Origin of the sequence: Azospirillum sp. CT11-132, from assembly GCF_047302835.1 — a bacterium.
Classification (GTDB): domain Bacteria; phylum Pseudomonadota; class Alphaproteobacteria; order Azospirillales; family Azospirillaceae; genus Azospirillum.
The window spans coordinates 57,672-115,342 of the sequence record NZ_JBGLZA010000005.1 but is presented as its reverse complement, the minus strand read 5'-3'; the positions used below and the strand labels follow the sequence as shown (position 1 = coordinate 115,342).

The 57,671-nt window shown below is 66.6% G+C and carries 39 protein-coding genes; 22 read left to right on the top strand and 17 right to left on the bottom strand.

Features of this window, described 5'->3' with window-relative positions; genetic code table 11:
* Positions 1-219 precede the first annotated feature (219 nt).
* A complete protein-coding gene (locus ACCD06_RS20310) occupies positions 220-681 on the bottom strand; it encodes a MarR family winged helix-turn-helix transcriptional regulator (RefSeq protein WP_109157736.1) in 462 nt (153 codons plus the stop codon).
* Positions 682-944: 263 nt separating this feature from the next.
* Between ACCD06_RS20310 and ACCD06_RS20305 the strand changes: the two genes are divergently transcribed.
* Together ACCD06_RS20305 and ACCD06_RS20300 are read left to right on the top strand one after the other, a co-directional pair.
* Positions 945-2,606, top strand: a complete 1,662-nt coding sequence (locus ACCD06_RS20305) for a chloride channel protein (protein ID WP_413343031.1) — start codon at positions 945-947, stop codon at positions 2,604-2,606.
* 58 nt (positions 2,607-2,664) lie between these two features.
* Positions 2,665-3,120, top strand: coding sequence for a PAS domain-containing protein (locus tag ACCD06_RS20300; RefSeq protein WP_413343029.1), 456 nt, complete (start codon positions 2,665-2,667; stop codon positions 3,118-3,120).
* 272 nt (positions 3,121-3,392) lie between these two features.
* Here the strand turns inward: ACCD06_RS20300 and soxR are convergent, their stop codons facing one another.
* The 5 genes from soxR to ACCD06_RS20275 all read right to left on the bottom strand — a co-directional run bounded on the left by soxR (position 3,393) and on the right by ACCD06_RS20275 (position 18,532).
* Positions 3,393-3,848 carry a redox-sensitive transcriptional activator SoxR gene (gene soxR / locus ACCD06_RS20295; RefSeq protein WP_109154711.1) on the bottom strand — a complete coding sequence of 152 codons (456 nt, stop codon included), beginning with the start codon at positions 3,846-3,848 and terminating at the stop codon, positions 3,393-3,395.
* A 106-nt stretch (positions 3,849-3,954) separates the two neighbouring features.
* On the bottom strand, positions 3,955-6,111 hold the full coding sequence (locus ACCD06_RS20290) for an acetate--CoA ligase family protein (protein WP_413343027.1): 2,157 nt from the start codon (positions 6,109-6,111) through the stop codon (positions 3,955-3,957).
* A gap of 132 nt (positions 6,112-6,243) precedes the next feature.
* Positions 6,244-7,521 (bottom strand): formyl-CoA transferase, encoded by a 1,278-nt coding sequence (frc, locus tag ACCD06_RS20285; RefSeq protein ID WP_413343025.1) that lies wholly within the window; start codon positions 7,519-7,521, stop codon positions 6,244-6,246.
* A gap of 839 nt (positions 7,522-8,360) precedes the next feature.
* Complete coding sequence (locus ACCD06_RS20280; RefSeq protein WP_413343024.1) at positions 8,361-17,384, bottom strand: beta strand repeat-containing protein; 9,024 nt, start codon at positions 17,382-17,384, stop codon at positions 8,361-8,363.
* A 68-nt stretch (positions 17,385-17,452) separates the two neighbouring features.
* Complete coding sequence (locus ACCD06_RS20275; protein WP_413343022.1) at positions 17,453-18,532, bottom strand: TIGR03032 family protein; 1,080 nt, start codon at positions 18,530-18,532, stop codon at positions 17,453-17,455.
* A gap of 292 nt (positions 18,533-18,824) precedes the next feature.
* On the opposite strand from ACCD06_RS20275, the gene ACCD06_RS20270 reads away from it, so the two are divergent.
* Positions 18,825-20,615, top strand: a complete 1,791-nt coding sequence (locus tag ACCD06_RS20270) for a hypothetical protein (RefSeq protein ID WP_413343020.1) — start codon at positions 18,825-18,827, stop codon at positions 20,613-20,615.
* Between the two features lie 79 nt (positions 20,616-20,694).
* Here the strand turns inward: ACCD06_RS20270 and ACCD06_RS20265 are convergent, their stop codons facing one another.
* Positions 20,695-21,591 (bottom strand): LysR substrate-binding domain-containing protein, encoded by an 897-nt coding sequence (locus ACCD06_RS20265; protein WP_413343018.1) that lies wholly within the window; start codon positions 21,589-21,591, stop codon positions 20,695-20,697.
* Between the two features lie 123 nt (positions 21,592-21,714).
* Here ACCD06_RS20265 and katG point away from each other — a divergent pair, with 123 nt between their 5' ends.
* Positions 21,715-23,913 carry a catalase/peroxidase HPI gene (katG, locus tag ACCD06_RS20260; protein WP_413343016.1) on the top strand — a complete coding sequence of 733 codons (2,199 nt, stop codon included), beginning with the start codon at positions 21,715-21,717 and terminating at the stop codon, positions 23,911-23,913.
* A 122-nt stretch (positions 23,914-24,035) separates the two neighbouring features.
* Complete coding sequence (locus tag ACCD06_RS20255) at positions 24,036-24,242, top strand: hypothetical protein (RefSeq protein WP_413343014.1); 207 nt, start codon at positions 24,036-24,038, stop codon at positions 24,240-24,242.
* 33 nt (positions 24,243-24,275) lie between these two features.
* Here the strand turns inward: ACCD06_RS20255 and ACCD06_RS20250 are convergent, their stop codons facing one another.
* Complete coding sequence (locus tag ACCD06_RS20250) at positions 24,276-24,968, bottom strand: GntR family transcriptional regulator (protein ID WP_413343012.1); 693 nt, start codon at positions 24,966-24,968, stop codon at positions 24,276-24,278.
* Positions 24,965-27,916, bottom strand: a complete 2,952-nt coding sequence (locus ACCD06_RS20245; RefSeq protein WP_413343010.1) for an FAD-binding and (Fe-S)-binding domain-containing protein — start codon at positions 27,914-27,916, stop codon at positions 24,965-24,967. The genes ACCD06_RS20250 and ACCD06_RS20245 overlap by 4 nt, the downstream gene beginning before the upstream one ends.
* Before the next feature lie 444 nt (positions 27,917-28,360).
* Here ACCD06_RS20245 and ACCD06_RS20240 point away from each other — a divergent pair, with 444 nt between their 5' ends.
* The 6 genes from ACCD06_RS20240 to ACCD06_RS20215 all read left to right on the top strand — a co-directional run bounded on the left by ACCD06_RS20240 (position 28,361) and on the right by ACCD06_RS20215 (position 34,622).
* The gene (locus ACCD06_RS20240) at positions 28,361-29,566 is read left to right on the top strand and encodes a pyridoxal-phosphate-dependent aminotransferase family protein (protein WP_413343008.1); all 1,206 of its coding nucleotides are present in this window, start codon (positions 28,361-28,363) and stop codon (positions 29,564-29,566) included.
* Between the two features lie 39 nt (positions 29,567-29,605).
* Entirely contained in the window at positions 29,606-30,595 is a 990-nt protein-coding gene (locus ACCD06_RS20235) for a TRAP transporter substrate-binding protein (RefSeq protein WP_413343006.1), read from the top strand.
* Between the two features lie 100 nt (positions 30,596-30,695).
* A complete protein-coding gene (locus tag ACCD06_RS20230) occupies positions 30,696-31,301 on the top strand; it encodes a TRAP transporter small permease (protein ID WP_109157411.1) in 606 nt (201 codons plus the stop codon).
* Positions 31,298-32,578, top strand: a complete 1,281-nt coding sequence (locus tag ACCD06_RS20225; RefSeq protein ID WP_199231050.1) for a TRAP transporter large permease — start codon at positions 31,298-31,300, stop codon at positions 32,576-32,578. The genes ACCD06_RS20230 and ACCD06_RS20225 overlap by 4 nt, the downstream gene beginning before the upstream one ends.
* Positions 32,579-32,607: 29 nt before the next feature.
* Positions 32,608-33,825, top strand: coding sequence for a CaiB/BaiF CoA transferase family protein (locus ACCD06_RS20220; RefSeq protein ID WP_109157412.1), 1,218 nt, complete (start codon positions 32,608-32,610; stop codon positions 33,823-33,825).
* The gene (locus tag ACCD06_RS20215; RefSeq protein WP_109157413.1) at positions 33,822-34,622 is read left to right on the top strand and encodes an enoyl-CoA hydratase/isomerase family protein; all 801 of its coding nucleotides are present in this window, start codon (positions 33,822-33,824) and stop codon (positions 34,620-34,622) included. The genes ACCD06_RS20220 and ACCD06_RS20215 overlap by 4 nt, the downstream gene beginning before the upstream one ends.
* 45 nt (positions 34,623-34,667) lie before the next feature.
* Here the strand turns inward: ACCD06_RS20215 and ACCD06_RS20210 are convergent, their stop codons facing one another.
* Positions 34,668-35,624 carry a LysR family transcriptional regulator gene (locus ACCD06_RS20210; protein ID WP_413343003.1) on the bottom strand — a complete coding sequence of 319 codons (957 nt, stop codon included), beginning with the start codon at positions 35,622-35,624 and terminating at the stop codon, positions 34,668-34,670.
* 174 nt (positions 35,625-35,798) lie between these two features.
* Between ACCD06_RS20210 and ACCD06_RS20205 the strand changes: the two genes are divergently transcribed.
* The 10 genes from ACCD06_RS20205 (at position 35,799) to argE (ending at position 47,177) form a co-directional block, all read left to right on the top strand.
* Positions 35,799-36,983 carry an MmgE/PrpD family protein gene (locus ACCD06_RS20205; RefSeq protein ID WP_413343001.1) on the top strand — a complete coding sequence of 395 codons (1,185 nt, stop codon included), beginning with the start codon at positions 35,799-35,801 and terminating at the stop codon, positions 36,981-36,983.
* On the top strand, positions 36,980-37,213 hold the full coding sequence (locus ACCD06_RS20200; protein ID WP_413342999.1) for a hypothetical protein: 234 nt from the start codon (positions 36,980-36,982) through the stop codon (positions 37,211-37,213). The genes ACCD06_RS20205 and ACCD06_RS20200 overlap by 4 nt, the downstream gene beginning before the upstream one ends.
* Before the next feature lie 290 nt (positions 37,214-37,503).
* On the top strand, positions 37,504-39,006 hold the full coding sequence (locus tag ACCD06_RS20195; protein ID WP_247871645.1) for an ABC transporter substrate-binding protein: 1,503 nt from the start codon (positions 37,504-37,506) through the stop codon (positions 39,004-39,006).
* A 66-nt stretch (positions 39,007-39,072) separates the two neighbouring features.
* Positions 39,073-40,029 (top strand): ABC transporter permease, encoded by a 957-nt coding sequence (locus tag ACCD06_RS20190; protein WP_413342997.1) that lies wholly within the window; start codon positions 39,073-39,075, stop codon positions 40,027-40,029.
* Position 40,030: 1 nt separating this feature from the next.
* A complete protein-coding gene (locus ACCD06_RS20185; RefSeq protein WP_109157417.1) occupies positions 40,031-40,891 on the top strand; it encodes an ABC transporter permease in 861 nt (286 codons plus the stop codon).
* A gap of 1 nt (position 40,892) precedes the next feature.
* A complete protein-coding gene (locus tag ACCD06_RS20180) occupies positions 40,893-43,025 on the top strand; it encodes an ABC transporter ATP-binding protein (protein ID WP_136702484.1) in 2,133 nt (710 codons plus the stop codon).
* 105 nt (positions 43,026-43,130) lie between these two features.
* The gene (locus ACCD06_RS20175) at positions 43,131-43,550 is read left to right on the top strand and encodes a RidA family protein (protein ID WP_109157419.1); all 420 of its coding nucleotides are present in this window, start codon (positions 43,131-43,133) and stop codon (positions 43,548-43,550) included.
* 53 nt (positions 43,551-43,603) lie between these two features.
* Complete coding sequence (locus ACCD06_RS20170; protein WP_109157420.1) at positions 43,604-44,563, top strand: agmatinase; 960 nt, start codon at positions 43,604-43,606, stop codon at positions 44,561-44,563.
* A gap of 36 nt (positions 44,564-44,599) precedes the next feature.
* Positions 44,600-45,997: a formimidoylglutamate deiminase gene (locus ACCD06_RS20165; RefSeq protein WP_413342993.1), complete on the top strand. Its 1,398-nt coding sequence runs from the start codon at positions 44,600-44,602 to the stop codon at positions 45,995-45,997.
* A 31-nt stretch (positions 45,998-46,028) separates the two neighbouring features.
* Positions 46,029-47,177, top strand: a complete 1,149-nt coding sequence (argE, locus tag ACCD06_RS20160) for an acetylornithine deacetylase (RefSeq protein ID WP_136702486.1) — start codon at positions 46,029-46,031, stop codon at positions 47,175-47,177.
* A gap of 22 nt (positions 47,178-47,199) precedes the next feature.
* Here argE and ACCD06_RS20155 read toward each other — a convergent pair whose 3' ends face one another.
* From ACCD06_RS20155 to ACCD06_RS20125, 7 genes are all read right to left on the bottom strand, one after another.
* A complete protein-coding gene (locus tag ACCD06_RS20155; protein ID WP_413342991.1) occupies positions 47,200-48,648 on the bottom strand; it encodes an NAD-dependent succinate-semialdehyde dehydrogenase in 1,449 nt (482 codons plus the stop codon).
* 27 nt (positions 48,649-48,675) lie between these two features.
* Entirely contained in the window at positions 48,676-50,760 is a 2,085-nt protein-coding gene (locus tag ACCD06_RS20150) for a 3-hydroxyacyl-CoA dehydrogenase NAD-binding domain-containing protein (protein WP_413342990.1), read from the bottom strand.
* Entirely contained in the window at positions 50,757-51,998 is a 1,242-nt protein-coding gene (locus tag ACCD06_RS20145; protein WP_109157425.1) for an ABC transporter substrate-binding protein, read from the bottom strand. Before ACCD06_RS20145 ends, ACCD06_RS20150 begins: the two co-directional genes overlap by 4 nt.
* Positions 51,999-52,103: 105 nt before the next feature.
* Positions 52,104-52,952, bottom strand: coding sequence for an alpha/beta fold hydrolase (locus ACCD06_RS20140; protein WP_413342987.1), 849 nt, complete (start codon positions 52,950-52,952; stop codon positions 52,104-52,106).
* The gene (locus ACCD06_RS20135) at positions 52,952-53,296 is read right to left on the bottom strand and encodes a hypothetical protein (RefSeq protein ID WP_413342985.1); all 345 of its coding nucleotides are present in this window, start codon (positions 53,294-53,296) and stop codon (positions 52,952-52,954) included. Before ACCD06_RS20135 ends, ACCD06_RS20140 begins: the two co-directional genes overlap by 1 nt.
* A 35-nt stretch (positions 53,297-53,331) precedes the next feature.
* Positions 53,332-55,494: an acetate--CoA ligase family protein gene (locus tag ACCD06_RS20130; protein ID WP_413342983.1), complete on the bottom strand. Its 2,163-nt coding sequence runs from the start codon at positions 55,492-55,494 to the stop codon at positions 53,332-53,334.
* Positions 55,491-56,654 carry an acyl-CoA dehydrogenase family protein gene (locus ACCD06_RS20125; protein ID WP_109154830.1) on the bottom strand — a complete coding sequence of 388 codons (1,164 nt, stop codon included), beginning with the start codon at positions 56,652-56,654 and terminating at the stop codon, positions 55,491-55,493. The genes ACCD06_RS20130 and ACCD06_RS20125 overlap by 4 nt, the downstream gene beginning before the upstream one ends.
* Positions 56,655-56,765: 111 nt before the next feature.
* On the opposite strand from ACCD06_RS20125, the gene gcvA reads away from it, so the two are divergent.
* Complete coding sequence (gcvA, locus tag ACCD06_RS20120; protein ID WP_158282046.1) at positions 56,766-57,653, top strand: transcriptional regulator GcvA; 888 nt, start codon at positions 56,766-56,768, stop codon at positions 57,651-57,653.
* Positions 57,654-57,671: the final 18 nt, after the last annotated feature.

Genomic DNA, 57,671 nt, shown 5'->3' with positions numbered 1-57,671 from the left:
CGCCGAAAGCTGAACCACCGGTGCCTTCCGCATCTGCCGAGATCGTTGCACGGCGATCTCTGACCCCGTGCTCGGCAGCTCGTGACAGATCGCATGAAGCCTAGGGTGCACTCGCAAAGAGCAACAGCGAATTTCCCCGATGGTTTGCATCTAAAATTTCCATAGCCGCTGCTGAGGCCGGTGACCCGATCACATCAGCCTCGCCATTTTCTTGTCTACTCAGGGCAAGGCGTTAAGCAACGCCAGCAGCAAGGGCTTTGTTTTCCTCAGCTCATCCAGGTGGACTGCCGACAGGTCTTCCAGGACGGCTTCCGCCTGTGGCGTCAGGACAAGGACCACGCGACGTCGGTCGTCGGCACTTTCCAGGCGGACGACCAAATCCGCCTTCACCAGCCGGTCTACCAACTCGCCGGCACTGTGATGGCGAACCAGAAGCTTGTCGGCCAAGTCCCCGATGCTCATTCCACCATCGCCATGCCCTTTGATCGCCAGGATTGCCTGATGCTGCTGCGGAGTAAGGCCGCTGGTCCGGGCCGCGGCTTCACTGAACGCCAGAAAGCGGCGGAGTGTGTGGCGAAATTCGGCCAAGGCTTGATAATCGCTCGACCTGATCGGGCCGTTGACCCGATCCATCCTGCTTCCGGCCGCCAATTTTGCGGCTGTCCTCTCATCGTCGCTCATATCAACCCGACCGTTGTTCCGGCTTGAAATATATCGGATCACGATATAAACGCAAGGAACGGCGTGGGCGGCCAGTACCGCCGCTCACCCCGGATCGCCCGCATTTCCCCAACTCATTGGCTTTCTGCATGCTCCCGTCCTCAAGGGTTCAAGACCGTACGGCGCCGTCCAAGATGCTTGCCGACTTCACCACCGATCGCCGCGTCCTGATGCTGATCGCCATGGCCCTGTTCGTCGGCAGCGGAGGGACGGTGGCGGCCTGGGTGCTGATCAAGCTGATCGCCCTGGTCACCAACATGGTCTGGTTCGGCCGCCTCAGCACCGCAGACGTGTCGCTGGGCGTGTTGGAGCCATCGCTGTGGGTGGTGGCTGCTCCCGCCCTTGGCGGGCTGGCAATCGGACTGATGGCCCGCTTCGGCAGCGACAAAATCCGTGGCCACGGCATTCCGGAAGCGATCGAAGCGATCCTGATCGGCGGAAGCCGGCTGCAGCCGAAGGTGGCTGTCCTGAAACCGCTGTCGTCGGCGATCTCGATCGGAACCGGTGGTCCTTTCGGAGCCGAGGGCCCGATCATCATGACGGGCGGCGCGATCGGCTCGCTCTTCGCCCAATGCTTCCATCTGAGCGCCGCCGAGCGCAAGACACTGCTGGTCGCCGGCGCCGCGGCCGGCATGACCGCGATCTTCGGCACACCCGTTGCCGCTCTGCTGCTCGCGGTCGAACTCCTTCTGTTCGAATGGAAGCCGCGCAGTTTCCTTCCGGTGGTTGCCGGCTGCCTGATTTCGGCGGCCTGGCGCCCCCTGCTGTTCGGCACCGGCCCCCTGTTTCCTTTCACGGGACCGGTCGCTCTCCCCTGGTGGGGGCTGATTGCGTGCATCGGCCTTGGCATCGTCGCCGGTCTGCAATCCGGGCTGATGACAATCATGCTCTACAAGGTGGAGGACCTGTTCGATCGGTTGCCCATCCATTGGATGTGGTGCCCGGCGATCGGCGGGATCGTTGTCGGCTTGGGCGGCCTGATCGAACCGAGGGCAATGGGCGTCGGCTATGACGTGATCCGCGACCTGCTGTCACCTGGAACCGGAGTGCGCGAGGTCTTGGGTGTTCTGGTCGTCAAGCTGATCATCTGGGTCGTGGCGCTGGGCTCCGGTACGTCCGGCGGCGTGCTGGCGCCGCTGCTGATCCTGGGCGGAGCCTCCGGATGGCTGGTTGGACTGGCGCTGCCTGGCGACCCGTCATTGTGGGCATTGCTCGGGATGGCGGCGATGATGGGTGGAACGATGCGCTCGCCGCTCACCGGGATCGTCTTCGCCGTTGAACTCACCGGCAACCTCGACACCCTGTTGCCGCTGCTGGCGGCGACCGCCGCGTCCTACGCGGTGACCGTGCTGCTGCTGAAGCGTTCGATCCTGACCGAGAAGATCGCACGCCGTGGCCATCACCTCACACGCGAATACAGCACCGACCCGTTCGAGCTTCTGCGAACCTCGGACGTGATGGTGACTGCGGTCGACACCTTGCCAGGGACGATGACGGTGGACGAGGCCGTCGCCTTTTTCACGACCGCCGAACACCGCCATAAATCCTATCCGCTGGTCGACCGCGAAGGTCGCGTGATCGGCATGGTGGGGCGCACCGATGTCCTGCGCTGGACCGGTTCGGACCAGGATGGTGGAGCGACTCTCGACGATGCCCTATCCGACCGGTCGATGGTCGTGGCGCATCCCGACACGGTGCTGGGCCGCTTGGTTGACCTGATGATCAAGCATGATGTCAGCCGGGTGCCGATCATCGATCCGGCCAGCCGCCATCTGTTGGGCCTCGTCTCCCGCAAGGACCTGTTCAAGTTCAGGAGCAACACGACCGAACTGGAAAATAAGCGCGCCGCATATTTCGGCCGTTCCCGGCGGCGGACCAGCGCTTAGCCGGCGGCTTTTGCCCTCGACCTAAAAACAAGCAAACAGGAAGTGAGAAGACTGCGCCATGGAGACCTCACGCTTTTCCGACCACTCGCTCTCCATCCAGGAGCAGCACCGCCTCGGTCACGCTCTGCTCCATGCCGCCGCGGATGCGATTGTCTATTCCGACCGCAATGGCGTGATCCGCTTCTGGAATGCGGGAGCGGAGCGCATCTTCGGGTTCAGTGCGGCCGAGGCGCTGGGGCAGAGCCTGGACATCATCATTCCCGAACGTCAACGCGACCGGCACTGGGAGGGCTATGACCGGGTCATAGCGAGCGGGCAGACCCACTACGGAAAGGGTGATCTGCTGTCGGTTCCCGCCTTGCATAAGGACGGTCACCGCATCTCGACGGAGTTCACGATCATTCCGGTCTACAACGACCAGGGCATCATGGTGGGCATGGCATCGGTGATGCGTGACGTAACGGCCCGCTTCGAGGAGATGAAGGCGTTGCGGAGGCAACTGGTCGGCCGCTAGTTTGCGGCAACGTCGTCGGCCAGCTCCGCATCGACTATGACGGCGCCATCCGCCGGACGGTTGATCTGGTCGCCGGCGCCGACGTCCCCGCCTCCAGCGGCATCAGGGCCTGGATACGGAAACTGGGTTATTCGCTCTCCTAACGGCAATCCACCGCCGCAAACCAAAAGCCCGACTGCCACCAGAAGTCTGTCACCCCCAGTTCCGGATGGGCTGCCGCCGCAGGTGGAACTGGGGATGACAGGACTCAAGACACCGCTGTTCACCGAGGGTCAAAGCGGGTCGAGCAGTCGCGGGCCCGGACCGGACGCGGAGAGCACGTCCCAGGGATTCCGCAAGGGACAGTCACTGATCGACAGACAGCCACACCCAATACAATGGTCAAGTTCATCACGAAGCCGTGCGAGCTTGGTGATACGGTCGTCCAGCTCATCGCGCCACGCACTTGACATCCTCCTCCAGTCCTCGGCGGTCGGCGAACGGTCCTTGGGCAATACGTCAAGCGCCGCCGCAATCGACCCCAGGGAGAGGCCGAGCCGTTGCGCGACCTTTATGACTGCAACCCGGCGAAGGACATCCCGGGTATAGCGACGCTGATTGCCATCACTGCGCCAGCTTTTTATCAGGCCTCTGTGCTCATAGAAGTGGAGTGTCGAAACCGCGACTCCTGAGCGTTTTGCCACATCGCCTACGCTGAGATCCCGATCGTAGGTCACTGGATCGAGCATGGCCGGTCTCATCCCTTGTTGATCTGATGTCAGCTTGATCTGATGTCAGCCGGAAGCGGCTGACGGAACCTCCGCTGCGCCGACGGCGTCGGCTCGATGGCCATGGTCAGAGGAGGCCGGCTGCGCGGGCCCACTTGTATTTGGCGCCCAGCACGGCAACCGGGGTTTCGGTGGTATAGGGATAAGCGACGATGCCGTGTTCATAGAGGAAGGCGGCGGCCTCCTCCACCTGTACGTCGCCGGCCAGCGAGGCGACGATCGGCTTCTCGATTCCCTTCGCCTTCATCTCATCCTTAACGTCGACGACGAGCTGGGCGAACACCATCGGCGGGGTGATGATCGTATGCCAATAGCCCAGGATCAGGGAATGGATGCGGTCATCCTCCAGACCGAGGCGGATGGTGTTCTTGTAGGTGGTCGGCGGCTCGCCCCCGGTGATGTCCACCGGATTGCCGGCGGCCCCGAAGGGCGGGATGAACTTGCGGAACGCCGTGTCGAGATCGGGAGGCATCGTCATCAATGACAGGCCGTTGTCCACGCAAGCGTCCGACAGCAGCACGCCGGATCCGCCGGCCCCGGTGATGATGACGACATTCTCGCCCTTCGGTGTCGGAAGCACCGGAATGCCGCGGGCAAACTGGAGCAGATCCTGAAGGCTGCGGGCGCGAACGACGCCGCTCTGAGCCAGGACATCCTCATAGATCTTGTCGTTGCCGGCGAGCGCACCGGTGTGGGAACTGGCCGCCCGCGCACCCATCGAGGTGCGGCCGGCTTTCAGGACGACCACCGGCTTCTTCTTGGACACCCGCTTGGCGGCATCCGCAAAGGCCCGGCCGTCCTTCAGATCCTCGCAATGCATGGCGACGACCTGGGTGTTGTCATCCTGCTCGAAGAAATAAAGCAGGTCGTCCTCGTCGATGTCCGACTTGTTGCCGAGGCCGACGATGGCCGACACGCCCATCTTGGCCGAGCGGCTGAAGCCGATGATCGCCATGCCGATGCCGCCGGATTGCGAGGACAGGGCGGCCGTGCCCCGCACGTCATAGGGCGTGCAGAAGGTGGCGCAGAGATTCTTGGGCGTATAATAGAAGCCGTAGATGTTCGGCCCCATCAGGCGCACGTCGTATTTACGGGCGATCTCGACGATGGCGTCCTGCCCCTCGACATTGCCCGTTTCAGCGAAGCCCGAGGGGATCAGCACGGCGCCGGGGATCCGCTTTTCACCGACCTCAGTCAGGGCTTGCGCGACGAATTTGGCCGGGATGGCGAAGACCGCCACGTCGATGTCACCAGGCACATCCTTGACGCTTCGGTAGGCCTTGTAGCCCAGGATGTCGTCGGCCTTGGGGTGGATCGGGTAGATTTTCCCCTTGTAGCCCCCGTTGATGAGGTTCTTCATCACCGAGTTGCCGATCTTCCCGTCTTCCGACGAGGCACCGATCACCGCCACCGCGTCGGGCTTCATGATGCGGTTCATCTGCCGCACGATCTGGTCCGGCGTCGGGCGGTAGCGCGGCGTCTTCGCCTCGAAGTCCAGGACCACGCGCACGTCGGCGGCGATGGCGCCGTCCTCGCGGGCGAAGACCGGGTTCAGGTCGAGTTCCACGATCTCCGGCACATCGTCGACAAGGCGGGAGACGTTGACGATCAGGTCGGCGAGAGCGGCGCGATCGACCGGCTTGCCGCCGCGCACCCCTTTCAGCATGTCCGCGGCCTGGATGCCGTCGAGCATCGCCTCGGCATCCTCCCGTGTCACCGGGGCCAAGCGGAAGGTGACGTCCTTCAGCACCTCGACCAGCACGCCGCCGAGACCGAAGGCGACCAGCTTGCCGAAGCTCTGATCGGTGATCGAGCCGACGATGACCTCGGTTCCGCCCGTCACCATCTGTTGGACCTGAACGCCGATCAACTCGGCTTTCGGATCGTAGGCGCGTGCACGATCCATGATGGTCTTGTACCCATCGCGCACCGTATTGGCGTCGGGAACGCCGACCAGCACGCCGCCGGCTTCCGTCTTGTGCAGGATTTGCGGCGACACGATTTTCATCACCACCGGGAACCCCATGCCTTCGGCGAGCCGGACGGCGTCATCGGCGCTGCGGGCCAGTCCTTCGCGCGGCACCGGAATGCCGTACAGATCGCAAAGTTCCTTGGCTTCCGGTGCGGTCAAGGAGGTACGGCCTTCGACCTTCGCGGCATCGAGAAGGCGGCGCACCACCTCGGTCGGGCGTCCGACGCGGGCCGGATCGATTACAGCAGTCATAATGGTCCCTCTCCTGTCTGTCAGTCTGAAATCCCGCAGGGCGGGCAGAGGCGAACGGTCGTTGGAAGGGGCGGAGTCTCGGTGCATGCTTTTTTGTGTTGCCGGTGCTGGTTGCCCGGTCGTGACCCGGTCCTAATCGGCGGCGATGCGTGTCTGGGCCGGCCCCAGTGCGCCGCTTTCATGCGCCTGGGTGATGCTCTGTTCGTCAAATCCCAGCACGTCGCGCAGGATTTCGTCGGTGTGCTCGCCCAGCAGCGGCGAGCGGGTGACCTCCGTCGGGCTGTCGGACAGCTTGATCGGGTTGCCGACCGTCAGGTAGCTGCCGCGGGTCGGATGCTCCACCTCGACCAGCGTGCCGGTCTCGTAGAGCGACTTGTCCTCGGCGATCTCCTTCATCGACAGGATCGGGCCGCAGGGGATGTCGTACTTGTTGAGGATGTCCATGACCTCGAACTTGCTCAGGGTCTTGGTCCACTCCTCGACGGTGCCGAAGATCTGCATCAGGCGCGGCAGGCGGGCCACCGGGGTGGCGTAGTCGGGATCGGTGATCCACTCCTCCTTGCCGATGACCTTGCAGATCGACTTCCAAACCGGGGCCTGGGCGATGAAGTAGATGTAGGCGTTGGGATCCGTCTCCCAGCCCTTGCACTTCAGGATCCAGCCCGGCTGACCGCCACCCGAGGCGTTGCCGGCGCGCGGCACGGTGTCGCCGAACTCGCCGTTCGGGTATTGCGGGTATTCCTTCAGCGGCCCATGGGCCAGGCGCTGCTGGTCGCGCAGCTTGACACGGCACAGGTTCAGCACGGCGTCCTGCATGGCGGCCAGCACCTTCTGGCCCCGGCCGGTTTCCTTGCGCTGGTAGAGCGCGGTGACGATGCCCAGCGCCAGATGCAGCCCGGTGCCGCTGTCACCGATCTGGGCGCCGGTGACCATCGGCGGGCCGTCGTCGAAGCCGGTGGTCGAGGCGGCGCCGCCCGCACATTGAGCGACGTTCTCGTACACCTTGCAGTTCTCGAACGGCCCGGGGCCGAAGCCCTTGACCGACGCGACGATCATCGCGGGGTTCAGTTCCTGGATGCGTTCCCAGGTGAAGCCCATGCGATCGAGCACGCCGGGGGCGAAGTTTTCGACCATTACGTCGCAGGTCTTGATCAGCGCCTCCAGCACCTCCTTGCCCTTGGGCGTCTTGGTGTCGAGGGTGATGGACCGCTTGTTGTGGTTCAGCATGGTGAAATACAGGCTGTCGGCGTCCGGCAGGTCGCGCAGCTGGCCGCGGGTGATGTCACCCTCGCCCGGCCGTTCGACCTTGATGACGTCGGCGCCGAACCAGGCGAGCAACTGGGTGCAGGTCGGCCCCGACTGCACATGCGTGAAGTCGAGAATCCGCACGCCCTGAAGTGCTTTGCCCATGCATGCCCTCCCTATTACCCCAGGAGCACGCGGGCACTCCGGAGTTCTCGTTCAGCAGATTTTTTTGGAGAATCGCCCAGCGTATAGAATGTGAACAGCTGGTGATTGGAGATGGCTGAATTGGTCCTATCGGAGCCAATCCCTTATCATTTGGATTTTCTGGTCGCCTTCATTCGTTCTGGCATATTGCAGACCGCAATGCGTCGTGTATTCCCGAGCAAGACCTTCCCTCACCAGATCAGTCAACATGGGCCTGACCACAACCGGCTTCAGGCGTACCGCCTGAGTTATTTCCATCAATGATGCTGTCGGTCTCAGGGCCTCAGGACCTGGCAGAGCACGCAGGGTGTTGAGCATCGTCCAATTGATAGACAACGGAGAGATCACGGAGTCCTCCTTTCGTACGGCAAAGCCGAGGCCGCCAATGGGCAAGCCAGTAAAATCGGATGGCGATCATGATCGATGGTTTTGAGCCTAGGACCTCAAGCTACCTTGAGGTCAAGGGGAGATTTCACGCACACCAGCAGGATTTTTCCGAACCATGACCTCGGTGAGAGCGTGAGGGGCTGATGCTCTGACGCAAAGAAAGAAGGTCCGGTCCTGTTGATTGGCTCGCATGCCGGGCACCATGGGTACATTCGGCGCAAGCCGTTCCGCGAGATCGCGGGCATTCGGGATCTTGTGGTGGCGGGGCACGTTGGCCTTGTACGACATCGGGTTCTCGGCGTCAGCGGGCCGCCTCTACACCCGCTCGCCCTCCCGACCGCCACCAGCCGGGCATTTTTGCACCAACACCGTGCGGGCGCCCTTCCTTTTTACCACGATGCTTAGCCGCCGGATCAACCGAGGTTGATGTCGGAGAGCGAGAGCACCTGGCTGTTGTACACGCCGAGCAGGCGAACCTCGGACGAAGCCACCTGGCCGTCGCCGTTGGTGTCGACCACTTGGTACAGAGCGGAGTTGGTGCCATTGTTGGCCAGAACCAGCGTGCTTGCACCAGCCGACGAGTTCGTCAGTGCACCCAGAGCCGTGCGGAAGTTCGCCAGCGAGGCATCCGTCAGGCTGCCGCTGACCGCCGAGGTCAGGTTCACCAATTCGCTCGAGCCGATGTTCACGCCGTTGGTCGCAGCAGACGCCGTCGCCAGCGAGGCATCGCCGTTCTTGTCCGCCTCGGTCCGGGCCCTACCGGTCAGTTCCACCTTGTCGGTGCTCGACTGGAAGTTCGAGACCGAGACGAAGCCGGTGTTCGCACCCAGCGACGCGATGTCGCTGAAGGACGAGTACACGACCGTATCCGTGCCGCTGCCGGACAGAGTCAGGCTGTCGCCCGTACCACCCAGGAAGCGGATCGACCCGCTGGTCACCGTGATCGCATCGGTGCCCGAACCGCCGATCAGCGTCTCGACGCCCGAGACCGACATGGTCACGCCGGTGTTGCCGGCGGTGATCACGTCGTTGCCGGTGCCGCCGACCAGGGTCTCGATGCCACGCAGCAGGACGGTGTTGCCGTTGTCGCCGAGGGTGACGCTATCAGTGCCGGCGCCGCCGACCATGATCTCGATCCCGCTCTCGGCCCGCATGGTGACGCCGGTGTCGCCCAGGAGCACCAGGTCGCTGCCCGCACCACCGATCATGGTGTCGATGCCGCGGGTGATGACGGTGTTACCCGATGCACCCAGGGTCACAACGTCCGAACCGGTGCCGCCGACCAGATACTCGACGCCCGAGGCCAGCATCGTCGCGCCGGCGGAGCCGGTGAAGACGATGTCGGTGCTCGCACCGCCGGTCAGGGTGTCAATGCCCGTCACGGTGATCGTGTTGGCCGTGTCGCCCAGCGTGATCGCGTCGGTGCCGGCCGCGCCGATCAGGGTCTCGACCGCACGGGTCAGCAGGGTCGTGCCCGAGGTGGCGAGGCTGACAACGTCGGTGGAGGCGCCACCGATCAGCAGTTCGATGCCCGAACCCAGCGCCATGGTGACGCCGGTGTCGCCCAGGAACACCCAGTCGGTGCCCGCACCGCCCGACAGCGTATCGATGCCGCGGGTGATGACGGTGTTGCCCGAGGAGCCCAGGGTCACGACATCCGAACCGGTGCCGCCGACCAGGAACTCGACGCCCGAAGCCGTCATCGTCACACCGGCCGAGCCGGTGAAGACGATGTCAGTGCTCGCACCGCCGGTCAGGGTGTCGATGCCGGTGACGATGACCGTGTTCACCGTGTCGCCGAGCGTGATCACGTCGGTGCCGGTGTTGCCGATCAGGGTCTCGATCGCACGGGTCAGCAGGGTGGCACCCGAAGTGCTGATGGTCACGACGTCGACCGCTGCGCCGCCGACGAGGATTTCCAAGTTCGCACCCAGGGTCAGCGTGTTGCCGGTATCGCCCAGGACCGCAAGGTCGGAGCCCTCGCCACCGACCAGTGTCTCGATGCCGCGAATGGTGGTGGTATTCCCAGCGGACCCGAGGGTCAGGACATCGGTGCCGCTGCTGCCGACCACGAAATCCGCACCCGAGACGGTCAGGGTCGCCCCCGTCGAACCGGTGAAGATGACCTCAAGCCCCGTGCCGCCGATCAGCGTCTCGATGGCGAGCGCCAGAAGCGTGCCGCCGGCAGTGCCGATGGTGACGACATCGGTGCCCGTGCCGCCGACCAGGGTTTCGATGTCCGACGCCATCAGCGTGTTGCCGACCGAACCGAGGGCGACGAGATCGGTGCCCAGGCCACCGACGATCGTCTCGAACAGCGATGCCGTCGCCGTGTTGCCCGTGTTGCCGAGCGTCAGCACGTCGACACCGCTGTTGCCGGTCAGTGTTTCGATGCCGCGCAGCAGAAGCGTGTTGCCCGCCGAGCCCAGCGTCACGATATCCGTGCCGGTGCCGCCGATCAGGGTATCGATTCCCGACACCACAATCGTCGATCCGCCTGAACCAAGGAAGACGAGTTCGGATGCCGCGCCACCCAGCAGGGTTTCAAGCGCGTTGGCCACCAGCGTTGCACCCAGGGTGCCGATCGCGATCACGTCGCTGCCCGCCCCGCCGGTTAGCGTTTCGAGGAGCGACACCATCATCGTGCTGCCGCCCGAGCCCAAGGCGATGACGTCCAGCCCGGACCCGCCGGTCAGCGTCTCTATCGCGCTCGCCAGCATGGTGGTGCCGGTGTCGCCGATGGTGACGGTATCGCTGCCCGCCCCGCCGGTCAGGGTTTCAATACCGCGCAGCAGCAGCGTGTTGCCGTCCAACCCCAGCGTGACGACATCCCGACCGTTGCCGCCGACCAGAATTTCAAGGGCCGATGCCAGCAGCGTGCTGCCGGTGCTGCCCAGGAAGATCAGATCGAAGCCTTCGCCACCGGCAACGGTTTCAAGGACATTCACCTGTGCCGTGATGCCGCCCGACCCCACGGTGATGACATCGATTCCCGCACCACCAATGAAGGTTTCGATGCCGGTGATCCGCACCGTCGTGCCGGCGGTGCCCAACGTCACCACATCCAGACCGCTGCCGCCGATCAGCGTCTCCACCGCCACCGTCGCCAGGGTGCTGCCACCGGACCCCAGCGTCACCACGTCCAGACCGGCGCCACCCAACAGCGTCTCAAGCTGCGACACCGCCAGCGTGTTGCCGCTGGTGCCGAGCAGGACGGCATCGATGCCGGTCCCGCCGATGATCGTCTCGAACAGCGACACCGTCGCCGTGTTGCCGGTGTCGCCCAGCGTCAGAACGTCGACGCCGCCGTTGCCGGTCAGCGTCTCAATCCCGCGTAGCAGCACCGTGTTGCCGCCGTCACCCAACGTCACCGCGTCGTTGCCGGCTCCGCCGACAAGGATCTCCAGCCCCGAAACCAGCACCGTGTTGCCGGCCGAGCCGAGATAGACCACATCCGTCCCGCTCGACCCGATCAGCGTTTCCAGGCCCGCGACCAGCAGCGTGTTGCCGCCGGTGCCCGATACCCGGTTCATGTCAGCCGCCGTGTCGAACCGGGCGGTGGCGAGCGTCACGATGTCCAGTCCGCTGCTGCCGATCAGCGTCTCCAGCTGCGACACCAGCAGCGTGTTGCCGCCGGTGCCCAGCGTGATGATGTCGAGTGCGGTCCCGCCGACCAGCGTCTCCAGGTTCGAGGCCACCATGGTCGAGCCGCGATTGCCGATGGTGATCGCATCCACGCCCGTTCCGCCGGTCAGCGTCTCCAGCATGCGCAGCAGCGTGGTGTTGCCGGCGTTGCTGAGCGTGACGACGTCCGCGCCGGCGTCACCGACCAGGACCTCCAGCCCGGCGATCAGCAGGGTCGAACCGCCGCCCAGCTCGCCGATCACCACGACGTCGCTGCCGGAACTGCCGATCAGCGTCTCGAGCAGATTGGCGACGAAGGTGCCACCACCGTCCGACAACTGGACGACGTCGCTCCCGCTGTTGCCGGTGATCGACTCGATGCCGGCGATCCGCACCGTCGTGCCGGCGGTGCCGAGCGTCACCACATCCAGCCCGCTGCCGCCGATCAGCGTTTCCACCGCCACCGTCGCCAAAGTGCTACCGCCGGACCGCAGCGCCACCACGTCCAGACCGGCCCCGCCGATCAGCGTTTCAAGCTGCGACACCGCCAGCGTGTTGCCGCCGATGCCGAGCAGGACGGCATCGACACCGGTTCCGCCGATGATCGTCTCCAACAGCGATACCATCGCCGTGTTGCCGGTGTCGCCCAGCGTCAGAACGTCGACGCCGCTGTTGCCGGTGAGCGTCTCGATGCCGCGCAGCAGCACGGTGTTGCCGGCGATCCCGAAGGTGACGACATCGGTCCCGACCCCGCCGATCAGGGTGTCGATGCCCGACAGCGCGATCGTCGAACCGGCCGAGCCGAGGAGGAGCAACTCGGAGCCCGTGCCGCCGGCGATGGTCTCCATCAGGTCGACGAGCAGAGTGGCGCCGGCCGAACCGATGGTGACCACATCGGTACCGATCCCGCCGGCCAGGGTTTCCAGCCCCCGAACCAGCAGCGTACTGCCTGCCGTGCCCAGCGCGACGGTGTCGGTCCCTGACCCGCCAACCAGCGTCTCGATACTCGAAACCGCCATGGTGGTGCCGGTATCGCCGATGGTGATGGCGTCGGTTCCCAAGCCGCCGATCAGGCTTTCCAGCCCCCGCATCAACAGGGTGTTGCCTGCCGGACCCAGCGTGACAATGTCGGTGCCGGCGCCGCCGATCAGCAGGTCCAAATTGGACGCCAGGACCGTGCCGCCGGCCGAGCCGAGGAAGATCAACTCGGAACCCGCGCCGCCGGTGATCGTCTCCAGCAAGTTGGCGAGCAGAGTGCTGCCTGCCGAACCGAGGGTCACGACATCGGTGCCCGCGCTGCCGGTGATCGTCTCCACAATCGAGAGCAGCAGCGTGTTGCCGGCCATGCCCAAGGTGACGATGTCGGTGCCGCCGCCGCCGGTGATCGTTTCAAAATCCGAGATGGACAGGCTGTTGCCGGCCGAACCGAGAACCACGACGTCGGTGCCGGCTCCGCCGGTCACCGTCTCGAGAGCGGTTGCAAACAGGGTGCTGCCGGCCGTGCCCAGCGATATGGCGTCGACGGCCGCGCCGCCGATGATCGTCTCAAAAGCCGAAACCCGCGTGGTGTTGCCGGTATCGCCCAGCGTGACGATGTCGGTCCCGATCCCACCTGTCAGCGTCTCGATGCTGCGCAGCAGCAGGGTGTTGCCGACCGTGCCCAGGGTGACGACATCGGTGCCGATGCCGCCGGTGAGGATTTCGATAGCCGAGATCGAAACGGTCGAACCGGACGTGCCGAGGGCGATCAGATCGGGACCCTTGCCACCGGTGATCGTCTCCAGCAGGTTGACCAGCAGAGTGCCGCCGGCCGAACCGAGGGTCACGACATCGGTGCCCGCAGACCCTGCCAATGTCTCGATGGCATTGACGAGCAGGGTCGTGCCGCCGGTCCCCAGCATGACGACGTCAATGCCGCTGCCGCCGCTCAGCGTCTCCAGCCGCTCGGCAAGCAGGGTGCCGCCCGTGCTGCCCAGGGCGATGACATCGGTGCCGGCTCCGCCGGTGATCGTGTCGAGCAGGGTTGCCAGCAGCGTGATGCCGGACGTGCCGACGATCACCGCATCGCCGGCGTCCGACCCGGTCAGCGTTTCGAGACCTTCGACGTAAACCGTGCTGCCGCCGCTTCCAAGCGTGATCACATCGGATCCCGACGATCCGAGAATGGTCTTGTATTGGGTGGAGACCGACAGTGTGTTGCCACCGTCGCCCAAGACGAGAATGTCGGCATTCAGAATGCTGACCAGGGTTTCGAGCCCGCTCAGATGAAGAGTCTGCCCGGTTGCGATGACGGCTTCAATATTGACGGCCTGAAAAGTCGCCCCGCTGCTGCCAAGCATGACGACATCGGTGCCGGAGCCTCCGATAATCGTCTCGATGCCGGTTGCCAGCAGGGTATTGCCGGCGGTGTCCAGTGTCACGACGTCGGTGCCGGCACCGCCGATAAGCGTCTCGACACCGATTGCCTGCAGAGTGTTGCCGCTGGTGCCGAGCATGATGATGTCGGTGCCGGTCCCACCGGTCAGCGTTTCAACAGCCGAGACCATCAGGCTATTGCCGACAGCACCCAGCGAAATGACATCAGTCCCGGCCCCACCGGTCAAGGTCTCAAGACCTTGTGCAGTCAAGGTCGCTCCAGCCGTACCCAGGGTGACGACGTCAGTGCCGTTGTCTCCCGCCACCGTTTCGATGTCGGACATCAGCATCGTGCTGCCGGCGGTACCCAGTGTAATGACGTCGGTGCCGGCCCCACCGGTCAGCGTTTCGACAGCCGAGACCAGCAGGGTGTTGTCGGCAGTGCCGAGCGTTATGACATCCGTGCCGGCGGCGCCGATAAGCGTCTCGATGCCGGTTGTCAGCAGGGTGTTGCCACTGGCGCCGAGCGTCACGACATCAGTGCCGGTCCCGCCGGTCAAGGTCTCGACAACCGAGACCAGCATCGTGTTGCCGGCGCTGTCCAGTGTGATGACATCCGTGCCGGCTCCGCCGAGCAAGGTCTCGATGCCTCGTACCGTCACCGATACACCGGTCGCGTCCACGGTTACGACGTCGGTGCCACTGTCTCCCGTCACCGTTTCGATGCGGGAGATCTGAATTGTGTTGCCGGCGGTGCCAAGAATGACGACATCGGTGCCGACCCCACCGGTCAAGGTTTCGATACCGGACGCAAGTATCGTGCCGCCGGCGGAGGCGACCGTCACGACATCGGTGCCGATCCCGCCGCTCAGCGATTCGATGCGCCAAACTTGAATTGTGCTGCCGGCGGTGCCGAGCATGACGAGATCTGAGCCAGCCCCGCCGGTCAAGATCTCGATATCGGAGGCCAGCACCGTGTTGCCGCCGGTGCCGAGCGTCACGACATCGGTGCCGATGCTGCCCGCCAAGGTTTCAAAAGCAAAGAGCAGCAGGGTGTTTCCGGCAGTGCCGAGCGTCGCAACGTCGGTGCCGGCCCCGCCGGTCAGTGTTTCGACAGACGAGACCAGCATCGTGTTGCCGGCGATGCTCAGCACCACGACGTCTGTGCCGGTGCTGCCCGCCAAGGTTTCGATGTCGGACACCAACACCGTGCTTCCGTTGGAACCGATCGTCACAACATCGGTGCCGGCCCCACCGGTCAACGTCTCGATTCTCCACAACTGGATGGTGTTGCCCGAATCCACCAGCGAGATGGCGTCGCGGCCCGAGCCACCGTTCAATGTTTCGATCTGGGAAAGAAAAAGGGTTATGCCACTGGCGCTGACTGTGACGACATCGACGCCCACACCACCAACCAGTGTTTCAAGCGCCGCGATCAATACCGTGCTGCCGGCCGGCCCGAAGTTCACGACGTCCGTGCCGGTCGCACCGATGACGCTTTCCACGGCGGAAAGCAGCACCGTGTTGCCGGCGGTACCGAGCGTCACGACGTCGGTGCTGGCCCCGCCGATCAAGGTCTCGATGCCTTGCACCTTCACCGATACGCCGGTGGAGCCCACCGTTACGATGTCGGTGCCGCTGTCTCCCGTCACCGTTTCAATGCGGGAGATCTGAAGCGTGTTGCCGCGGGTCCCGAGAATCACGACATCGACGTTAATCCCACCGGTCAACGTCTCAATGTCGGAAACCAGTGTCGTATTGCCACCGGAGGCGAAGGTCACGAGGTCGGTGCCGGCACCACCGACCAGGGTCTCCAGCAGCTTCACCGTCATGGTGCTGCCGATGGTGCCGATGGTGATGACATCGGTGCCGGTGCCGCCCGTCAGGGTTTCCAGCCCGGAGACCAGCATGGTCGTGCCGGCCGTCAAGATGGTCACGGCGTCGGTGCCGACACCACCGATCAGCGTCTCCAGATCCGACACCTTCGTGGTGACGCCGGCCGATCCCAGGGTGATCAGGTCGGTGCCGCTATTGCCGATGATGCTCGTCACCAGCGACACCGTGGTGGTGTTGCCCTGCGTCCCCAAATTCAAGGACGCTGTGCCGCCCGCGCCACCCGCGATGACGACTTCAACGCCGGACACTGCGTACCGCACGCCATTGGAGCCGAGCACGATGGAGTCCGTGCCCGCACCACCGATGATGGTTTCAGTGGAATAGACCGCTATCGTGTTGCCGAGATCGCCCAGGGCTATGGCATCGATACCAGTGCTGCCCAGCAGGGTCTCCAGTCCGGACACCAGGATGGTGTTCCCCCCGGTACCCAGCGTTATTTGATCAATTCCAATCCCGCCGATCAGGGTTTCCACCAGCGAGACTGTCGTGCTATTGCCCGCCGAACCCAGCGTGATGAGGTCGTTCCCAATCCCGCCGGTCAGGCTTCTCAGCCACGACACCATCATGGTGGAGCCGGCCGTGTCACCCAGCGTGATGACATTGGTGCCACCGGTGCCGGTCAGCGTTTCGACCCCGGTGACGCCGAAGGTCGCGCCGATGTCGCCCAGCGTGATGACGTCCGTACCGGCGCCCCCCGTCAGGGTGTTGATCTGCGACAGCGTCAGCGTGTTGCCGGAATCGGCCAGCGTCCTGACGACCGGCGCGATGTCCCGGAGATATAGCAGGGAGCCAGCTTGGACACCGTAAATCGCGTCAAGGTCGCCGTCGCCGTCGAGGTCGGCCAAGGCCGGCATCGGATAGGCTCCGGTGTTGAGGCCGTAAACAGCCGTCCCGACAAGCGAGAATGTCGGGGACGATGTCGTCCCGATGTTGATGGAAACGACATCCTTGTTCACAAGGTCGAGATCGCCGTCGCCGTCGAGATCGACGAGGACCGGCGCATTGTGGCTTACGCCCGCCGTCATGCCGAAGAGGTTCGTTCCCTCCAGCGAAAAGGAGGGCGCCGACGAGGTTCCGGTGTTGCGGTAGAAAAGGAGGCCATTGCTGGTGGTCCCCATCAGCAGATCGGCATCGCCGTCGCCATCCAGGTCGGCGAAGCTCGGAACCATGTAGCCGTCGGTGACGATGCCGAAGAGGTTGGTCCCCTCCAGGGAGAAGGATGGAGAGGCCGACGTTCCGCTGTTGCGGAAGAACCGGGTGCCGCCATCCTTGCTACCGATGAAAAGATCGAGGTCACCGTCTCCATCGATATCGACGAGTCTTGGGGCCGCATAGGTATTGTAGCTGGAAATGCCGAGCAGATTGGTGCCTTGCAGGGAAAAGGTCGGCGCCAGCGTCGTCCCGACATTGGCGAAATACACCGTCTCGCCAGATTTGTTTCCGACCAGGAGATCCAGGTCACCGTCGCCGTCGAGATCCGCGAATGTGGGGGCGGCGTATTGCCCGACGCCGCTGAGACCGAAAGAGTTGGTGCCGACCAGAGTAAAGGTTGGAGTAGCCACGATCTTTCAGCCCCTCGGATATATCTGTCGACGCCGCACCCGCTCACCGTCCGCCATGTGGCGTCCAGTCAATTCGGAACGTCTGTTGGAGTGGTCACCGCTTCGGCCAGCGCCCGTGCGTCGAGCAGCCCCACCGCCTCCGCACGGCGCACACCGGGAAGGATGGCGACGTCGTACAACTCGTTGACGGTGTGATGGAGCCACAGCATGTGCGCCACGGTTCCACTGTCGGTGTCCACCACGGCCAAGCCGCATTGGGCGGAAACTCCGGCCCGGTTCAGGGCCGCCTCAAGCGGCAACGCGCTCAGCGTTCCGTGATCGCCGCGTGGACGCGACAGCCCGACAACCGCCCATTTCCCAAGGAAGGCCAATCCGCGCGCGAAGCCGGGGCAGAAGCAGACCGGCGTGAAGCGACCGCTTGCGTCCACCGTTCCAAGCTCGCCGGTGCCGGAATTGAGCAGCCACAGCCGGCCGCGGTGCCAGCGGGGGGAATGGGGCATCGACAACCCAGCGCAGGCAACCTCGCCCGATGGAACATCGATCAGCACGCCGCCGTCGGTCCGGCGCTCGCGCCAGCCCTCGATGACATCGCAGCGGCCCAACGCCGTCGCGAACAGCGGCCGGCCGTCTTCGCCGAGTGCCATCCCGTTCAGATGGCAGCGGTCCTCGTTGCGCAGGGCGGAAATAAAGGCGGGCTTCCAGACCGGACGGAATCCCCGGTCGGCGTCGGGAACGGCAAGACAGCTGAAGCGCGTGTTGACGAAGATCGGGACGCCGTCATGCCCGACCGCGATGTCGTGGATATCGACGTCGCCGGTCATGTAGCCCAATCGCGGCACGTAAAGACGGTCCGCGCCCGACGGCGTGCGACCGGACGGTTGCAACATATTGGAGAAGCGCCAGAGGTGGGACTGTCCGGCGACCCACAGCGCTGCCGCGTCGACACACAGGCCCTGGCAACGCTGCACCATCCGCTCATGGGCCTTCAGACGCCCATCCTCTCCCAGCCCAAGGAAGAACAGCCTGTGCGTCTCGTAGGTCGAAAATGCGATCGCGCAGCCGACCGTCTCCAGCCAATCGGGCAGGTTCGGCGTGCCCTGCAGCATGGGATGGGCCAGCACGGGATGGGATCGTTCTTCGGCTGCCATCCGACCTTTCTCCCCAACTTTTCGCGGATCATCCCGGAAGAATCGTTAGCATGCACCGCAAAACAAAATTAAATTATTAAGAGAGTAGATAATTTTCTCAAAAAATCGTTTTCTTCACAGCCAAAGATGGAGAAGACATGGAGGAATATCCACAAGCGATCGACTTAAGATGGTGAATGTCGGGGCAAGCCGCGGATTTCGCTCAGCCGAATCGGGCGGATGCCGCCCTACGCACAAGTTCTCTCTGCAGCAGCCCTGCACTGATCCGCCGCCTTCCTCAGGACACTCTTTCATGCCCGACCCAACCGCCGGTTTCACCGACCAAGCCGTTGTACTCACCCACCGAGGTGCCGCCGCCCTGGCAGACGGGCAGGAAACGCTCGCCGTTTCCTGTTTCACCACGGCAGCCATACTGGCACCGCATCGGGCAAGCATCTGGCACAATCTCGGCGAAGCGCGGCGCGCCCTGGGCCAGGCAGCTGGTGCGGCGCGGGCTTACCATCACGCCTTGCGGCTGCGTCCGGCCTACCCGAGGGCTTGGGCCGGACTGGCCTCGCTGCTGCACAGAAGCCGGCGCTTCAAGGCGGCGGCGCGGGCGTCGATGCGGGCGTTGGCTCTCGACCCAGGCTTTGCCGAAGGCTGGTCGGTCGTCGGTTCGATCCTGCTGGAACGGCGGGCAATGGAGCGCCTGCCGATCGTCCTGCATCGGGTGGTGCGGCTGGCGCCGGACAGCCCGCCGGCGTGGCTCTCGCTGGCCGGCGGGCTCGGGGATACGGCAGAGCCGACACTGCCGCTCGCCTGCGCGCGGCGCGCGGTGGCGCTGTCGCCCGACCGGCCGGCCGGCTATGTGAACCATGCCGGGCTCCTGATCAGGCAGGGCAGGCTCGACGCGGCCAAGGCGATGCATGACCGGTTGCGCCGCTTGGCTCCGCTGGAGGGATATGCCGAGGCCGGCGACAGTCTGCTGGCAACCTTGCGCGGCGACTTCGCTGCGGCGGTGTCGCTGGCCCGTCGGTCTCTGGTCCTGCAACCGGCTTCCCCGACCGCACTCATCAACCTGTCCCTGGCAGAACATGGCCGCGGACAGGCGGAGCGGGCGCGCCGCGGCAACGAGCGCGCCATGGTGCTCCATCCCGAAAGCGACGTTGCACGCTTCAACCTGTCCATGGTGCTGCTGGCGGATGGCGACTTCGCCAATGGCTGGCGTCTCTATGAATCCCGCTGGCGGATGGACCGTGTTGCCTATCCGGCATATGCCCCAAGCTGGCAAGGCGGCGACCCGGCGGGACGCTCATTCCTTCTGGTGGCCGAACAGGGGCAAGGAGATACGCTGCATTTCGTCCGCTATGCCCCGATGCTGGCCGCACTCGGTGCCCAAGTCCATCTGATGGTTCAACCGTCACTGGTCCGGCTGCTGTCGGGGCTCCCCGGCGTCGCCTCGGTCCGGGCGCCCACGGAACCGCCACCGAAATGCGATGCCTGCATTCCGCTGCTCAGCCTGCCCTTGGTGTTCGGCACCACACTGGCAACCATCCCGGCAGCCGTTCCCTATCTGCGCGCATCCGAGCAGGATCGCACCACCTGGAAACGGAAGCTCGACGGAGAGCGCCGCTTGAAGGTCGGGCTGGTCTGGGCCGGTTCGGCGCACAACGACCAGTTCCTGGCCCACATGGTCGACCGGCGGCGAAGCCTGCCGCTTGCCGCGTTGGCCCCGCTGGCCGGCGTTCCGGGCGTGCGATTCTACAGCCTGCAAAAAGGCCCGTCGGCGACCGAAGCGCCGCCGCCCGGTCTCGACCTTGTCGACTGGATGGATGCGGTTGGCGATTTCGCCGACACCGCCGCGCTTGTCGCAGATCTCGACCTGGTCATCAGCGTCGATACTTCAGTGTGCCATCTGGCCGGCGCACTGGGTCGCCCGGTCTGGATGCTGTCGCGCTACGATTCCTGCTGGCGCTGGCTGCGCGACCGGTCGGACAGTCCGTGGTATCCGACCATGCGCTTGTTCCGCCAGGATCGGCCGGGTGACTGGACCCCCGTCATCCTTCGCGTCCGCGCCGCCCTGGAGCGTTGGGCGGTGCAGTGATGAACCGGATGAGCTGATGGTGCTCCCCCTTAACCATATCCATCCGTCGATCGGTAGTGCAGCTTTGTCGGCGTAGGGATCAAAGCTCCGATTGCCGGCCAAGCAGCTCCGTCAATTTCAGGAATTGGCTGGCCAATGGACTTGTCTTGCGCCAGACCATGCCGATGGTCCGGGAGGGTTGGGGATCCTTGAAACGGACGACGGATACCGTGCCTGAACCGGTCTCCACCGCCACAGCCATTTCTGGTATCAATGTCACGCCCATACCCGCCTTGACCATCTGGACGAGCGTGGAGAATGAGTTCGCCTCCAGCGCCTTCCGCGGCGAAGAGGACGGCATGTTGCAGAAGGACAGGGCCTGATTGCGAAAGCAGTGCCCCTCCTCCAGCAGGAGCAGCCGCATCTCCCGCAGCATTTCCCTTGTTGGCACCGGCTTTTCCGCATCCTTGGCCGGGCGAACCAGCAGGAAATCCTCGGTGAACAGCACCACCTCGGTCAGCGACGGCTCCAACACCGGCAGCGCGACGATCGCGGTATCGAGCCGGCCATCGCCAAGCTCTTCGATCAGTTTCGACGTCAGCGCCTCACGCACTTCGATCTCGACATGGGGATGTTCCTGCGTGATCACCCCGATCACGGCCGGCAGCAGATAGGGTGCGATGGTGGGGATCATGCCGATGCACAAGCGACCGGTGATCCGGTTGCGCGACATCTGGGCAAGCTCCCCCAGCTGATCGACCGAGCGCAGGATGTCGCGGACGCGCAGGGATGCCTCCTGCCCGAAGGCAGTCAGCCGAATGCTTCTGCCGCCCCTCTCGACGAGTGCCGCACCCAACGCCTCCTCCAATTCCTTGATCTGCATCGACAGGGCGGGCTGCGAAACGGCACAGGCCGCCGCCGCCCGTCCGAAATGGGCGTGGTGTGCCAGCGCATCGAAATAGCGGAGCTGCCTGAGAGTCACGGATCCTGGAATCATAAGAATACCTTATCACAGCAATCACAAAAGACCATTTTACCTGATCGTACCTTAACCATACAGTTTAATCTGCTGAGCATTTATTGCCGCCACGGGAGCCCATAAGCGATTCAGGAGGGAACGATGGACGCAAGGACCGACGAGAGCGCAGGCAAGTGCCCGTTCAGTGGGGGAAGCAAAAGCCGCAGGAACCGCGACTGGTGGCCGAATGCCCTCGATATTGAGATGCTCCATCGGAATTCGGCTTTGTCCAATCCGATGGGCAAGGATTTCGACTATGCCAAGGAATTCCAGTCCCTCGATCTCGACGCGGTCATCAAGGATTTGCATGCCTTGATGACGGACTCGCAGGATTGGTGGCCTGCCGACTTCGGTCATTATGGCGGCCTGATGATCCGCATGGCGTGGCACAGCGCCGGCACTTACCGCATCGCCGACGGTCGCGGCGGCGCCGGCACCGGCCAACAGCGTTTCGCGCCGCTCAATTCCTGGCCGGACAACGCCAATCTCGACAAGGCGCGCCGTCTGCTGTGGCCGATCAAACAGAAATACGGTCGCAAACTGTCCTGGGCCGACCTGATGGTCCTGGCCGGAAACGTCGCTTTGGAGTCAATGGGTTTCAAGACCTTTGGCTTTGCCGGCGGCCGCGTGGACGCATGGGAACCGGAGGAACTTTTCTGGGGTCCGGAAGGAAGCTGGCTCGGCGACGAGCGCTACAGCGGCGAACGACAACTCGCGGACCCGTTGGGCGCGGTGCAGATGGGACTCATCTACGTCAATCCGGAGGGGCCGAACGGCAACCCGGATCCCGTTGCGGCGGCCAAGGACATTCGCGAGACCTTCCGCCGCATGGCCATGAACGACGAGGAGACCGTGTCGCTGATCGCCGGCGGCCACACCTTCGGCAAGACGCATGGTGCGGGCGATCCGTCCTTCCTCGGCCCAGAACCCGAAGCCGGTGCGCTGGAGGACCAGGGCCTCGGTTGGAAAAGCAAACACGGCACGGGATTCGGACCCGACGCCATCACCGGCGGCCCGGAGGTGATCTGGTCCCAGACACCGACGAAGTGGAGCAATCACTTCTTCGACAACCTGTTCAAGTACGAATGGGAACTGACCAAAAGCCCGGCCGGTGCGTGGCAATGGCAGGCGAAGGATGCCGAGCCTTCGGTTCCGGGCCCCTGCGCGGACTCTGAAAAGCGCCTGCCCACAATGCTGACGACCGACCTGTCTCTGCGTTTCGATCCCGTCTATGAGAAGATCTCGCGGCAGTTCTACGAGAATCCCGACCAGTTCGCTGACGCCTTCGCCCGCGCCTGGTTCAAGCTGACCCACCGCGACATGGGGCCGGTCGTTCGCTATCTCGGCCCGCTCGTCCCGAAGGAGACGCTGATCTGGCAGGACCCGATCCCGCCGGTCGATCATCCGCTGGTGGATGATGCCGACGTTGCCACCCTCAAGACCCGGATTCTCTCTTCCGGCCTTTCGGTCTCGCAACTGGTTTCGACGGCTTGGGCTTCCGCCTCCACCTACCGCGGTTCCGACAAGCGCGGCGGCGCCAACGGCGCGCGCATCCGCCTTGCCCCGCAAAAGGATTGGGAGGTGAACGAGCCGGCGCAACTCCAGACCGTACTACAGACGCTGGAAGCCATTCAGAAGGACTTCAACGCAGCGGCCGGCGGCGGCAAGAGGATCTCGCTTGCCGACCTGATCGTTCTTGCCGGCGGTGCGGCGATTGAGAAGGCGGCACAGGATGCCGGTTTGACCTTGCAGGTGCCGTTCTCGCCCGGGCGCATGGATGCATCGCAGGAGCAGACCGACGTCGACTCCTTCGCCCCGCTCGAACCACGCGCCGATGGCTTCCGCAACTATGTCAACAGCACGAAGCAGCAGTTCATGATTCCGGAAGAGGCACTGGTGGACCGGGCGGCATTGCTGCGGCTGACCGGCCCGGAGATGACGGTTCTCCTCGGTGGGCTGCGCGTTCTGGGCGCCAATGTCGGCGGTTCCAAACATGGCGCCCTCACCGACCGGCCCGAGACGCTGACCAATGACTTCTTCGTCAACCTGCTCGACATGGGCACGGAGTGGCAGCCTCCGAATGCGGACGGCATTTACGAAGGACGCGACCGCAAGAGCAAGGAACGCAGATGGACGGCCACCCGCGTCGACCTGATCTTTGGGGCGCATTCGCAGCTCCGCGCATTTGCGGAGGCCTATGCGTGCAGCGATGCGCACGAGAAGTTCGCGATGGACTTCGTTGCCGCCTGGACGAAGATCATGAATGCCGACCGTTTCGATCTGGCCCGGCCGCTCCTTTGACGCGGAAGGACTTCGCCAATGGCACCCGGCCGACCGGCGGGGCGCCTGCGTGGCCGGTCGGGAAATCGGTCTTTGCGAGCGAGGGTATGCCGCCACCAGTGAGGGAGAAGGGAGGCTCGATCATGAGCGACCGCCGGATACAAACCGATCGCGAGTGGCTGATCTTCATTGAGAAGGACATCGACACTCTTGATCAGCAAATCTACCACGCGAAATGGACGATCACACAGTCGCAGTCGGCACTTGAACGGCTGAGGGCCGCACGCGACTCTCTGCTTGCCCAGGCACAGGAGATCCTGGATCGCCTTGACGGGAAGTCATCCGCATAGGCGGCTGCTATATATGGGGATTGGCGGACAAGCTCAGGCGGCCGACGAGGTTTTCGCGGCGTCGGCACCCGACGGCGCCATCCCGGTCGCATCGGCCATGATGTCGATCTTGCGCTCCAGATGCTGGCGCAGCAGGATCGCGATCGCGGCGCCATCCCGCCGGACCAGGGCGTCCAGGATCTGTTCATGCTCGCGCACCGCCTGGTCCCACCAGTCGCGCGGCATGTCGGCGATGTAGCGGGCGCGGCGGATGCGCAGCGCCAAACCGGCGTGGGTGGCGATCAGCACCGGGTTGTTCGACGCCGTCAGGATCATGTGGTGGATGCGCTCGTTCAGCCGGTAATAGGCCTGCAAGTCGCGGCGGGCATGGTGGGCCAGCATCTCGTAATGCAGAGCGCGCAGCTCGGCGATCTGTTCCTCGGTGATGTGGGCGCAGGCCAGCTCGCCGGACAGTGCTTCCAGGCAGGCCATCACCGTGAAAGTGTCCTCGATGTCTGCCCGCGTCAGGGTGGCGACACGGGCGCCGCGGTTGGGCAGCAGCACCACCAGCCCCTCGCTGGCCATCACCTTCAACGCCTCGCGCAACGGGGTGCGCGACACGCCGAAGCGTTCGCACAGCTCACGCTCGTTGACGCGCGAACCGGGCGACAGGTCGCCGTCGACGATGGCGGCGCGCAGCCGGGCGACGACCTCGGCGTGAAGGCTGCTGCGGTCGATCAGCGTCATTCCGGTCTTCCCCCCACCGCAGCCGTCCGGTCCGCCAGCGCCTGCTCCAGCAGGATGGCGACATGCACCGCCCGCCGGCCGGCGCCGTCCTGGATCTGGTGGCGGCAACTCGTCCCGTCGGCCACCAGGATGGTGTCCGCATCGGCGGCGCGCACCGCCGGCAGCAGGTCGAGTTCTCCCATCCTCATCGACACCTCGTGATGCTCCGCCTGATAGCCGAAGGCTCCGGCCATTCCGCAACAGGTGGATTGTAGCACCGAAACCGCAAGGTCCGGGATCAGCTTCAGCACTCTTTCCACGGGCGGCAGCGCGCCCATGGCCTTCTGGTGGCAATGGCCGTGCACCAGCGCCTTGCACGCCGCCAGCGGCTTCAGCGCCAGGGTCAGCCGGCCGGCGGCGTGCTCGCGGTCGAGGAACTCCTCGAACAGCAGGGCGTGGTCGGCGATGCGGGCATATTCCGGTCCGGGCAGCACCGCGGTGATCTCGTCGCGCAGGGTCAGCAGGCAGGACGGTTCCAACCCGACGATCGGCACCCCGCGTTCGACATAGGGCATCAGCGCCTCGACCACGCGCCATTGCTCCGCCCGCGCCTGCTCGACCAGACCGGCGGTGAGGAAGGTCCGGCCGCAGCACAGCGGTCGGCCGCCGTCGGCCGGCGCCGCGCCATGGACGGTGTACCCCGCCGCCTCCAGCACGCGGGCCGCCGCGCGGGCGTTGTCGGACTCAAACCAGCGGTTGAAGGTATCGGCGAACAGAACCACCTCGCCGGCCGCGCCGGGCTTCGGGACGTCGGGGTGGCGGAACGGCGTCGCGTGCCAGCGCGGCAGCGATCGGTGACGGCTGAGCCCGAGCAGGCGCTCCGTCAGCGCCGGCAGGCCGGGGATCCGGCCGTGCAGGTTCAGCAGGGGGGCGGCGGCCGACAGCGCCGGGGCGTAGCGCGGCAGCCACGCGACCAGCCGGTCGCGCAGCGACAGGCGGGCGCCGTGCTTGCGGCGCTGGGCCAGCACCTCGATCTTCATCTTCGCCATGTCGACGCCGGTCGGGCATTCGCGCTTGCAGCCCTTGCAGCCGACGCAGAGGTCCAGCGCCTCCATCACCCCGTCGCCGGCCAGCCCCTCGGGGCCGAGCTGACCGGTCAGCGCCAGCCTCAGCGTGTTGGCCCGGCCGCGGGTGACATGCTGCTCGTCACGGGTCGCCCGGTATGACGGGCACATCACGCCGGGGTCGGACTTCCGGCAGGTGCCGTTGTTGTTGCACATCTCCACCGCGCCGAGGAAGCCGTTCCACTCCGACCAGTCCAGTGCGGTGTCGACCGGCATGGCGCCATAGCCGGGCTTGTAGCGGAACAGGCGGCGGTCATCCATGCGCGGCGGATCGACGATCTTCCCGGGGTTGAACAGGCCGGCCGGATCGAACAGCGTCTTGACCTCGCGGAAGGCGTCGACGATGCGCCGGCCGTACATCGGCTCATGGAATTCGGAGCGGACCAGCCCGTCGCCATGCTCCCCGGAATGGGATCCCTTGTATTCGCGCACCAGAGCGAAGGCTTCCTCGGCGATGGCGCGCATCTTCCGCACCTCCAGTTCCTGCTTGAGGTTCAGGACCGGACGGACGTGCAGGCAGCCTTCGGAGGCGTGGGCGTACCAGGTGCCGGTGGTGCCGTGCCGGTGGAAGACCTCGGTCAGCCGCTCGGTGTAATCGGCCAGATGCTCCAGCGGGACAGCGCAGTCCTCGATGAAGGAGACCGGCTTTCCCTCCGACCGCATCGACATCATGATGTTCAGCCCGGCCTTGCGCACCTCCCAGATCGCCGCCTGAAAGGCCGGGTCGACCGCCTCCACCACCGCCCCGGGCAGACCGAGATCGCCCATCAGCTCGCCCAGCCGGCGGAGGTTGGCGATCTCCTCGTCACGGTCTTCGCCGGCGAACTCCACCAGCAGCAGGGCGTCGGGCTCGCCGACGATGAAGCGGTCCATGGTGGCGCGGAACAGCGGGATGTCCCGGCCCAGCGCGATCATGTTGCGGTCGACCAGCTCCACAGCCGCCGGCTTCAGCCCAACGATCGCCTGCGCCGATTCCATCGCCTTGCGAAAGGTCGGGAAATGGCAGACGCCCAGCACCTTGTGCCGGGGCAGCGGCGCCAGCGCCAGCTCGATGCGCTGGAAGAAGGCCAGCGTCCCCTCCGACCCGACCAGCAGCTTGGCGAGGTTGGGGTGGTCGCCATCCAGCCGTTCGATGTTGTAACCGCCGACCTTGCGGCGGACGGCGGGAATGCGGGCGGTGATCTCATCGGCCTCGCGGGCGTGCAGCGCCTTCAGCGCCGCTTCGAGTTGCCGATGACGCTCGGTCGAGGGGGCGGAACCATCGAAGCGCATCGGGGTGCCGTCGGCCAGCACGGCGTCGATGGCGCGGACATTGTGCACCATGTTGCCGTAGCGCAGCGAGCGGGTGCCGCAGCTGTTGTTGCCGGTCATGCCGCCGATGGTCGCCTGCGCCGCGGTCGAGACGTCGACCGGGAACCACAGCCCCAGCGGTTTCAGCGCCTTGTTCAGATGGTCAAGCACGATGCCCGGCTGCACCGTCGCCGTCCGCGCCTCGGCATCCACGTCCAGGATGCGGTTCAGGTGCCGGGAGCAGTCGAGGACCAGCGCCTCGTTCACCGTCTGCCCGCACTGCGAGGTGCCGCCGCCGCGCGGCAGGATCGGCACCCCTTCCTCCACCGCGACGGCGACCGCCGCCGCCACATCCTCCGCATCGCGCGGCACGACGACGCCGACCGGCTCCATCTGGTAGATCGAGGCGTCGGTGCTGTAGCGGCCGCGCGCGAACCGGTCGAACAGCACCTCCCCCTTCACGGCGCCGCGCAGGCGGGCGGCCAGGGCGCCGTCACCGATCCGGGAGCCGCGGCGCGGCGCGGCGGTCGGGGCATTGCGGTCGTCGAGCGGCATGGCGTGGGCTCCCCTGAAACGGATGGCGACGGCGGATGGCGCGGATGGATCGCGCCGGCAGATCGTCGATTTTGCATTCAAAATTCACCTTGCGGTGAATCGTCCCTACGGCCCGATGGATCGCAACACGGGCCTCAATCGTTCGCCAGACGAACAAAATCCTTAGGGGAACGTGCGATTTCTGTCGAGACCCGGCGACAGCATAGGCGCTATTGCCGATGCACCCTTTCGGAAATGGGTAGGTCATGGCCGCAAATGACCGTTTGCAGCGCCGGCCATTCGAATGCAAAATTTGTTTGGTGGACAAACCAATCGTCTTCGCACGCCGTCGCCATCCTGCGTCCGGATCACGCGCCCGAAACACGCACACCGGCCGTGCGCACCGACACTGCCCCCAAGTCACCGACACAACGGCATCATCGACACAAGGGAGGAGGAGCCTTCATGGCCCATCGCAGCGGACGCCATTTCCTGCAAATCCCGGGGCCGACCAACGTGCCCGACCGCATCCTGCGGGCGATGGACCGGCCGACCATCGACCATCGCGGCCCGGACTTCGCCGCGCTTGGCCGTGAAGCGCTGGCAGGGATCAAGACGATCTTCAAGACCGAGCAGCCGGTGGTGATCTACCCGGCGTCGGGCACCGGGGCGTGGGAGGCGGCGATCGTCAACACGCTGTCTCCCGGCGACCGGGTGCTGATGTTCGAGACCGGCCACTTCGCCACGCTGTGGCGCAACCTCGCCGACCGCTTCGGCATCCACTGCGATTTCGTACCGGGCGACTGGCGCCACGGCGTCGACCCGGCCGCGGTGGAAGCCCGGCTGGCCGAGGACCGCGGCCACGCCATCAAGGCGGTGATGGCGGTCCACAACGAGACCTCGACCGGCGTCGCCAGCCGCATTCCGCTGATCCGCAACGCCATCGACGCCGCCGGCCACCCGGCGCTGCTGCTGGTCGACACCATCTCGTCGCTGGGGTCCATCGACTACCGCCACGACGAATGGGGCGTCGACGTGACGGTGAGCGGCTCGCAGAAGGGCCTGATGCTGCCGCCGGGGCTGAGCTTCAACGCCATATCCGAAAAGGCGATCGCGGCCAGCCGCAGCAACAAGATGCCGCGGTCCTACTGGGATTGGGCCGACATGGCCGGTCCGAACCGGGCCGGGTTCTTCCCCTACACGCCGGCGACCAACCTGCTCTACGGCCTGGTCGAGGCCATCGACATGCTGCACGAGGAAGGGCTGGACGCCGTCTTCGCCCGTCACGACCGCCATGCCGAGGCGACGCGCCGGGCCGTGACCGGCTGGGGGCTGGAGGTGCTGGCGCTCAACCCCGCGGAATATTCCAGCTCGCTGACCGCGGTGCTGCTTCCGGACGGCCATGACGCCGACCGGCTGCGCCGCATCATCCTCGACCGCTTCGACATGTCGCTGGGCGCCGGGCTCGGCAAGCTGGCCGGCCGGGTGTTCCGCATCGGCCATCTCGGCGACTTCAACGACCTGACGCTGGCCGGCACGCTGAGCGGGGTGGAGATGGGGCTGGAACTCGCCGGCATCCCCCACCGCAAGGGTGGCGCCCGCGCGGCGATGGATGCCCTGCAGGCCCGAGCCGCCGCGCAGGCGGAAAGGACGGCCGCCACCGTCGCCTGACATCGCAACGAGACACCAAACAAAATGGGAGGGACAGTCATGGGCTACACCAAGGCGCTGATCGCGTCGGTCCTGTTCGCCGGTTCGCTGATGGCGGGCGCGGCGCAGGCGCAGGCGCAGACCGAGATCAAGCTTGGCCATGTCGGAGAGCCGGGATCGCTGTTCGACCGCTCCAGCCAGGAATTCGCCCGCATCGCCAACGAGAAGCTGGGCGGGAAGGGCAAGGTGGTGGTCTTCGGCTCCAGCCAGCTCGGCGGCGATTCGGAGATGCTGAAGAAGCTGAAGCTCGGCACCATCGACCTGTCCCTGCCCTCCACCGTCATGTCGTCGGAGGTGCCGGTCTTTGGCTTGTTCGAACTGCCCTATCTGGTCAAGGACCGCGACCACATGGTCCGCATCCGCGACGAGATCGTGACGCCGACCCTGGTGCCGGCGGCGGAAAAGGACGGCTACCACATCCTCGGCGTGTGGGAGAACGGCTTCCGCCAGATCACCAACAGCAAGCGCCCGATCACCAAGCCGGAGGATCTCCAGGGCATCAAGCTGCGCGTGCCCAAGGGGGTGTGGCGGGTCAAGATGTTCAAGGCATATGGCGCCGACCCCAGCCCCCTCGCCTTCTCCGAGATCTTCGTGGCGCTCCAGACCGGGGTGATGGACGGCCAGGAAAACCCGCTCGCCCAGATCTACCCGGCCCGCTTCTACGAGGTGCAGAAGTACCTGTCGATGAGCGACCACGTCTACACCCCGGCCTATCTGACCGCCGGCCGCAGCTGGAAGAAATTCTCGCCCGAAATCCAGAAGGCGCTGACCGAGGCCGCGCAGGAAGTCCAGCCGACCGTCTACAAGATCGCCGCCGAAATGGATGAGGATCTGCTGAAGAAGCTGAAGGAGGCCGGGATGGAGGTCAATCAGGTGGACAAGGCCGCCTTCGTCAAGGCCAGCGCCGGCATCTACAAGAGCTTCGAGGACGAGGTTCCGCAGGGCGGCGAGCTGATCAAGAAGGCGCAGGCGCTGGCCAGCAAGTCCTAGGGCCGGTCCGCCGCGGGGGCGGCCGTCGGCGGCCGCCGCCCAAGCCCGTTGCCCAAGCTCGCCCCCCTTTCAGCCACCCCTTCGGAGGGAAACCGTCGTGATGCTCGACCGTCTGCGCACCGGCTTCGAGTGGGTGCTCGAAACCATCGTCATCCTGCTCGTCTCCGCCCTGACCCTGCTCATCATCGCCGGCTTCGTCTGCCGCTATTTCGGAAGCTCGCTGACCTGGTACGACGAAGTGGCGTCGATCGGGCTGGCGTGGCTGACCTATTACGGCTCGGCGCTGGCCGCGCTGAAGGGCGCGCACATCGGCTTCCCCGGTCTGGTCAACGCGATGCCGCCGTCCTTCCGCCTGCTGGCGACTCTGTTCGCCGAGGCCAGCGTCTTCCTGTTCTTCGGCGTCCTCGCCTGGACCGGCTGGGAGGTGCTGATGGTGCTGGAAGGCGACACGCTGGTCAGTCTGCCGTCGGTGCCGCTGCAACTGACCCAGTCGGTCATCCCGGTGGGCGCCGTGCTGTTCATGATCGCGGAAGCGCTGCGCCTGCCCAGGGTGCTGGCCGACGCCTGCGGCCACGGCTTCGTCGACCACGAGCTGGAAGACGCGCTGGGTGCCGATCTGGCGCGGCCCGAGCCGCCGCGATCCGCCACCGGTGCCGCCACCCCGATCGCCCGCGCCACCGCCTATCCGGAAGGACCGCGCCCATGACCATCGGCTTCATGCTCAGCGGGCTGTTCGCCCTGGTTCTGCTCAACGTGCCGGTCGCCATCGCGCTTGGCCTCGTCGCCATGGCCGCCATCGTGGCGATCCAGGGGTCGGACAATCTGGTCAACGCGGCGCTGGTGATGTTCGACGGCGCCACCAACTTCCCGCTGCTGGCGATCCCGCTGTTCATCCTGGCCGGCGCCATCATGAACGCATCGAGCATTTCGCGCCGGCTGGTCGCTTTCGCCTCCGCCCTGTTCGGCTTCGTCCGCGGCGGACTGGCGATGGTGGTCATCGGCTCGTCGATGTTCTTCGCCGAGATCTCCGGCTCGGCGGTGGCCGGGGTGGCGGCGCTCGGCACCATCCTGATCCCGGCGATGAAGACGCGCGGCTATTCCAGGGAGTTCTCGGCCGCCATCTGCTCGTCGGCGTCGAGCCTTGCCATCATCATCCCGCCGTCGATCCCGATGATCCTCTACGCGGTGATGGCCGAAACGTCGGTGGTCAAGATGTTCGTCGCCGGCATCATCCCCGGCGTGCTCGGCGCGATCGGGCTGGCGGTCGCCGCCTACATCCAGGCGGTGCGCTATGATTTCCCGGTGGAGGAGCAATTCCGCATCTCCCGCCTGCGCGAAACGGCGCGGGAGGCCGCCTGGGCCTTCCTGCTGCCGGTCATCATCCTGGGCGGCATCTTCGGCGGCTTCGTCACCGCGACGGAGGGCGCCGGGCTGGCGGTGGCGGCGGCGCTGTTCATCAGCATCGTGATCTACCGCGAACTCGACCTGCGCGAGCTGCGCAAGGCCTGCCTGGACGGCGGGGTGCAGACCGCCGTGGTGATGCTGCTGGTCGCGGCGTCGGCGCTGATCGGCACCTTTCTGACCGAGGCGCAGCTGCCCCAGGCGCTGGCCCGCAGCATCAGCGAGATCACCACCAACAAATACGCCGTGCTGGCGCTGCTGAACGTCGCCTTCCTGATCCTGGGCATGTTCCTGCATTCGGCGGCGGCAATCATCCTGGTGGTGCCGATCGTCATGCCGCTGATCCACGCGGTCGGCATCGACCCGGTGCATTTCGGACTGGTGGTGACGCTGAACCTCGCCATCGGGCAGCAGACCCCGCCGGTGGCCAGCGTGCTGATCGCTGCCTGCTCCATCGCCCGCACCGACATCTGGGAAACCACCAAGGTCAACCTGCCCTTCATCGGCGTCCTGCTGCTGGTGCTGGCGATCTGCACCTATGTGCCCGCCCTCTCGCTGGGGCTGGTCGACCTGTTCTACTGAAACACTCCAACGCCGAGGACGATTGAGCGATGGCCGATACGGAACAACGGCGCACGGGCGGACCACTCGCCGGCATCAAGGTGGTGGAACTGGCCCACATCATGGCCGGCCCGGTCTGCGGCCTGATGCTGGCCGACATGGGCGCCGACGTGGTGAAGGTGGAGAAGATCCCCGGCGGCGACGACAGCCGCCGCATGGTGCCGCCGACCATCAACGACGAATCCGCCGCCTACATGGCGATGAACCGCAACAAGCGCGGCATCGCGCTGGATCTGAAGACCGACGACGGCAAGCAGGTGCTGCGCCGCCTCATCGCCGGCGCCGACGTGGTGATCGAAAACTACCGCCGCGGCACCATGGAGAAGCTGGGCTTCGGCTATGAGGCGATGCGCGCCATCAACCCAGGCATCGTCTTCTGCGAGATCTCCGGCTTCGGGCGCAGCGGGCCGCTGGCCGACCACGGCGGCTTCGACCTGATCGCCCAGGGCATGAGCGGCCTGATGAGCATCACCGGCGAAGGCCCCGGCCGGCCGCCGGTGAAGGTCGGCGCCCCGGTGACCGACATCACCGCCGGGCTGCTCGGCGCCATGGGCGTCATGGCGGCGCTGGTCGAACGCCAGCGCACCGGCGAGGGGCAGCGGGTCGACACCTCGCTGTTCGAGGCGGGGATCATCCACACCTACTGGCAGTCGGCGATCCGCTTCGCCACCGGGGTCAGCCCCGGTCCGATGGGCTCGGCCCACCCGCTGAACGGCCCCTACCAGGCCTTCCCCACCGCCGACGGCTGGATCACCGTCGGCGCCGCCAACCAGACCAACTGGCTGCGCCTGACCGAGGCGCTGGACGCGCGTTCCCTGCAGGATGATCCGCGCTTCGCCGACAACCCCGGCCGCATGCGTCATCTGGCGGAGCTGGACGAGCTGCTGTCCGCCATCCTGCGGCGACGCACCACGGCCGAGTGGCTGGCGGTTCTGGAGGCGGCCGGCGTCCCGGCCGGACCGGTGCTGAGCATCGCCGACATGCACGAACATCCGCACACGCTGGCCCGCGACATGGTGGTGGAGGTCGAGCACAGCCGGGCCGGGCCGGTGAAGACGCTCGGCCTGCCGATCAAGTTCTCCCGCACCCCCGGCGGCGTGCGCGGCCCGGCCCCGGCGTTCGGTGAGCACAGCCGGGCGGTGCTGGCCGAACTCGGTTACGACCAGGACGCCGTCGAGGCGATGGAACGCGCGCGGGTGGTGGCATGACCGGAACCGATGGACCGATGACGGACGAACTGCTCTACGAGGTGCGCGACGGCATCGCCCGCGTCACCTTCAACCGGCCCCAGGCGCGCAACGCCCTGACCTTCGCCATGTACGACCGGCTGGCGTCGGTCTGCGCCGAGGTCGACGACACGCCGGATATCCGCGCGATGCTGCTGACCGGTGCCGGCGACAAGGCCTTCGCCGCCGGCACCGACATCTCCCAGTTCAGGAGCTTCACGACGGCGGAGGACGCCCTGGCCTACGAAGCGCGGATCGACCGCGTGCTGGGAGCCCTGGAGCGCTGCCGGGTGCCGACCATCGCTGCGGTCGCCGGGGCCTGTACCGGCGGCGGGGCCGGCATCGCCGCCGCCTGCGACCTGCGGATCGGCGCCGCCAGCGCGAAATTCGGCTTTCCCATCGCGCGCACCCTGGGCAACTGCCTGTCGATGGGCAATTACGCCCGGCTGTCGGCGCTGATCGGTCCCGCCCGCGTCACGGAGATGATCTTCACCGCCCGCCTGATCGAGGCCGACGAGGCGAAGGCCATCGGTTTGGTGTCGGAGGTTCTCCCCGACGCGGCGGCGCTGGCGGAGCGCGCCGAAACGCTCGCCCGCACCGTTGCGTCCCACGCGCCTCTGACCCTGCGGGCGACCAAGGAGGCGTTGCGCCGGCTCCGGCAGGGCGGCGATCCGGGGACCGGAGAGGATCTGATCGTGATGTGCTACACGAGCGCGGATTTTCGTGAAGGGATGGACGCCTTCCTGAACAAGCGCCCGCCACGCTGGCGGGGCGAATAGCCCCTCTCAGGAAGCGGGGCTTCGGAGAGTCGCGGTGCGGTTCACTCAGCGTCGGATCATTGGCTTGAGCCAGGGAGAGATGGCGAACACGTCGGTGAAATATCCCTGCTTGATGACTGCGCAACCCGCCTTGTGGATGTTGGCGGGCAGCGAGCCCAGTTCCCCCTTCCGGGTCACCACATGGATCGAGCGGCGGAACCCGGGGGTCGGCAACGGCAGCACGCGCATATGGTTCAGGTGCTGACGGCTTTTCACCAACGCGGTCGGCGGGAGCAGGCTCCATCCCATCTCTTCCGCCACCATCGCCATCACGGTGTCGGTCGCGTCGAAGGCGAAGCTGCGCGGCACCTCCATGCCCAAGCGCCGCAGATGCTGATCCACCAACCGGCCGAGCGCGCTGTCCGTCGTGCTGCGGATCAGCGGCAGGGTCCGGGACAGTGCTCGGAGAGCGACTTCATCGACGACCTCGGGGCAACTGCGCGGCAGCAGCAGCACGAACGGCTCGGTGAGCAGGCACAGACTGTCCACTTGGTCCATGTCGTCGAAGCTGTCATTGGTGAACAGCACATCCAGGCGGCGGGCGAGGAACTGTTCGCGCAGCTGCCCGCACAAACCGGACGCGATGCTGAAGGATGGAACATTGTCGCGCAGCCGCTGAAGCAGCCGGGGAATGAAGGGTGCCGCCAGCGTGTCGATGCAGCCGATGCGCAGTTCCGGCATGAAGGGCGCATCCGTTCCGCCGATGGCAGCCGGCAATTGCCGCGCATCGGTCAGGATGCGGTTGCTCCAATGCCAAAGCCGCTGCCCGGCGGCGGTCAGCGCCATGGGCCTGATGCTGCGGTCGAGCAGCTGGGTGGCGAAGGCGTTTTCCAGTTGGCGCACGACATGCGACACGGCCGATTGTGTCAGCCCCAGCCGCCCGGCGGCGCGGGTCATACTTCCCAACTCGGCGACGGCGACGAACACTTCCAGGGATCCCAGATCGAAGTCGCGGTGATGCATGGGGCTCCCATCTTCGGGTTTGGTGGCGGCTGCACATCGCATACTATCTTATGCCCGATGCTCTCATGAATGCCGCTCATGCCGACCATGAAATAAATTTATCTGGCTGACGATAATTGTGATTTTCGCGGCAGCCTGGGGGACCTGCTTGCACGTTCCGCCGGAGACCCTGCCATGACGCTGCCCCCTGACGATCTCCCTTCCCCCACCGCCGCCGCCCGGCGGATCGGCGATTGGGTGGCGGGGTTGCAACGAAGCGATGTGCCGGAACCGACCGCTGCCGTCGCGCTGGACTGCATCGTTGACACGCTGGGGGTGGCGCTCGCCGGGACCAGGGAGGCGGCCACCCGACTGGCGGCGGACGACGCGCGAGAAAGCTATGCCGTGGGACCATCGCGGCTGCTGATCGGTGGCCGCCTGTGCGCGGAGGGTGCCGCCTTCGCCAATGTCGCGGCCGCCCATGTGCTGGATTTCGACGACAACAGCTATGCCGGCTTCGTCCACGGTTCCGCCGTCGTGGTGCCGACGGCGCTGGCGATGGTCGAGGCGGCCGGCGGTACGGGGGGCGATCTGCTCACCGCCGTTGTGGCCGGTGCGGAGGCGCAATATGCGTTGGCGGAGGCGGTCGGCAACGGGATCTATCATGCCGGCTGGTGGACCACCGCGCTGTTCGGCACCGTCGGTGCTGCCGCCGCCAGCGCGAAGGCTCTCGGGCTGGACGGCCGGACTGCGGCAGACGCCATTGCCTTTGCGCTGTGCGGGACCGGAGGTTTGCGCGCATGCTTCGGCACGGGTGCAAAGCCGCTGCTTGCCGCACAGGCCGCGGCGAACGGAGTGCAAGCTGCCCGGCTGGCCGCGCGAGGCCTGACTGTGCCCCATGGGGTGGTGGAGGATCCGCGCGGTTTCGCCCGGCTGATTGCGGCCGACCATTTCGATCCGACGGCTCTGGATGCGCTCGGACGGCGCTGGCGCCTGCTGGCCCCCGGCATCGACACCAAGCTCTATCCGGTCTGCCTGTCCGCCCATGCCGCCATCGACGCGGTGCGCGACCTGATGGCGGAAGGGGGACTCACGTCCCGTGACATCCGGGCAATCGACTGCCGGGTTCCGCCGGTTGTGGCCGCCAACCTGACCTATCACCGGCCGATGACAGCGGGGGAAGCCCGCTTCAGCCTGCCTTTCGCGGTGGCCTGCGCGATGCTGCACGGAACGCTGGCGCTGGAGCATCTGGATGAGGCGGCACTGGCCGATCCGGTGCTGCGCCAAGCCATGACCTGTGTCTCGATGACAGTCGATCCCTGGTGGAACGCCGATCCCGACCGCGCCCGCACCGCACCGCACCGGAGGGCGCCGAGGTGAGTATCGAGACAATGGAGGGGGAGCGCTTCGTCCGCTTCTGCGCCTCGGCACGCGGCACGGTGGCCCGCCCACTGTCGGCGGCGGAGCATGCCGCCAAATTCCGAACCTGCGCCGCCCGCGCGGTCGGGCTGGACGAAGCGGAACGCCTCCACCGGAAATTGCGCCAACTTGAGGCGGAGTCCGACCTGTCTCGCCTGTTCGACTTCACCCACCATGCCGGCTGTTCATGATGTCGATGAAAATCCGTCATGGTGGGCTGCCGCTCGATCGGCGGCAGCCCGCTTTTTCAACAAGCGGGCCCATCGGACCATTCGCGGAAAACTCAGGAAAACCAGCGGCTTCGTCGAGAGTGCACTGCACAATTTCTATGCGAGGCGGCCGCTTGCCTAAGTTTTAGCCCGATTGTCGCCCGGATTATCGTCCTCCCGCCCCCCTTTCCTCCGGCTGCGGCCTTGTGAGACCGTTTTGATCAAGCAGAAACCAAGGTCCGCCGAAAGGACCGGTAAACAGAGGGGCTTTCATGATGATGCGACGTATGGTGGCGCGGGCCGTGCTCTCGGCCATCCTCCTGTCCGGGACGGCGATGTCGGTCCAGGCCGCGGGTACGCTCAAGGTCTCCGTGGATTCGAACCTGAACACGCTGGATCCCGCCAAAATGAAGGGCGGTCAGGAGTATGTCGCCGCGTATCTGATCTTCAACGGCCTGACCGTCATCGGTCACGACATGACGGTGAAGCCCGATCTGGCCGAACGCTGGGAGCACAGCGACGACCTGAAGACCTGGACCTTCCACCTGCGCAAGGGCGTGAAGTTCCACAACGGCAAAGACCTGGAGGCCGAGGACGTCGTCGCCACCATCGCCCGCATCCAGGACAAGGCGACCGGCTCCACCGCCCGCGTCAATTTCGAGATCGTTGAGTCGATGAAGGCGCTGGACCCCTTGACCGTCCAGTTCCAGTTGAAGAGCCCCTATGCCGGCTTCGCCGAGCTGTTCGGCGAGCGGCAGGCGCGCATCGTGCCGCGCGACGCCGTCGACACACTGGCATCCAAGCCGGTCGGCACCGGTCCGTTCGAGTTCGTCTCCTTCGCCCCCGGCGACCGCATCGTCCTGAAGCGCAACCCCAACTATTTCGAACCCGGCCTGCCGAAGCTGGACGAGGTGGTGGTGCGCATCCTGCCGGAACCGGCGGCCCAGGTGGCGGCGCTGACCACCGGCGAATTGGATCTGGTGTGGAACCTGCCGCTGGAGGCCATCGACAAGATCAAGGCGGACCCGAAGCTGAAGATCGATTCCGTCCCGACCTCGACCTGGGACGGCGTCATCATGAACAATAAGGTGAAGCCGTTCGACGATCCGCGCGTGCGCAAGGCGGTGGCGATGGCGCTCGACAAGCAGGCGATCACCCAGATCGCCCTGTTCGGGCACGGCACGCCGACCCATTCGCCGATCCCGCCAAGCCACCCCTACTACAACAAGGATCTGAAGATCGCGAAGGGCGACCCGGCCGGGGCGAAGAAGCTGCTGGCCGAGGCGGGCTATCCCAACGGGTTTGAGGTCACGCTGCACACGCCGGCCGGCCGCGCCACCCGCGAACGTCTCGGCCTTGCCGTGCGTGAATTGCTGAAGCCGGCGGGGATCACCGTCAATGTTCAGCGCGTGCCTTTCGACGTCTTCCTGAAGGACATCGAAGGCAAGGCCGGCTTCTACATCGACGGATTCTTCAGCCGTCCGACCATCGATACCTCCGTCTATCCCTGGTACCACTCGCGCGGATCGTGGAACACCGCGCTGTGGAACTACTCCAACCCCAAGATGGACACGCTGCTCGACAACGCCCGCCAAGCCAAGAGCGAGGACGAGGCCAAGTCGCTCTACCAGCAGGTCCAGGCGCTGGCGGTGGAGGATTCGCCGGGCGTGATCCCCTACGTCATCAACCACATCAACGGCCTCAGCACCAAGGTGCACGGCTTCCATTCGCACCCGATGATGTTCCTCGACCTGCGCGATGTGTCGGTCGACTGAGGCCGATCGGGAGCCGGCCGCGTCCATGGCGGCCGGTTCCCCCTTCCTCCTTCCGGGGATGCTGCCATGCTTGCCTACACATTGACCCGTCTCGTCTATCTGGCGCTGGTCCTGGCCGTGATGTCGGTCCTGATCTTCCTGGTGACGCAGGCGATGCCCGGCGACGTCGCCTCGATGATCGCCGGCCAGTTCGCCTCCAAGGAGGTGGTGGACGCCATTGCGGTCAAACTTGGCCTCGACCAGCCCTTGATCGTCCAGTACGGGCAATGGGCGGCCGGCATCCTGCGCGGCGACCTCGGCCGCTCGCTGGTGCTCGAACAGCCGATCGCTCCCATCCTGATGGAGGCGCTGGCCCGCTCGCTGGTGCTGGCCGTCGTGGCGCTGGCGGTGGTGGCGGTGGTCGGCATCGGGCTCGGCGTCCTGGCGGCGGTGCAGCGCGGCAAGCCGACCGACCAGCTGGTTTCCGGCATCTCCTACCTCGGCATCGCGGTCCCCGACTTCTTCTGGGCCATCGTGCTGGTGCTGATCTTCGGCAGCTATATGAAGCTGTTGCCGACCGGCGGCTATGCCCCGATCTCCGACGGTTTCCTGCCCTGGGCCTCGCATCTGGTGCTGCCGGTCATCACGCTGGTGCTGATGCTGCTGGCACGCATCGCCCGGCTGACGCGGTCCAGCATGATCGACGTGCTGCAGACCAACTATGTGAAGTTCGCCCGCGCCAAGGGCATGCCGGAATCGGTGGTCATCCTGCGCCATGCGCTGAAGAACGCGCTGCTGCCGACGATCACCGTGCTCGCCATCGACTTCGGCCTGATCCTGGGCGGCGTGGTGGTGATCGAGACGATCTTCTCCTATCCGGGGATGGGCCGGCTTTTGCTGTTCGCCATCCAGCGCCACGACCTGCCGCTGATCCAGGCAACGATCCTCGTGGTCTCCGCCGCCTACTGCCTCGCCAACCTGACCGCCGACCTGCTCTACGCCTATGTGAACCCGAAGATCCGCCACGGCATGAAGGCCGCCTGACATGACCGACGCGTCCCCCGTCCAACTGGCGCCGCGCCGCCGACTGCCTGACCTGCCCGTCTCGCTCATCCTCGGCATTCTTCTGCTTGCCCCTCTGGTGGTGGCCGCCGTCGCCGGCTCCTGGCTTGCCCCCTATCCCTATGACGAAATGAACATCATGAGCCGGCTGCAGCCGCCGGGGGCCGAGTTCTGGTTCGGCACCGACGAATTCGGCCGCGACGTGTTCAGCCGCACCCTGGTCGGCACCGGCAGCTCGCTGGTGATGGGCGTGGCAGCCACAGCGCTGAGTCTGCTGGCCGGCGTGCCGCTTGGGCTGATCGCCGGCTACAAGGGCGGGCGCGTCGGCGAGGCGATCATGCGGGCCATGGACGTGCTGATGTCCTTCCCGCCGATCCTGCTGGGCATCCTGGTGCTGGCCGTCACCCAGCCGGCGCAATGGAAGGCCATCGTCGCCATCGGCATCGTCTATGTGCCGCAGGTGGTCCGCCTGACCCGCGCCATCACGCTGGAGCTGATGCAGGAGGAGTTCATCACCGCCGCCCGCCTGCGCGGGGAGAGCGCCGCCTACATCCTCTTCCATGAAATCCTGCCGAACATCTGGCCGCCACTGGCGGTGGAGGCCAGCCTGCGCGTGGTCTTCGCCATCCTGCTCGGCGCCTCGCTCAGCTTCATCGGCATGGGGGCGCAGCCGCCCTCCTCCGACTGGGGCCTGATGATCAGCGAGGCCCGCCCCTTCGTCGAACAGGCGCCCTGGATCGCGCTGTGCCCCGGCTTCGCGCTGGCCACCGCGGTGATCGGCATCAACCTGCTGGGCGACGGGCTGCGTGCCCTGCTCGACCCGCGCAACACGGGAGCGCACTGAGATGATGACCGCTCCGCAAGCCCGCCCAACCGTCGCCCCGGTGACCGTTCCGGCGTCCGCGCCAGAACCGGCGCCGCTGCTCGAGGTTCGCGGCCTGACCATCAGCTACGGCAACGCCCGCGGCACGCTGCGCGCCGCCAGCGACGTCAGCTTCGCCATCCGTCCCGGCGAGGTGATGGGTCTGGTCGGCGAGTCCGGATCGGGCAAGAGCACCATCGCCATGGCCATCCTCGATCTGCTGGGCGGCGGCGGCCGGGTGGACTCCGGCGAGATCCTGTTCGACGGGACCGATCTGCGCCGATTGTCCGCACCCGAACGCCGGGCGCTGCGCGGGGACAAGATCGCCGCCGTCTTCCAGGATCCCTTCACCTCGCTGAACCCGGCGCTGACCGTCGGCCGCCAGATCGCCGAACCGCTGATCCAGCACAAGGGCTTGTCTCCGCGGCAGGCGGCGGTGCGGGTGCAGGATCTGCTGGCGGAGGTCGGCATCCGCGATCCCCGCCGCGTCGCCGCCGCCTACCCGCACGAGCTGTCGGGCGGCATGCAGCAGCGGGCGCTGATCGCCACCGCGCTCGGCTGCGAGCCCAAGCTGCTGATCCTCGACGAGCCGACCACCGCGCTCGACGTGACGGTGGAGGCCCGCATCATCGATCTGCTGGCAAAGCTGTGCGACAGCCACCAGCTCAGCGCGCTGTTTGTCTCCCACAATCTCGGCATCGTCAACCGCATCTGCCAGACCGTCACCGTCCTCTATGGAGGACTGGTGGTGGAGACGGGACCGACCGGCCGCGTGCTGTCCCGCCCGGCCCATCCCTATGCCAAGGGGCTGGTCGCCGCCCTGCCGCGCATCACCGCCGGCCGGCGCCACCGCCTGCCCTCGATCCCCGGCACGGTCGCCAAGCTGTCCGGGCCGCCCGCCGCCTGCGTCTTCGCCCCGCGCTGCCCCTTCGCCGAGGAGACCTGCCGCAGCCAGCCGCAGGCGATGTACGCGGACGCGGCCGGCGACGGCGTGCGCTGCTGGAAGGCCGATGCCCTGACCGGCACGCCATGGCCGGACGAGGATGCTGCGGCCCGCGCATCCGCCCCGCCAGCACCGGCGCAGCGTTCCGCCCCGCTGGTGGAGGTGGATCATCTGCGCAAGGTCTACGGCGCCAGCCGCTCCATCCTCCCCTGGCTGCGCCGGGCCGGCACCGTGGCGGTGGAGGATGTCTCCTTCACCGTCGGCCGCGGCGAGGTGGTGGGGGTGGTCGGCGAAAGCGGCAGCGGCAAGAGCACCATCGGCCGCGCCCTGCTGGCGCTGACCGAACCCAGCGCCGGCACCGTGCTGTTCGACGGCGCCGACCTGACCCGGCAGGTGAAGCAGGGCGACCAGGATCTGCGCCGGCGCGCCCAGCTGGTCTTCCAGAATTCCGCCGCCTCGCTGAACCCGCGCAAGACGGTGGGGGACGCCATGGACCGGCCGCTGGTGCTGGCCGGCCGGGCGGACGCGGAGGAGCGGCGCAAGACCGTCGCCGGTCTGCTGACCCGCGTTGGGCTGCCGGCCGCCTATGCCGACCGCTACCCGCACGAACTGAGCGGCGGCGAACGCCAGCGCGTCAACATCGCCCGCGCGCTCGCCACCGACCCCGACTTCGTCGTCTGCGACGAGGCGGTGTCGGCGCTCGACGTCTCGGTCCAGGCCAACATCCTGAATCTGCTGGCCGAACTGCGCGACGAGATGGGGCTGTCCTATCTCTTCATCACCCACGACATCGCCGTCGTGTCGCACATCGCCGACCGCGTGCTGGTAGTCTATGGCGGCACCATCTGCGAGGAGGGTCCGACCGGCCGCGTGCTCCGCCCGCCCTACCATCCCTATACCGAGGCGCTGCTGTCCGCGGTGCCACGACTGGCCGAGGATGGTCAGGAGGCGCCACGGATCCTGCTGGAGGACGCGGCCCCCACCCCTGGCGGGCAGGGCTGCGCCTTCGCCGCCCGCTGCCCGCGCAAGCTGGGTGCGGTCTGCGACGAACAGGCTCCACCGGTCCACCGGACGGACGACGGCCACCGCATCGCCTGCCACATCCCGCTGGCGACGCTGGCCGAACGCGCCGCGGTCTTCCCGGAACTGGCCGGCGACACCCCGCTCCGCTGACCGGTCCATTCTGAACGCCTAGTCCACCGGCGCACCCCACCAGGGGCGCCGGGCGCCACCTCCTTGCCTCTTTACCCAACCCCAAACCTAGCCAGGGCTTCCGCCATGACCGTCCACACCCGCATCCGCCAGTTCAACACCAAGAAGACCTATCCCGAGCAGTCGATTGACAACGACCTGTGCCAGACCGTCGTCGCACGCGGCACCATGGTCTTCGTCCGCGGCCAGATCGGCCAGAACCTCGACACCAGCGAAAGCGTCGCCGTCGGCGATGCCGCCGGCCAGACCGAGCAGGCTATGTCCAACATCAAGATGCTGCTGGAGGAGGCCGGTTCGTCGCTGGAGCACATCTGCAAGATCACCGTCTACATCACCGATCCGCGCTACCGCGAGCCGGTCTACCGCACCATCGGCAAGTGGCTGAAGGGCGTCTATCCCGTGTCCACCGGTCTCGTGATCAGCGCGCTCGCCCGCCCGGAATGGGTGGTGGAGGTCGATGCAATCGCGGTGATTCCCGACGCCTGACGCGCCGGCTCCTCCACCAGCTGTCCCGCCAACCGACAAGAAGAACCGCCACCATGAGCACCAGCCTGACCAACCCGCCGCGCCGCGAACTGCAGAGCTTCCTCGACTTTCCGATCTGCACCGACATCGACCAGCTCGACGGCCATATCGGCATCCTCGGCATCCCCTACGGCGATCCCTATTCGATCGACGAGGTGACCAACGACCAGACCAATGCCCCGACCTGGGTGCGCCGCTACACCGAGCGGGCGCTGCGCAAGCTGGAACGCTGGGACTTCGACATCGGCGGTCCGCTCCTGGGCGGCAAGGACATCAAGGTGGTGGATTGCGGCGACGTGAAGGCCGATCCCCGCGACCTCGACCTGCATTACCGCAATGCCGAGGCGGTGGTGCGCCGGATGCTGGCCAAGGGCATGCTGCCCATCGTCATCGGCGGCGACCACGGCATCCCGATCCCGGTGCTGCGCGCCTATGACGACCAGGGGCCGATCACCCTGGTCCACATCGACGCCCATCTGGACTGGCGCGACGACGTCAACGGCGCCCGCAACGGCTATTCCAGCCCGATCCGCCGTGCCGCCGAGATGGACCATATCGGCCAGATCTTCCAGATCGGCCTGCGTTCCGCCGGCAGCGCCCGGCCGGAGGAGGTCGAGGCCGCGCTGTCCTACGGCGCGGTGCTGGTCCCCGACGTTGAATTGCAGGACATCGGCATGAAGGCGGTGCTCGATCGCATCCCCGACGGCGGCCGCTACTACCTGACCATCGACGCCGACGGCATGGATCCGACCATCATGCCGGCGGTCAACGGTCCGGCGCCGGGCGGCGTCACCTATCCGCAGATCCGCACCCTGATCCACGGGCTGGTGGCCAAGGGCCGCGTCGTCGGCATGGACATCGTGGAGATCACGCCGAAGAAGGACCTCAACGGCATCACCGCCATCACCGCCGGCCGCATCATCTGCAACCTGATCGGCAAGACCATCCAGGCCGGCTATTTCGACGCCAAGTGACGGCGATAGGGCGAGTATGATTGGGAGGACCCGACGATGACCGCCGCGCGCCGGCTCGACCGGCTTTTCTGCCACCGGGCGCTGCTGGCCGGCGGCTGGGCGTCGGGGGTGCTGCTGCGCTTCGACGCGCAGGGGCTGATCGCCGCCATCGAAACAGGGTTGGACAAGCCGCCTGCCGGGGTGGAGCGGGCCGCCGGGCCGGTCATCCCCGGCATGCCCAACCTGCACAGCCATGCCTTCCAGCGGGCAATGGCCGGCCTGACCGAGCGGGCCGGGCCGGCCGAGGACAGCTTCTGGACCTGGCGGGAGGTGATGTACGGCTTTGTCCGCCGCATCGACCCCGACGAGTTCCAGGCGGTGGCGGCGATGGCCTACGCCGAGATGCTGGAGCGGGGCTATACCTCGGTGGCGGAATTCCATTACCTCCACCACGCCCCCGACGGCCGGGCCTATGCCGATCCGGCCGAGATGTCGATGCGCATCCTGGCCGCGGCGGACGCCACCGGCATCGGGCTGACCCATCTGCCGGTGCTCTACGCCCAGGGCGGTTTCGGCGGACAGCCGGCGGGCGAGGGGCAACGGCGTTTCCTCAACTCCCCCGACCGGCTGCTGGACATCGCCGCCGCCTGCCGCGCGGCACCCGGCGACCATCGCATCGGTCTGGCTCTGCATTCCCTGCGCGCCGTATCGCCGGAGGCCGCCGAGGCGGTGCTGGACGGACTGTCGGCGCTCGACCCCACGGCCCCGATCCACATCCATGTCGCCGAGCAGACGGCGGAGGTCGACGCCAGCCTTGCCTGGTCGGGACGGCGGCCGGTGGAATGGCTGCTCGACCGCGGTTGGCCGGGGCCGTCCTGGTGCCTCGTCCACGCCACCCACGTCACGCCGGCTGAGGTGGCGGGCATTGCGGCCTCAGGCGCCGTCGTGGGACTCTGTCCGACGACGGAAGCAGACCTCGGCGATGGGCTGTTCCCGGCGCGCGACTTCCTGGCGCAGGACGGGCGCTTCGGCATCGGCTCCGACAGCCAGATCATCATCGATGTGGCGGAGGAGCTGCGCCTGCTGGAATTCGGACAGCGGCTGACTGCGCGGCGGCGCAACCTGCTGGCGTCGCATCCGGGCAGCTCGACCGGAGCGGATCTCTACCGGACCGCTGTCGCTGGAGGGGCGCAGGCGCTGGGCCTGCCGGAGCTGGCGGGCGGACTCAAGGTTGGACAGCGCGCCGATCTGGTGGTGCTCGATCCGGACGATCCGCGGCTCTACGGCCGCAGCGACGACACACTTCTCGACACCTATGTCTTTGCCGGCGCCCTAAATCCCGTGCGCGACGTGGTGGCCGGCGGGCGGCTGGTGGTGCGCGACGGCCGGCATGTCGATGCCGACGCGATCCGCAACGGCTGGCGCCGCGCCGTCGATCGGCTGCACGCGGCTTGATTGAATTTCCGAACGAACAGGGACGATTCCGATGACGGCAACCATCGACATCCTCGACCGGCTGGTGGCCTTCAACACCGTCAGCCGCGACAGCAACCTCGACCTGATCCACTGGGTGCGGGAGAGGCTGGAAGCCGCCGACGCGGCGACATGGCTGGTGCCGAGCGAGGATGGACGCAAGGCCAACCTGTTCGCGACGCTGGGGCCGGCGGACCGTCCCGGCGTCCTGCTGTCCGGACACAGCGACGTGGTGCCGGTCGAGGGGCAGGCCTGGACCAGCGATCCCTTCCGGCTGACCCGCCGCGACGGCAAGCTGTTCGGCCGGGGCACCGCCGACATGAAGGGCTTCATCGCCGCGGCCCTCGCCTTGTTCGACCGCGCCGCCGGACGGACCCTGTCCCAGCCGCTGCATCTGGCGCTGTCCTATGACGAGGAGGTCGGCTGCCTCGGCGTCCGGCGCCTGATCGAGATGATGGCCGCCCTGCCCGTCCGCCCGCGCTTCTGCATCGTCGGCGAGCCAACCGGCATGCAGGTGGTTACCGCCCATAAGGGCAAGACCGCTCTGCGTGCCGAATGCCACGGCGTCGAATGCCATTCGAGCTTGGCGCCACAGGGCTTGAACGCCATCCATATGGCGAGCGACCTGCTGAGCGGCCTGCGCCGCATCCAGAAACGACTGAGTGACGAAGGCGCCCATGACAACGCCTATGATGTACCCTGGACCACGATCCATGCCGGGGTCATCCACGGTGGCGAGGCACTGAACATCGTGCCGAACCGCTGCCGCCTCGACTTCGAAATCCGCCATCTGCCGCAGGATCCGGTGGAACCGCTGCTGGACCACGTCCAGGCGGAGGCCGACGCCATCGTCCGGCGCCTGCGTTCCGATTTCCCGTCCGCCGGTCTGACCATCACCGAGCTGTCCAGCTATCCGGCGCTCGACACCGACGGCACTGCCGAGGTGGTGGCCTTCGTCAAATCGCTGACCGGCGGCAACAGCACCGGAAAGATCTCCTTCGGAACGGAAGGCGGACTGTTCCAACGGCGGCTGTCGATGCCCACCGTGGTGTGCGGCCCCGGCAGCATCGGCGAAGCCCACAAGCCCGACGAGTTCATCGCCGAGGACCAATTGGCCGCCTGCGACCGCATGCTGGACGCTCTGCTCGTCCAGATGGCCTGACGCCGCTCCGCATCCCTCCCGATCAATGGGGCGCCTGGCTGACGAACTTCACCTGTTCGAATGCCTGGAACCCTTCGGTTCCGCCCTCCAGTCCGATGCCGCTGTCCTTGATGCCGCCGAAGGGTGTTTCCGGATGCGAGACCACCCAGTGGTTCACCACGACATTGCCGCATTCAATGTCCGCCACCAGCCGGTCGGCGAGCGCCAGATCGCGGGTAAAGACGTAGGAGGCCAGCCCGAGCGACAGGCGGTTCGCCAGCGCCACCGCCTCGTCCGCATCCCGGAAGGAGGCAATCAGCGCCAGCGGTCCGAACGGCTCTTCACCGGCGGCCCGGCAGGCGGCGGTGACACCGGTCAGCACCGTCGGCTGATAGTAGAAGCCGGAACCGTCGATGCGGGCACCGCCGGCCGCCACCGTCGCGCCGTTCCGCCGGGCATCCTCCACCAGCGCATCGATCGCCGCCAGCCGGCGGGCATTCTGCACCGGTCCCATCTGCGTTGCGGGATCGAACGGATCGCCCACGCGGATCGCGGATGCGGCCTCGGCGAAAGCGGCGGCGAAGCGGTCATGGATCGCTTCGTGTACATAGAAGCGGGTCGGCGACGTGCAAATCTGCCCGGAACTCCGGAACTTGGCGGCGGCGGCGCTGCGGGCCACCGCCTCGACATCCACGTCGGGAAAAACCAGCACCGGGGCGTGGCCGCCCAGTTCGAACACGCCGCGCTTCATGGTCCGCGTCGCCAGGGCTGCCAGATGCTTGCCAACGGGGATCGAACCGGTGAAGGACACCATACGGATCGCCTCAGCCTCCAACAGCCGCTCGGCCACTGCGCCGGGGTTACCGAACAGCATGTTGGCGACCCCGCCCGGCAATCCGGCCTCGGCCAGCGCGCGGGCGATGAACAGGGCGGCCGCCGGGGTTCCTTCCGACGGCTTGATGACGATGGAGCAGCCCGCTCCCAGCGCGCCGGCGATCTTGCGCGCCGGCGTGATCGCCGGGGCGTTCCAGCCGCTGAAGGCCGCCACCGGCCCGACCGGCTCGCGCAGCGCCATCAGCCGGTGGCCCGGCGTGCGGGGCGGGATGATGCGGCCATAGGACCGGCGGCATTCCTCGGCCGCCCAGTCGAACATGCCGGCCGCCGTCTCGACCTCGCGCGCGGCCTCGAGGATCGGCTTGCCCAGTTCCAGCGCGATCAGCGCAGCGAGTCCACCTGCATCCGCCCGGATCAGATCGGCCGCGCGGCGCAGCAGCGCCGACCGCTCGACGGCACTGGTCCGCCGCCAGACCCGGAAGCCGTCGGCCGCAGCGGCGACCGCCGCATCCACATCGTCGGCGCCGGCATTGGGCAGCAGCCCAAGCGTCGCACCGGTCGACGGGTTGATCACCGGTTCGCAGGAACGATCCCCGGCCTCGATCCAGCGCCCACCGATCCACAGGCGAAGGTCAGGATAGGTGGTGTTCGTCATCATCGCCTCGATACAGCAAAGTTGATGGACTCAGACGGCGGGAATCATGCCCGGATCGCAGCGCCGGAAACCCGGCCCGCTGAGGTCTGCCAACCGCGCCAGTTCAGCCCTGAGCCACGACGGATCCTGGCGGGTGGCCCAGAACAGCGGCCCACCCTCCCAGGCCGGGAAGCCGTAGCCGTTGACCAGCACGAGGTCGATGTCCGACGCGCGGGCGGCCACGCCTTCGGACAGCAGACAGGCGGCCTCGTTGACCATGGTCAGCAGCACCCGGCCGACGATCTCCTCGTCCGGGATAGCGCGGCGGACGATGCCCTTGGCGCTCGACGCCGCTTCGATCAGCGCAGTAACCTCCGGATCCGTTTCGCCACGCTTGGCACCGGGTGGATAGCGGTAATAGCCGGCGCCGGTCTTGCGGCCAAGCCGTCCGGCCTCGCAAAGCCGGTCAGGAATCTCGACATAGCGGGCTGCCGGGTCCCACGTCGCCGACTGTTGCCGCCGCATCCGCCAAGCGATGTCCAGTCCCGACAGATCGGCGACCGCGAACGGCCCCATGGCGAAGCCGAAGCGTTCCAGGGCTGCGTCGACCCCCGCAGGCAGGGCGCCTTCTTCGATCAGGAATTCGCATTGGCGGCGGTAGGCGGCATAGATCCGGTTGCCGATGAAGCCGAAGGCGTTGCCTGCGACCACTGGCAGCTTGCCCAGCCGTTTCGCCAGCGCGAGGGCGGTCGCCAGAACGTCGGGCGAGGTCTTCGCCCCGCGGACCACCTCCAGCAGACGCATGACGTTGGCCGGGCTGAAGAAATGCAGCCCGACCACATCCCGCGGCCGGCTGGTCGCCGCCGCGATGGCGTCGAGGTCCAGGTAGGAGGTGTTCGATGCCAGCACGGCGCCCGGCGCCAGCACGGAGTCGAGCCGGCGGAACAGGTCCTGCTTGACCTCCAGATCCTCGAACACGGCTTCGATCACCAGATCGGCAGTGGCGAGCGCCGCGATGTCGATCGTCGGTTCGAGTGCCGCAAGCCGCTTCCCGGCCGCCTCCGCGCTCAGCTTTCCACCATCGACACGGCGCGCGTAGTGGTCGCGCAGCCGGGCCAATCCGGTGTCGAGCGCTCCGGCGCCGTTTTCCAGCAGGGTCACCGGCAGACCGGCATCCAAGGCAGCGATGACGATCCCGGTCCCCATGGTGCCGGCACCGACCACGCCGATCCGCTCCAACCGCCGCGGCGCCACGCCCTCCAGTTCCGCAAGGCGGGCCGCGTCCCGTTCGGCGAAGAACAGGTGGCGGCGGGCAAAGGCCTCCGTCTCCAGGCGCAGCCGTTGGAAAACCGCGCGCTCCTCCGCCAAGGCTTCGTCCAGCGGACGCTCTGCCGCGGCACGGACGGCACGGATCGCCTCGATCACCGGAGGACGCCCACGGCCCGCCCGCAGGGCGGCCACGGCGGCTGCCTCGATAAACTCGGCCGGCTCGGCCGGGACAGGCTTGTCAGCCGCCCGGCATTTGCGTCCCGCAAGGCTCCGTGCATGCGCGACGGCGGCGGTGCGCACCGCCTCCACCCCATCGTCGCTCGCCAGCGCGTCGACGAGGCCGAGCGCCAGCGCGTCAGCGGCGGCCAGGCGTCGGCCTTCGCAGATCAACGCGATGGCGGTGGAGAGGCCGACCAGACGCGGCAGGCGCTGGGTGCCGCCGGCACCGGGAATCATGCCCAGCGTCACCTCCGGCAGGCCAACCCGCGTGCCGGGCGCAGCGACGCGGGCGTCGCAGCCCAGCGCCAGCTCGAACCCACCGCCAAGCGCCGCACCGTGCAGGGCGGCGACCACCGGTTTCGCGCAAGCCTCGATGGCGGCGATAACGGCAGGCAGCTGCGGGTCCTCCAGAGGCTGGCCGAACTCGCGCAGATCGGACCCGGCGATGAAGGTCCTGCCGGCGCCGATCAGCACCGCCGCTTCCAGTTCGGGATCCGCCGCGAGCGTCGTGACGGCGTCCAGCAGCCCGCGCCGCACGGCGGTGGATCCGGCGTTGACCGGCGGGTTGTCGATGACGATCACCGCCACCCCGCCGTCGCGCTCCAGCCGGACCGTTCCACCGGCCCGGTCGTCCGGCCTGCCGGTCACTTCGCCACCAGCGGACAGCCGCCCTGATCCATCGGACGGAAGGCCTTGTCGCCGGGCACCGTCTCCAGGACCTTGTAATAGTCCCAAGGGCCTTTCGATTCCGACGGCTTCTTCACCTGCATCAGATACATGTCGCGGATCACCCGGCCGTCAGGGCGGATGGAGCCGTTCTTGGTGTAGAAGTCGTTGATCGGCATCTTGCGCATCTGTTCGGCCACCTTGGTGGCGTCATCGCTGTCGATCGCCTGGATCGCCTTCAGATAATGGGTGACGGCGCCATAGACCGCCGCCTGCAGTCCGCCGGGCGCCCGGCCGTTGAAACGGTCCATGAAGCGCTTGCTCCAGGCCCGCGTCTCATCATTCATGTCCCAATAGAAGCTTTCGGCGAAGGTCAGACCCTGCGCGCTCTCCAGCCCCAGTGCATGGATGTCGGGCAGGTTGACCAGCAGCGCCGCCATCGTCTTGCCGCTGGCGGTGATGCCGAACTCGTTCGCCTGCTTGACCGCGTTGATCATGTCGGCTCCGGCATTCGCCAGCCCGACCACGGTGGCCGATGACGCCTGCGCCTGCAACAGATAGGAGGAGAAGTCCGCAGTGTTGAGCGGCGCCCGCACCGCCCCGACGACGGTACCGCCGTTGGCCTTGACCACACGGGTCGCCTCGCCTTCCAGCGCGTGGCCGAAGCTGTAGTCGGCGGTCAGGAAATACCAGTCCTTCAAGCCGCGCTTGACCAGGGCGGTGGTGGCGACGGTCGGCAGGGCATAGTTGTCGTAGGCCCAATGCACGCCGACAGGCGAGCAGGCCTTGCCGGTCAACTCCGGCGTGCCGGGGCCGGTCGCCAGGAACATCCGGTTCTTGTCGCGGGAAATGCCCTGGACGGAGAGCGCCACGGCGGACGACACCACTTCGGTGATCGCATCGACGCCCTCGACGTCATACCAGCGTCGCGCGATGCCGGATCCAACGTCCGCCTTGTTCTGATGGTCGGCCGAGACGATCTCGATTGCCGCACCATTGACCTTGCCGCCGAAATCCTCGGCCGCCATCTGGGCGGCCAGCACGGCTCCGGCACCGACATTGTCGGAATAGGGGCCGGACATGTCGGTCAGCACGCCGATCTTCACCGTCTTGCCTGAAATCTCGGCGGCCGCACCGCCAGCCAGGCCGATGGTCAGCGCAGCGACAGCCGTGGCGGTCAGCGCCCGCAGACCGGGCACTCGAACAGTGATGGCACGCATGAATGGTCCCTCCCCGGGATATTGATGGCCGCCGCCCTTGTTGCGGGCGGCGGGCGGTTATTGTCGAAGCGATGGTGGCCGGAACGCTTGCTGTCGGAACGGCACTCAGCGGTGGGCGATTTCGTTCAGCACTGGCAGCAGATGGGCGCTGAAGCCGTCCGGGTCCTCGCTCATCGGGAAATGGCCCAGCCCCGGCATGATCGATACGGTGGCGCCGGGAATGCAGGCGGCGGTTTCCAGCGTGTCGGCCGGAGAGCAGGAATAGTCGTATTCCCCGGTCAGCAGATAAAGCGGGCAGCGGCTGGTGTCGATCTCGCTCAGCCGGTGGCGGATGTCGCCGTCCACCTTGTAGAAATAGAGGTCGCCCTTGAAGATGCCCGGTCCGCCCTGCATGTAGTGCCAGACCGTTTCCCAGCGGTGGGCGTCGGGCGCGTTCGGCCCGACCAGCCCGGCGGCGATGGCGGCGCAGACCTCCCCGCCGTTCACGTCCGGATGATGCAGCCAAGTCGTGTCGTAATAGGGATGGACGTGGGCGGAGGATTGCAGCCCGATGATGGCACGGAACTCCTCGGCATGTTCCATCGCCAGATGCAGCGCGATCCGCCCGCCGATGGAGCAGCCCATCGCCACCGGCCGATCCAGTTCCAGCGCCCGGCAGACCGTCAGGATGATGTCGGTGTAGTCGGCGCTGGTCAGCTGGTAGTCGCCGTCCTGCCAGCCGGCGGGCGGCGAGGATTTGCCGTGCCAGGGCAGATCGAAGGCGATGACGCGGAAATCGCGCGTGATGCGCGGGTCGTTCAGGATCCCGCGGAACTGGCGCCCGTCCGACCCGGCGGTGTGCAGGCAGACCAGCGGGATGCCCTGTCCCGCCTCCTCGAAATAGATTCGATGTTCGCGGCCCTTGTAGTCCAGCCGCATGTAACGTCCGGTGATGGATTCGATCGTCGCACGCATCAGGCGGTTTCCTTCGGGCTGCGCAGGCTGGCCATCACGTCCTTGATGTAGAGGAGGTTGGCCATGAAGGGCTGGAGGTTGCCGGACAGGGTCAGGTCCCCCCGCCGCAGCAGGGCGAACAGATCGTGGAAGCCCGGCGGCGGCAGCGGCTGCCAGAAGCGCTCCAGCGCATCGGCCGGGCAGGACAGGCCGAAGGTCCAGGACGGCATGACGAACGGCCCCTTGCGAACCTCGGCGATCCGCCCGCGGTCGATGGAGATCAGATAGGCGTCGGCGCCGATGTCCAGCCGCATCACCGCGGTCAGGAAACGGCCGCGATGGACGAGCCGTTCATTGGCGTTCACAATCTCCGGTAGTGATAGCACATCCGGCCTGGGCATCATCGGTTCCTCCCGGAACGGTTTTCAGTGTCGTCTTCTTGGGCTTGACTGTCCGCGTCCGCCGTTGCCAGCCGGACCAGCGCATCGACCGCCACAGCCCCCTGTCCGTCGGCCATCACCATCAGCGGATTGATCTCCGCCTCCAGCACGGTCACGTCGTCCAGCAGGGCAAGGCGGGAGACCGCGACCAGCGCATCGGCGACGGCGCCGAGGTCGCCGGCCGGCCGGCCGCGATAGCCGGCCAGGGCCTGGAGCGCCTTCACCTCGCCGATCATCTCCAGCGCGGTGGCCCGGTCCACCAGCGCCAGCCGCAGGGCGCGGTCGCGGTAGATCTCGGTCAGTACGCCGCCAGCGGCCAGCATCACCACCGGCCCGACCTGGGGATCACGGCGCAGACCGACCAGAACCTCGCCCACACCGCGCGTCATCGGCTGGACCAGGATCTGGCGCACGCTCATTCCCGGACGCGCGGCTTCGACCCGGTCACGGATCGCGGCGATGGCGGCGGACAGCGCATCGGCGTCGGCGATGTTCAGCGCCACGCCGCCAACGTCGGTCTTGTGGGCGATGTCCGGATGCAGGACCTTTGCCACCACCGGATAGGCGAAGGGAAGCTCCGGCACCGGCTCGCCGACCGTCAGCACCGTGACCGGCGCGTGAGGAACGCCGACGCGGGCGAACAGACGATAGGCCTCGGCCTCGTCGATGGTCCGCCCGGCACCCGCCTGAACCGGTGGCGACGGCAACGCCAGTTCGGATCGGGGGGTGCGGCGGCCGAACGCGGCGGCGATCACGTCGCCGCAGGATTCCGGCGCGCGGAAACACGGGACCCCGGCGGCATTCAGGCGCAACAGCGCTTCCGGCGCCTCCGGCACGATGAAGGCGGCCAAGGGCTTTTCATGCTCCCGCGCGCTGTCGATCACCGGCGCAACCGCCAGATCAGGCTGGAACCGGGCGGAGGAGCCGACGGTCGCCAGCACCAGATCGAATTCCGGCGCGGTCTGCATCACCCCCAGCGCAGCCTTCATCACGTCGTAACGGGTGCCCGCCAGCGTCAGATCGACCAGCCGCCCCTCTCCGGCCGCGATCCCCACCTCGGCGAGACGACGCACGGTGTCCGGGCTGGGGGCGGCGACCCGCACGCCGCGGATGGCAAGCTGGTCGATGGCCATGGCCGCACCGCCGCCGGTGGTGGTGACGACGCCGACAGCAGGTTGCCGCACAGATTTCACCGGCATCCGGTTGAGCAGCGGCATGATCTCCAGCAGCCCGTCGAAGGATTCCACCCGGGCGATCCCGCAGTCGCGCAGGAAGGTGTCGGCGACATCGTCCTCTCCGGCCAGCGCACCGGTGTGGGAGACCGCCAGTTCCGCCGCCTCCGCCGAGCGGCCAAGCTTGTAGGCCGCCACCGGCTTGCCCCGCTCCGCCGCCGCCAAAGCGAAGCGGCGGAGCGCGTCGGCGTTGCGCATCGATTCCAGGAACAGCAGGTAACCGCCGATCTTGGGGTCGTCTAGCGTCGCCTCGCAGATTTCGCCGACCGACAAATCCACCTCGCCGCCGACCGAAACCAGCCCGGCAAAGCCGACGCCACGCGCCTTGCCCCGCGACAGCATGGCACCGATCAGGCTTCCGCTGTGCGAAGCGACGAACACCCCGCCTTCCGGCAGGTCGGGTTCGGCGAAGGCGGCGTTGGCGGTCAGCACCAGCCGCTCATGCACATTGACCACGCCGATGCTGGAGGGGCCAAGCACACGCACGCCGTAGGACCGCCCGATCTCCGCCAGCCGCCGTTCGCGTTCGATGCCGGCGTCACCCGCCTCGGAAAAGCCGCCGGCCAGGATGGTCGCGACCGGGACACCCAGACGCCCGCACTCCTCCAGCGCGGCGATGGCCGCATCGGTGCCGGTCAGGATGAAGGCATGGTCCGGCCGTTCCGGCAGAGCCGACAGCGACGCGAAGGCCGGCTCGCCCTGCACGGTGGCGCGGGTGGGATTGACGCTGTAGACCTCGCCGCCATAACCGGCACGGCGCAGGAAACGCAGCGGACGGGCGGCGGTCTTGCCGATGTCGTCCGACACCCCGACCAGAGCCACGGAGCGTGGCCGCAGCAAGGCCTCGGCAAGAGCTGAGCCGCTGCAGCCCTTAAGGGCGGTGCCGCTCACGACCGACTCTCCCGCGGTGGGCGCTGATCGAAGCGACGCTCGAACAGCTCCTCGGCGATGCGGTTCTTCAAAATCTCGATGGAGCCGCCGGCGATCATCCAGCCGCGCGTCCGCTTCACACAATATTCGACCAGCGCCTCCTGGCTGTAACCGGTGCCGCCCATGATCTGCAGGGCTTCATTGGCGACCTCGAAGCCGGCAAGGTTGCAGGCCAGCTTGGCGATCGAGGTTTCATAGGCCGACGGCAGGCCGTTGTCCGCGTTGGTGGCGGCGCGGTAGAGCAGCAGCTGCGCGCCTTCCAGCTTCAGCGCCATGTCGGCGAATTTCCACTGCAGGCCCTGAAACTCGCACAGCGGGCGGCCGAACTGGGTCCGCGTCTCCGCATGATCCTTGGCGAGGTTGAAGGCATGTCGGCCAAGCGCCAGCGCCCGCGAGGCATTGCCGATGCGCTCCACGTTGAAGCCGGCGATCTGCTTCTTGAAACCGCCCGGCCCCAACAAAACGTTGGCCTTGGGAATCCGGCAGTCCTCAAAATAGAGCTGGCACCATTCCTCTCCGCTCATGAAGGCGGAGGGCTGACCGACGGTGAAGCCCGGGGTGCCGCGTTCGATCAGCACCGAACCGATGCCGCCGACCCCGGGGCCAAAACGGACATAGATCAGAAACAGCGTCGCTTCCGGGCTGTGGGTGGAGAAGACCTTCGATCCGTTGATGACGTAATGGTCGCCATCCTCGCGGGCGCTGGTCTTCAGATCGGTGACGGCCGATCCGGCGTCCGGCTCGCTCATGCCCAGCGCCAGCAGCTTGCGTCCGCCGAGCAGGTCACCCAGCCAGCGCTCCTTCTGCTCGGGGCTGGCATATTCGGCAAAGGTGCGGATCGGCCCAAAATTGCCCGCTTGGACGACGTCGGCGCTCTTGGGACAGACCAGCGCCAGCTCCTGGATGGCGATCACCGCGTCCATCAGCGTGCCACCGATTCCGCCGTCCTCCTCGCGGATGGTGATGCCCAGCAGCCCCATCTCCGACAGTTTCGCGGCCACGTCCCACGGAAAGGCCGGGGAGTGGGCGCGCTTCAGCGCGTCGGCAGCCAGCTCGGCGCGGGCAAAGCGGCGCACGGAGTCGGCGAAGGCGCGCTGTTCCTGGTTGAGTTGAAAGTCCATGGCTCCGACGGGGCTATCGATTTGCGTTGCAGACAATCAATCGCATTGACGAACAAGCGGCAAATTCCTAGTTGTTGGGCATACATAACCTTTTGTAATGGAGCCGAGACGGTGCGCCCAATCCCCCCGCTCAACCCGCTCCATGTCTTCGAATGCGCTGCCCGGCATGGCAGCTTCACCAAGGCGGCGGACGAGTTGAGCGTCACCCAACCAGCGGTCAGCCGGCAGGTCGCCTTGCTGGAGGATTACCTGGGGGTGCGGCTGTTCCACCGCGAGGCCCGCGGCCTGACCCTGACCAGCGAGGGCAAGCGGTACGCGGCGCAGATCGCACCGGCCTTCCGCTGCATCGCGGAGGCGACGTCCGAACTGGTGTCCGCCCGTGCCGCCGCTCCCTTGAAGCTGCAGGTCTATGCAACCTTCATGGCGAAATGGCTGATGCGGCGCCTTCCGCAGTTGCAGACCAACCACCCTGATCTGCGGCTGCGCACCCGAACCGCGGTGACGCCGGTCGACTTTGCCCGCGACAACGTCGACGCGGCGATCCAGTTGGGCACCGGCGATTGGCAGGGCATGGACTCGGTTTTCCTGTTTGCCGACGAGATCCTGCCGGTCTGCAGCCCCACCCTGCTCGCCAGCGGCCCGCCGGTGAGAACGCCGGCCGATCTGCAGCGCTACCCGCTGCTGCATTCCCATTACCGGCGGCGGGACTGGTCCGACTGGCTGGAGGCGGCTGGCGTGACGATGGCGGAGACGCAGGAGCCGCTGATGTTTCCCAGTTCGCTGCTGACCTATCAGGCCGCCCTGGACGGGCTGGGCATCGCCATGGGCCAACCCGCCATGCTGGAAACCGAACTGCGCAGTGGCAGTCTGGTCTGTCCGATCGACCAGCCCTTGCGCCGCGATCTCGGCTATTATTTCGTGGTGCCGCCCAACCACCAGGACCGCGCCCGCATCGCCAAGGTGCGCAACTGGCTGCTGGAGCAGGTGGCGATTGGCTGAGGCCTGGCGGCGTACCAT

What these genes read in the sequence shown, in the direction of transcription:
- ACCD06_RS20310 (WP_109157736.1), bottom strand. Translation starts at nt 681, where the DNA reads ATGAGCGACGATGAGAGGACAGCCGCAAAATTGGCGGCCGGAAGCAGG.
- ACCD06_RS20140 (WP_413342987.1), bottom strand. Translation starts at nt 52,952, where the DNA reads ATGCGTGCGACGATCGAATCCATCACCGGACGTTACATGCGGCTGGAC.
- ACCD06_RS20195 (WP_247871645.1), top strand. Translation starts at nt 37,504, where the DNA reads ATGATGATGCGACGTATGGTGGCGCGGGCCGTGCTCTCGGCCATCCTC.
- ACCD06_RS20235 (WP_413343006.1), top strand. Translation starts at nt 29,606, where the DNA reads ATGGGCTACACCAAGGCGCTGATCGCGTCGGTCCTGTTCGCCGGTTCG.
- soxR (WP_109154711.1), bottom strand. Translation starts at nt 3,848, where the DNA reads ATGCTCGATCCAGTGACCTACGATCGGGATCTCAGCGTAGGCGATGTG.
- ACCD06_RS20270 (WP_413343020.1), top strand. Translation starts at nt 18,825, where the DNA reads ATGCCCGACCCAACCGCCGGTTTCACCGACCAAGCCGTTGTACTCACC.
- ACCD06_RS20215 (WP_109157413.1), top strand. Translation starts at nt 33,822, where the DNA reads ATGACCGGAACCGATGGACCGATGACGGACGAACTGCTCTACGAGGTG.
- ACCD06_RS20230 (WP_109157411.1), top strand. Translation starts at nt 30,696, where the DNA reads ATGCTCGACCGTCTGCGCACCGGCTTCGAGTGGGTGCTCGAAACCATC.
- ACCD06_RS20220 (WP_109157412.1), top strand. Translation starts at nt 32,608, where the DNA reads ATGGCCGATACGGAACAACGGCGCACGGGCGGACCACTCGCCGGCATC.
- ACCD06_RS20265 (WP_413343018.1), bottom strand. Translation starts at nt 21,591, where the DNA reads ATGATTCCAGGATCCGTGACTCTCAGGCAGCTCCGCTATTTCGATGCG.
- ACCD06_RS20145 (WP_109157425.1), bottom strand. Translation starts at nt 51,998, where the DNA reads ATGCGTGCCATCACTGTTCGAGTGCCCGGTCTGCGGGCGCTGACCGCC.
- ACCD06_RS20170 (WP_109157420.1), top strand. Translation starts at nt 43,604, where the DNA reads ATGAGCACCAGCCTGACCAACCCGCCGCGCCGCGAACTGCAGAGCTTC.
- ACCD06_RS20290 (WP_413343027.1), bottom strand. Translation starts at nt 6,111, where the DNA reads ATGACTGCTGTAATCGATCCGGCCCGCGTCGGACGCCCGACCGAGGTG.
- ACCD06_RS20245 (WP_413343010.1), bottom strand. Translation starts at nt 27,916, where the DNA reads ATGCCGCTCGACGACCGCAATGCCCCGACCGCCGCGCCGCGCCGCGGC.
- katG (WP_413343016.1), top strand. Translation starts at nt 21,715, where the DNA reads ATGGACGCAAGGACCGACGAGAGCGCAGGCAAGTGCCCGTTCAGTGGG.
- ACCD06_RS20190 (WP_413342997.1), top strand. Translation starts at nt 39,073, where the DNA reads ATGCTTGCCTACACATTGACCCGTCTCGTCTATCTGGCGCTGGTCCTG.
- frc (WP_413343025.1), bottom strand. Translation starts at nt 7,521, where the DNA reads ATGGGCAAAGCACTTCAGGGCGTGCGGATTCTCGACTTCACGCATGTG.
- ACCD06_RS20175 (WP_109157419.1), top strand. Translation starts at nt 43,131, where the DNA reads ATGACCGTCCACACCCGCATCCGCCAGTTCAACACCAAGAAGACCTAT.
- argE (WP_136702486.1), top strand. Translation starts at nt 46,029, where the DNA reads ATGACGGCAACCATCGACATCCTCGACCGGCTGGTGGCCTTCAACACC.
- ACCD06_RS20185 (WP_109157417.1), top strand. Translation starts at nt 40,031, where the DNA reads ATGACCGACGCGTCCCCCGTCCAACTGGCGCCGCGCCGCCGACTGCCT.
- ACCD06_RS20165 (WP_413342993.1), top strand. Translation starts at nt 44,600, where the DNA reads ATGACCGCCGCGCGCCGGCTCGACCGGCTTTTCTGCCACCGGGCGCTG.
- ACCD06_RS20125 (WP_109154830.1), bottom strand. Translation starts at nt 56,654, where the DNA reads ATGGACTTTCAACTCAACCAGGAACAGCGCGCCTTCGCCGACTCCGTG.
- ACCD06_RS20155 (WP_413342991.1), bottom strand. Translation starts at nt 48,648, where the DNA reads ATGATGACGAACACCACCTATCCTGACCTTCGCCTGTGGATCGGTGGG.
- ACCD06_RS20180 (WP_136702484.1), top strand. Translation starts at nt 40,893, where the DNA reads ATGATGACCGCTCCGCAAGCCCGCCCAACCGTCGCCCCGGTGACCGTT.
- ACCD06_RS20225 (WP_199231050.1), top strand. Translation starts at nt 31,298, where the DNA reads ATGACCATCGGCTTCATGCTCAGCGGGCTGTTCGCCCTGGTTCTGCTC.
- ACCD06_RS20210 (WP_413343003.1), bottom strand. Translation starts at nt 35,624, where the DNA reads ATGCATCACCGCGACTTCGATCTGGGATCCCTGGAAGTGTTCGTCGCC.
- ACCD06_RS20205 (WP_413343001.1), top strand. Translation starts at nt 35,799, where the DNA reads ATGACGCTGCCCCCTGACGATCTCCCTTCCCCCACCGCCGCCGCCCGG.
- ACCD06_RS20300 (WP_413343029.1), top strand. Translation starts at nt 2,665, where the DNA reads ATGGAGACCTCACGCTTTTCCGACCACTCGCTCTCCATCCAGGAGCAG.
- ACCD06_RS20250 (WP_413343012.1), bottom strand. Translation starts at nt 24,968, where the DNA reads ATGACGCTGATCGACCGCAGCAGCCTTCACGCCGAGGTCGTCGCCCGG.
- ACCD06_RS20240 (WP_413343008.1), top strand. Translation starts at nt 28,361, where the DNA reads ATGGCCCATCGCAGCGGACGCCATTTCCTGCAAATCCCGGGGCCGACC.
- ACCD06_RS20255 (WP_413343014.1), top strand. Translation starts at nt 24,036, where the DNA reads ATGAGCGACCGCCGGATACAAACCGATCGCGAGTGGCTGATCTTCATT.
- ACCD06_RS20275 (WP_413343022.1), bottom strand. Translation starts at nt 18,532, where the DNA reads ATGGCAGCCGAAGAACGATCCCATCCCGTGCTGGCCCATCCCATGCTG.